This window comes from Ruegeria sp. AA6 (assembly GCF_056542865.1).
The window spans coordinates 221,890-275,946 of the sequence record NZ_JBQGAN010000003.1 but is presented as its reverse complement, the minus strand read 5'-3'; the positions used below and the strand labels follow the sequence as shown (position 1 = coordinate 275,946).

At 59.0% G+C, this 54,057-nt stretch carries 54 protein-coding genes (1 of these 54 only partly in view); 25 read left to right on the top strand and 29 right to left on the bottom strand.

The features are described from left to right. On the top strand, positions 1 to 113 hold a 113-nt coding region (locus ACR0LN_RS07255), incomplete at its 5' end, for an EF-Tu C-terminal domain-related protein (RefSeq protein ID WP_480428719.1). Between the two features lie 509 nt (positions 114 to 622). After that, on the top strand, positions 623 to 1,288 hold the full coding sequence (locus ACR0LN_RS07250) for a Crp/Fnr family transcriptional regulator (protein WP_480428699.1): 666 nt from the start codon (positions 623 to 625) through the stop codon (positions 1,286 to 1,288). On the opposite strand, the gene rpe is transcribed toward ACR0LN_RS07250, so the two are convergent. After that, on the bottom strand, positions 1,285 to 1,971 hold the full coding sequence (rpe, locus tag ACR0LN_RS07245; RefSeq protein ID WP_480428698.1) for a ribulose-phosphate 3-epimerase: 687 nt from the start codon (positions 1,969 to 1,971) through the stop codon (positions 1,285 to 1,287). The two genes, ACR0LN_RS07250 and rpe, sit on opposite strands and share 4 nt — an antisense overlap. A gap of 163 nt (positions 1,972 to 2,134) precedes the next feature. On the opposite strand from rpe, the gene phnC reads away from it, so the two are divergent. The 5 genes from phnC (at position 2,135) to ACR0LN_RS07220 (ending at position 6,897) form a co-directional block, all read left to right on the top strand. Next, positions 2,135 to 2,956 carry a phosphonate ABC transporter ATP-binding protein gene (gene phnC, locus ACR0LN_RS07240; RefSeq protein ID WP_480428696.1) on the top strand — a complete coding sequence of 274 codons (822 nt, stop codon included), beginning with the start codon at positions 2,135 to 2,137 and terminating at the stop codon, positions 2,954 to 2,956. 66 nt (positions 2,957 to 3,022) lie between these two features. After that, complete coding sequence (phnD, locus tag ACR0LN_RS07235; RefSeq protein WP_480428695.1) at positions 3,023 to 3,925, top strand: phosphonate ABC transporter substrate-binding protein; 903 nt, start codon at positions 3,023 to 3,025, stop codon at positions 3,923 to 3,925. 67 nt (positions 3,926 to 3,992) lie between these two features. Further along, positions 3,993 to 4,874, top strand: a complete 882-nt coding sequence (gene phnE / locus ACR0LN_RS07230; RefSeq protein WP_480428693.1) for a phosphonate ABC transporter, permease protein PhnE — start codon at positions 3,993 to 3,995, stop codon at positions 4,872 to 4,874. Beyond that, positions 4,871 to 6,238: a phosphonate ABC transporter, permease protein PhnE gene (gene phnE / locus ACR0LN_RS07225; RefSeq protein ID WP_480428691.1), complete on the top strand. Its 1,368-nt coding sequence runs from the start codon at positions 4,871 to 4,873 to the stop codon at positions 6,236 to 6,238. The genes phnE (ACR0LN_RS07230) and phnE (ACR0LN_RS07225) overlap by 4 nt, the downstream gene beginning before the upstream one ends. 23 nt (positions 6,239 to 6,261) lie before the next feature. After that, a complete protein-coding gene (locus tag ACR0LN_RS07220) occupies positions 6,262 to 6,897 on the top strand; it encodes an LbetaH domain-containing protein (protein WP_480428689.1) in 636 nt (211 codons plus the stop codon). 142 nt (positions 6,898 to 7,039) lie between these two features. Here the strand turns inward: ACR0LN_RS07220 and phnF are convergent, their stop codons facing one another. Then, on the bottom strand, positions 7,040 to 7,750 hold the full coding sequence (gene phnF / locus ACR0LN_RS07215) for a phosphonate metabolism transcriptional regulator PhnF (RefSeq protein WP_480428687.1): 711 nt from the start codon (positions 7,748 to 7,750) through the stop codon (positions 7,040 to 7,042). 102 nt (positions 7,751 to 7,852) lie between these two features. Here phnF and phnG point away from each other — a divergent pair, with 102 nt between their 5' ends. Genes phnG through ACR0LN_RS07200 form a run of 3 tightly spaced genes read left to right on the top strand, consistent with a single transcriptional unit; the run spans position 7,853 to position 9,981 of the window. Continuing rightward, positions 7,853 to 8,311 (top strand): phosphonate C-P lyase system protein PhnG, encoded by a 459-nt coding sequence (phnG, locus tag ACR0LN_RS07210; protein ID WP_480428685.1) that lies wholly within the window; start codon positions 7,853 to 7,855, stop codon positions 8,309 to 8,311. Beyond that, positions 8,311 to 8,886, top strand: a complete 576-nt coding sequence (phnH, locus tag ACR0LN_RS07205; protein ID WP_480428683.1) for a phosphonate C-P lyase system protein PhnH — start codon at positions 8,311 to 8,313, stop codon at positions 8,884 to 8,886. Before phnG ends, phnH begins: the two co-directional genes overlap by 1 nt. A gap of 3 nt (positions 8,887 to 8,889) precedes the next feature. Further along, the gene (locus ACR0LN_RS07200) at positions 8,890 to 9,981 is read left to right on the top strand and encodes a carbon-phosphorus lyase complex subunit (protein ID WP_480428681.1); all 1,092 of its coding nucleotides are present in this window, start codon (positions 8,890 to 8,892) and stop codon (positions 9,979 to 9,981) included. A gap of 2 nt (positions 9,982 to 9,983) precedes the next feature. Here the strand turns inward: ACR0LN_RS07200 and ACR0LN_RS07195 are convergent, their stop codons facing one another. Further along, entirely contained in the window at positions 9,984 to 10,223 is a 240-nt protein-coding gene (locus ACR0LN_RS07195; protein ID WP_480428679.1) for a hypothetical protein, read from the bottom strand. 28 nt (positions 10,224 to 10,251) lie between these two features. Between ACR0LN_RS07195 and ACR0LN_RS07190 the strand changes: the two genes are divergently transcribed. Genes ACR0LN_RS07190 through phnN form a run of 4 tightly spaced genes read left to right on the top strand, consistent with a single transcriptional unit; the run spans position 10,252 to position 13,130 of the window. Continuing rightward, positions 10,252 to 11,112 carry an alpha-D-ribose 1-methylphosphonate 5-phosphate C-P-lyase PhnJ gene (locus tag ACR0LN_RS07190; RefSeq protein WP_480428677.1) on the top strand — a complete coding sequence of 287 codons (861 nt, stop codon included), beginning with the start codon at positions 10,252 to 10,254 and terminating at the stop codon, positions 11,110 to 11,112. Further along, positions 11,109 to 11,879 (top strand): phosphonate C-P lyase system protein PhnK, encoded by a 771-nt coding sequence (gene phnK / locus ACR0LN_RS07185; RefSeq protein WP_480428675.1) that lies wholly within the window; start codon positions 11,109 to 11,111, stop codon positions 11,877 to 11,879. Before ACR0LN_RS07190 ends, phnK begins: the two co-directional genes overlap by 4 nt. A gap of 22 nt (positions 11,880 to 11,901) precedes the next feature. Further along, positions 11,902 to 12,585: a phosphonate C-P lyase system protein PhnL gene (phnL, locus tag ACR0LN_RS07180; protein ID WP_480428673.1), complete on the top strand. Its 684-nt coding sequence runs from the start codon at positions 11,902 to 11,904 to the stop codon at positions 12,583 to 12,585. Further along, entirely contained in the window at positions 12,582 to 13,130 is a 549-nt protein-coding gene (gene phnN / locus ACR0LN_RS07175; protein ID WP_480428671.1) for a phosphonate metabolism protein/1,5-bisphosphokinase (PRPP-forming) PhnN, read from the top strand. The genes phnL and phnN overlap by 4 nt, the downstream gene beginning before the upstream one ends. Here the strand turns inward: phnN and ACR0LN_RS07170 are convergent. After that, on the bottom strand, positions 13,112 to 13,795 hold the full coding sequence (locus tag ACR0LN_RS07170; protein WP_480428670.1) for a DUF1045 domain-containing protein: 684 nt from the start codon (positions 13,793 to 13,795) through the stop codon (positions 13,112 to 13,114). The genes phnN and ACR0LN_RS07170 overlap by 19 nt on opposite strands. Before the next feature lie 52 nt (positions 13,796 to 13,847). On the opposite strand from ACR0LN_RS07170, the gene ACR0LN_RS07165 reads away from it, so the two are divergent. Next, positions 13,848 to 14,987: an alpha-D-ribose 1-methylphosphonate 5-triphosphate diphosphatase gene (locus tag ACR0LN_RS07165; protein WP_480428668.1), complete on the top strand. Its 1,140-nt coding sequence runs from the start codon at positions 13,848 to 13,850 to the stop codon at positions 14,985 to 14,987. Here the strand turns inward: ACR0LN_RS07165 and ACR0LN_RS07160 are convergent, their stop codons facing one another. Genes ACR0LN_RS07160 through ACR0LN_RS07130 form a run of 7 tightly spaced genes read right to left on the bottom strand, consistent with a single transcriptional unit; the run spans position 14,988 to position 21,470 of the window. Beyond that, positions 14,988 to 15,464, bottom strand: coding sequence for a class I SAM-dependent methyltransferase (locus ACR0LN_RS07160; protein ID WP_480428667.1), 477 nt, complete (start codon positions 15,462 to 15,464; stop codon positions 14,988 to 14,990). It lies immediately after the preceding gene. After that, positions 15,461 to 16,222 carry a polysaccharide deacetylase family protein gene (locus ACR0LN_RS07155; RefSeq protein WP_480428666.1) on the bottom strand — a complete coding sequence of 254 codons (762 nt, stop codon included), beginning with the start codon at positions 16,220 to 16,222 and terminating at the stop codon, positions 15,461 to 15,463. Before ACR0LN_RS07155 ends, ACR0LN_RS07160 begins: the two co-directional genes overlap by 4 nt. Next, positions 16,219 to 17,358 carry a glycosyltransferase family protein gene (locus ACR0LN_RS07150; RefSeq protein ID WP_480428665.1) on the bottom strand — a complete coding sequence of 380 codons (1,140 nt, stop codon included), beginning with the start codon at positions 17,356 to 17,358 and terminating at the stop codon, positions 16,219 to 16,221. The genes ACR0LN_RS07155 and ACR0LN_RS07150 overlap by 4 nt, the downstream gene beginning before the upstream one ends. Continuing rightward, positions 17,358 to 17,939, bottom strand: a complete 582-nt coding sequence (locus ACR0LN_RS07145) for a histidine phosphatase family protein (protein ID WP_480428664.1) — start codon at positions 17,937 to 17,939, stop codon at positions 17,358 to 17,360. The genes ACR0LN_RS07150 and ACR0LN_RS07145 overlap by 1 nt, the downstream gene beginning before the upstream one ends. Then, a complete protein-coding gene (locus tag ACR0LN_RS07140) occupies positions 17,936 to 19,012 on the bottom strand; it encodes a glycosyltransferase family 4 protein (RefSeq protein ID WP_480428663.1) in 1,077 nt (358 codons plus the stop codon). Before ACR0LN_RS07140 ends, ACR0LN_RS07145 begins: the two co-directional genes overlap by 4 nt. Beyond that, positions 19,012 to 20,259: a glycosyltransferase gene (locus tag ACR0LN_RS07135; protein WP_480428662.1), complete on the bottom strand. Its 1,248-nt coding sequence runs from the start codon at positions 20,257 to 20,259 to the stop codon at positions 19,012 to 19,014. The genes ACR0LN_RS07140 and ACR0LN_RS07135 overlap by 1 nt, the downstream gene beginning before the upstream one ends. Beyond that, positions 20,256 to 21,470, bottom strand: coding sequence for a glycosyltransferase family protein (locus tag ACR0LN_RS07130; protein WP_480428661.1), 1,215 nt, complete (start codon positions 21,468 to 21,470; stop codon positions 20,256 to 20,258). Before ACR0LN_RS07130 ends, ACR0LN_RS07135 begins: the two co-directional genes overlap by 4 nt. Positions 21,471 to 21,832: 362 nt before the next feature. Here ACR0LN_RS07130 and ACR0LN_RS07125 point away from each other — a divergent pair, with 362 nt between their 5' ends. Next, the gene (locus ACR0LN_RS07125) at positions 21,833 to 24,199 is read left to right on the top strand and encodes a mechanosensitive ion channel domain-containing protein (protein ID WP_480428660.1); all 2,367 of its coding nucleotides are present in this window, start codon (positions 21,833 to 21,835) and stop codon (positions 24,197 to 24,199) included. 89 nt (positions 24,200 to 24,288) lie between these two features. Here the strand turns inward: ACR0LN_RS07125 and ACR0LN_RS07120 are convergent, their stop codons facing one another. From ACR0LN_RS07120 to ACR0LN_RS07100, 5 genes are read right to left on the bottom strand one after another with little or no spacing between them, the layout of a single operon-like run. Continuing rightward, positions 24,289 to 25,644 (bottom strand): CoA transferase, encoded by a 1,356-nt coding sequence (locus tag ACR0LN_RS07120; protein ID WP_480428658.1) that lies wholly within the window; start codon positions 25,642 to 25,644, stop codon positions 24,289 to 24,291. Continuing rightward, on the bottom strand, positions 25,641 to 26,795 hold the full coding sequence (locus ACR0LN_RS07115; protein ID WP_480428657.1) for an ABC transporter permease: 1,155 nt from the start codon (positions 26,793 to 26,795) through the stop codon (positions 25,641 to 25,643). Before ACR0LN_RS07115 ends, ACR0LN_RS07120 begins: the two co-directional genes overlap by 4 nt. Continuing rightward, entirely contained in the window at positions 26,792 to 27,820 is a 1,029-nt protein-coding gene (locus ACR0LN_RS07110) for an ABC transporter permease (RefSeq protein ID WP_480428656.1), read from the bottom strand. Before ACR0LN_RS07110 ends, ACR0LN_RS07115 begins: the two co-directional genes overlap by 4 nt. A 14-nt stretch (positions 27,821 to 27,834) precedes the next feature. Then, on the bottom strand, positions 27,835 to 29,745 hold the full coding sequence (locus tag ACR0LN_RS07105; protein WP_480428655.1) for an ABC transporter substrate-binding protein: 1,911 nt from the start codon (positions 29,743 to 29,745) through the stop codon (positions 27,835 to 27,837). Then, positions 29,738 to 31,510: an ABC transporter ATP-binding protein gene (locus ACR0LN_RS07100; protein ID WP_480428654.1), complete on the bottom strand. Its 1,773-nt coding sequence runs from the start codon at positions 31,508 to 31,510 to the stop codon at positions 29,738 to 29,740. Before ACR0LN_RS07100 ends, ACR0LN_RS07105 begins: the two co-directional genes overlap by 8 nt. 233 nt (positions 31,511 to 31,743) lie before the next feature. Between ACR0LN_RS07100 and ACR0LN_RS07095 the strand changes: the two genes are divergently transcribed. The 7 genes from ACR0LN_RS07095 (at position 31,744) to ACR0LN_RS07065 (ending at position 39,707) form a co-directional block, all read left to right on the top strand. Further along, a complete protein-coding gene (locus ACR0LN_RS07095; protein ID WP_480428652.1) occupies positions 31,744 to 32,241 on the top strand; it encodes a class I SAM-dependent methyltransferase in 498 nt (165 codons plus the stop codon). Positions 32,242 to 32,252: 11 nt separating this feature from the next. Then, on the top strand, positions 32,253 to 32,882 hold the full coding sequence (locus tag ACR0LN_RS07090; protein ID WP_480428651.1) for a glutathione S-transferase family protein: 630 nt from the start codon (positions 32,253 to 32,255) through the stop codon (positions 32,880 to 32,882). A gap of 110 nt (positions 32,883 to 32,992) precedes the next feature. Beyond that, complete coding sequence (locus ACR0LN_RS07085) at positions 32,993 to 35,395, top strand: GcvT family protein (RefSeq protein ID WP_480428650.1); 2,403 nt, start codon at positions 32,993 to 32,995, stop codon at positions 35,393 to 35,395. Between the two features lies 1 nt (position 35,396). After that, a complete protein-coding gene (locus ACR0LN_RS07080) occupies positions 35,397 to 36,947 on the top strand; it encodes a trimethylamine methyltransferase family protein (protein ID WP_480428649.1) in 1,551 nt (516 codons plus the stop codon). Then, a complete protein-coding gene (locus tag ACR0LN_RS07075; protein ID WP_480428648.1) occupies positions 36,948 to 37,622 on the top strand; it encodes a TetR/AcrR family transcriptional regulator in 675 nt (224 codons plus the stop codon). Further along, entirely contained in the window at positions 37,619 to 38,923 is a 1,305-nt protein-coding gene (locus ACR0LN_RS07070; RefSeq protein ID WP_480428646.1) for an NAD(P)/FAD-dependent oxidoreductase, read from the top strand. The genes ACR0LN_RS07075 and ACR0LN_RS07070 overlap by 4 nt, the downstream gene beginning before the upstream one ends. Before the next feature lie 52 nt (positions 38,924 to 38,975). Then, complete coding sequence (locus ACR0LN_RS07065; RefSeq protein ID WP_480428645.1) at positions 38,976 to 39,707, top strand: hypothetical protein; 732 nt, start codon at positions 38,976 to 38,978, stop codon at positions 39,705 to 39,707. Positions 39,708 to 39,721: 14 nt separating this feature from the next. Here the strand turns inward: ACR0LN_RS07065 and ACR0LN_RS07060 are convergent, their stop codons facing one another. Next, complete coding sequence (locus tag ACR0LN_RS07060; RefSeq protein ID WP_480428717.1) at positions 39,722 to 40,081, bottom strand: DUF3307 domain-containing protein; 360 nt, start codon at positions 40,079 to 40,081, stop codon at positions 39,722 to 39,724. Positions 40,082 to 40,324: 243 nt separating this feature from the next. Here ACR0LN_RS07060 and ACR0LN_RS07055 point away from each other — a divergent pair, with 243 nt between their 5' ends. Beyond that, positions 40,325 to 43,321, top strand: a complete 2,997-nt coding sequence (locus ACR0LN_RS07055) for an ABC transporter transmembrane domain-containing protein (RefSeq protein ID WP_480428715.1) — start codon at positions 40,325 to 40,327, stop codon at positions 43,319 to 43,321. Here ACR0LN_RS07055 and ACR0LN_RS07050 read toward each other — a convergent pair. The 9 genes from ACR0LN_RS07050 to ACR0LN_RS07010 form a co-directional block, all read right to left on the bottom strand. Then, complete coding sequence (locus ACR0LN_RS07050; RefSeq protein WP_480428713.1) at positions 43,318 to 43,605, bottom strand: ArsR/SmtB family transcription factor; 288 nt, start codon at positions 43,603 to 43,605, stop codon at positions 43,318 to 43,320. The genes ACR0LN_RS07055 and ACR0LN_RS07050 overlap by 4 nt on opposite strands. A gap of 110 nt (positions 43,606 to 43,715) precedes the next feature. Next, positions 43,716 to 44,948: a mandelate racemase/muconate lactonizing enzyme family protein gene (locus ACR0LN_RS07045; RefSeq protein ID WP_480428644.1), complete on the bottom strand. Its 1,233-nt coding sequence runs from the start codon at positions 44,946 to 44,948 to the stop codon at positions 43,716 to 43,718. A gap of 1 nt (position 44,949) precedes the next feature. Then, positions 44,950 to 46,059, bottom strand: coding sequence for a Zn-dependent alcohol dehydrogenase (locus tag ACR0LN_RS07040; protein ID WP_480428642.1), 1,110 nt, complete (start codon positions 46,057 to 46,059; stop codon positions 44,950 to 44,952). 81 nt (positions 46,060 to 46,140) lie between these two features. Next, positions 46,141 to 47,340, bottom strand: coding sequence for a TCR/Tet family MFS transporter (locus ACR0LN_RS07035; protein ID WP_480428641.1), 1,200 nt, complete (start codon positions 47,338 to 47,340; stop codon positions 46,141 to 46,143). Positions 47,341 to 47,411: 71 nt separating this feature from the next. Then, a complete protein-coding gene (locus tag ACR0LN_RS07030; RefSeq protein ID WP_480428640.1) occupies positions 47,412 to 48,134 on the bottom strand; it encodes an alpha/beta fold hydrolase in 723 nt (240 codons plus the stop codon). Between the two features lie 12 nt (positions 48,135 to 48,146). Continuing rightward, positions 48,147 to 48,935: a 3-oxoadipate enol-lactonase gene (gene pcaD, locus ACR0LN_RS07025; protein ID WP_480428639.1), complete on the bottom strand. Its 789-nt coding sequence runs from the start codon at positions 48,933 to 48,935 to the stop codon at positions 48,147 to 48,149. 59 nt (positions 48,936 to 48,994) lie between these two features. Further along, positions 48,995 to 49,969 carry a threonine ammonia-lyase gene (locus ACR0LN_RS07020; protein ID WP_480428637.1) on the bottom strand — a complete coding sequence of 325 codons (975 nt, stop codon included), beginning with the start codon at positions 49,967 to 49,969 and terminating at the stop codon, positions 48,995 to 48,997. After that, positions 49,969 to 50,793 (bottom strand): alpha/beta fold hydrolase, encoded by an 825-nt coding sequence (locus tag ACR0LN_RS07015; RefSeq protein ID WP_480428636.1) that lies wholly within the window; start codon positions 50,791 to 50,793, stop codon positions 49,969 to 49,971. Before ACR0LN_RS07015 ends, ACR0LN_RS07020 begins: the two co-directional genes overlap by 1 nt. After that, on the bottom strand, positions 50,793 to 51,479 hold the full coding sequence (locus ACR0LN_RS07010) for a haloacid dehalogenase type II (RefSeq protein WP_480428634.1): 687 nt from the start codon (positions 51,477 to 51,479) through the stop codon (positions 50,793 to 50,795). The genes ACR0LN_RS07015 and ACR0LN_RS07010 overlap by 1 nt, the downstream gene beginning before the upstream one ends. A gap of 128 nt (positions 51,480 to 51,607) precedes the next feature. On the opposite strand from ACR0LN_RS07010, the gene ACR0LN_RS07005 reads away from it, so the two are divergent. After that, positions 51,608 to 52,036, top strand: coding sequence for an FKBP-type peptidyl-prolyl cis-trans isomerase (locus tag ACR0LN_RS07005; protein ID WP_480428633.1), 429 nt, complete (start codon positions 51,608 to 51,610; stop codon positions 52,034 to 52,036). 22 nt (positions 52,037 to 52,058) lie between these two features. On the opposite strand, the gene ACR0LN_RS07000 is transcribed toward ACR0LN_RS07005, so the two are convergent. The 3 genes in view from ACR0LN_RS07000 to fabB are tightly spaced (at most 59 nt apart) and all read right to left on the bottom strand, a layout consistent with a single transcriptional unit that may run on beyond the window. After that, a complete protein-coding gene (locus ACR0LN_RS07000; RefSeq protein WP_480428632.1) occupies positions 52,059 to 52,244 on the bottom strand; it encodes a hypothetical protein in 186 nt (61 codons plus the stop codon). Positions 52,245 to 52,303: 59 nt separating this feature from the next. Next, entirely contained in the window at positions 52,304 to 53,095 is a 792-nt protein-coding gene (locus ACR0LN_RS06995; protein ID WP_480428631.1) for an enoyl-ACP reductase FabI, read from the bottom strand. A 5-nt stretch (positions 53,096 to 53,100) separates the two neighbouring features. Next, a protein-coding gene (fabB, locus tag ACR0LN_RS06990) for a beta-ketoacyl-ACP synthase I (protein ID WP_480428629.1) crosses the window boundary here: on the bottom strand, positions 53,101 to 54,057 show its 3' portion. 273 nt of this gene lie beyond the right edge of the window; the window shows 957 of its 1,230 coding nt (coding positions 274-1,230); its start codon lies off the right edge, out of view — the gene reads right to left on this strand; it ends in the stop codon at positions 53,101 to 53,103.

The following is a 54,057-nucleotide window of genomic DNA, read 5'->3' as shown; positions in this document are numbered from 1 at the left end:
CGTTCGGCGTTGAGCTGATCGCGCCCATCGCGATGGAAAACGGCCTGCGCTTCGCAATCCGCGAAGGTGGCCGCACCGTCGGCGCCGGCGTCGTCTCGAAAATCATCGAGTAATTCGTACCAGCGAATATCTAAAGAAAGGGCGCCCCTTGGGGCGCCCTTTTTCTTTGTGCCGACTGCTTGGATTAATTTTACCTCCACCTCAACGCAACGGAATGCACCCACATTTCCCTCAGGACAAAGAGTGCTGACCCAGCGCAGCGCCCTTTGTTCACGTGTTGCGGCAATTTCATCTGGATTTCGTAGTGCCCCCGCTTTTCGCGCAGGCAATGTGCCAGACGATCAGAAGAGGGGTGAACCATGTTTTGGCTTCCGTTTGTACAATACAGTACGCGCATACTGCACAGCAAAGATCTGGATGATATGCAGATGGCTCTTCTCAGCGACGACGAGAAGAAAGCAAGCAATGTCTGCACAATGCGTTTAAAAACAGATCAGGGCCAAGCCGCCTTTCGATCAGACCGATCCGAGGTCTTCCACAGCGGATGATCCGGCGTCTAAACTCATCACGTACCAAAACGCGCGGGTGAAACCATTCGCGCGCGGAACTGATGAGGTTGTGCATGGTGGGTTTGGACCTGTTGGTGAATACGGCGAATATCGTCTACCTAGTGTCATATTCGGTCAGAGATATTTTTTGGCTGCGTGTTCTGTCTGTGATCGGTGCCTTTATCCTTCTACCCTATTACTATCTTCAAAGCGCTCCACTTTGGGCTCCGATCGGGTGGAACGTGTTTTTCACCGGGATCAACATCTATTGGATTTTGCGTTTGTTGCTGGAACGCCGTCCGGTACCTTTCTCAGATACCGAGCGACATTTGTACCAGATCGCACTGCGGAGCTTCTCAGAGCGTGACGCCTATAACCTGCTCAAGATGGGGGCCAGTAAAACCGTGCCGACCGGGGCGCGCCTATTAACGCAGGGCGATCATGTTCATCGACTTTCGCTTATCGTGGATGGCGAAATCGGCGTCGCGATGAACGGCGAAAGCGTGGATATACTGGGCGAAGGTCGCTTCCTCGGCGGGACAGCTATTCTGAGCAAAGATCAAGATTTCGCGGCGCCGGTGACCGTAATGGCACTGAAACCCTCACGTCTTATTGAGTGGGAGATTTCTGAACTGGCAGCGGAGCTACAAAAAAAGCCCGATCTGGCGATTGCACTAGAGGCAAGCCTCGGGCTTGAGATTTCTCGTTATCTCCAGACCGCCAGATTACAGATGGTTTAGAGTGCGGATTCGGCTGCGGCGCGCACGGCACGGATGTTTTCACCGTAAATCTGAGGTTGGGTAACAGAACCACCCTTGAACACGGCCGAGCCGGCGACCAGTACATCGGCACCAGCCGCAGCCACCAGCGGAGCGGTTTTGGGGTCAACACCACCGTCAATCTCGATATGCACCGGGCGGTCGCCGATCATGTCACGCAGCTTGCGAACCTTACTGGTCATGTCGATGAACTTTTGTCCGCCAAAGCCGGGGTTCACAGTCATGACGCAAACCAGATCGGTGAGGTCCAGCAGATGCTCGACCGCCTCAGCCGGGGTGCCGGGGTTCAGGGCGACACCCGCTTTCATCCCGGCAGCGCGAATGGCTTGCAGGGTGCGGTGGGAGTGCGGTCCGGCCTCAATATGAGCGGTCAGGATGTCGGCACCGGCGTCGGCATAAGCTTGGATGTAGGGATCGACGGGTGTGATCATCAGGTGAACGTCCATCACTGTCTTCACATGCGGACGAAAGGCTTTGACGGCGGGCGGGCCAAAGGTCAGGTTCGGGACGAAATGGCCGTCCATAACGTCGACATGAACCCAATCGGCGCCTTGGGATTCGATCGCCTGAATTTCGGCGCCGAAATTGGCGAAATCGGCGGACAGGATCGACGGGGCGATCTTGATGGTACGGTCAAAGCTCATGGCGGCCTCGTATAAGCGGAAGAGTCGCGGTCGCGTATACCTGCGCCGCGCCGCAAAGGGTAGCCCCCGCGACTTGCGCTCCGTTACAAAACTTTCACCGCCCTGACACATAACCGTTGAGCAGCATCTGTACCTGACCGCCAACATGAATTGGGGGTGGCACGTGCTGCGTATCGAGAGACTGACCAAGCGCTTCGGCGAAAACGTGGCCGTGGACGCGGCAACGCTGGATGTTGATAAACCCTGCATGATCGGGATCATCGGTCGGTCTGGTGCGGGCAAGTCGACCCTGCTGCGGATGATCAACCGCCTGACGGATTCCAGCGAGGGCCAGCTTCTGTTCGAAGGCCGTGACGTCACCCAGCTAAAAGGCCGCGACAAGCGCGCGTGGCAGGCCGACTGCGCAATGATCTTCCAGCAGTTCAATCTGGTGCCGCGTCTGGACGTGGTGTCGAACGTGCTGCATGGCACGCTGAACCGCCACTCGACGCTGGCGACCATGTTCAACCTGTTCCCGATGGATGAAATCCATCGCGCCATCGACATTCTGGATCGTCTGGGCATTGCCGAGCACGCGCCGAAACGGGCCGAGGCCCTTTCGGGCGGTCAGCAGCAGCGGGTCGCCATCGCGCGCGCCCTGATGCAGGACCCCAAGATCATTCTGGCCGACGAACCCATCGCCTCGCTGGACCCGATGAACGCGCAGGTGGTGATGCAGGCGCTGCGCCGCATCCACGAAGAAGATGGCCGCACAGTCATTGCCAACCTGCACACGCTGGACACCGCACGCCGCTATTGCGACCGCGTGGTGGGTATGCGCGACGGCCGTATCGTCTTTGACGGGCTGCCCGAGCAGCTGACCACTGGCGTTGCCCGCGAAATCTACGGCGCCGATGCCAGCTTCTCGGAAGAGGCGACATCGACCGAGATCGAAACTCTGGATGCCACCCAGAAAGCCCTAATGGAAGCGGAAGCGACCATCTGAGCCAACCACCCCCCTTCATCGCCCGGTCCGGTGAAAGGCCGGGGTAATCAAACTGGAGAGAGACAGATGAAAAAACTGATTGCTGCCCTTGCGGCCACTACAGCGCTGGCCGCGCCAGCCTTGGCCGAAGAAATCAGCGAATTCCGCATTGGTATTCTGGGCGGCGAGAACGCTCAGGACCGTCTGAACAACAACGAATGCCTGCGCGTTTACACCGAAGAGACGCTGGGCGTTCCGACCAAACTGTTCGCACCTGCCGACTATAACGGCGTGATCCAGGGCCTGCTGGGCGGCACAATCGACGTGGCCTGGTTGGGTGCGTCGGGCTATGCGAAAACCTATCTGTCCGACCCCGAAGCGGTTGAACCGGTTCTGGTCAAGGTCAACACCGATGGTGGTTACGGCTATTATTCGGTTGGTTTCGCCCGCAAAGACAGTGGCATCACCTCGCTTGACGACATGAAGGGCAAGACCTTCGGCTTCGGTGATCCGAACTCGACCTCGGGCTACCTGATCCCGTCGATCGAAATCCCAGCGGCCACCGGCGCAACCATGGACTCGGGTGATTACTTTGGTGAGGTCAAATTCACCGGTGGCCACGAGCAGACCATCGTTGCTGTCAATAACGGCGATGTAGACGCAGGCGTGACCTGGGCCGATGGTCTGGGCGAATGGGAAGACGGCTACCAGTCGGGCGCGCTGCGCCGCGCTGTGGATGCCGGTCTGGTCGACATGAACGACATGGTCGAAATCTGGAAATCCGCGCCGATCCCGGAAGGCCCGGTTGTTGTCCGTTCGGCTCTGCCTGACGACGTCAAAGCCAAAGTGACCGCGCTGTGGGACACGCTGGAACAGAAAGACCGTGATTGCTTCTACGGTGTGGCCGCAGGCGAAGCCAAAAGCTTCGACCCGATCGGACATGACGCCTACGAAGTCATCATCGAAGCACGCAAGCTGAAGTCCAACTAAGCCTGCATATCCAATGATCGGGGTCCGGTGGAAAACCGGGCCCCGTTTTTCCACTCAGGAGCATTCCATGACAGACCTGACTGCTGGGTCCACGACCGTCGATCAGATCCGCGACGACTATACCGCGATGGCGCGACGCAAGAGGGTCTATGGTGGTATCCTTCTGATCCTGTTCATCGCCATGATGGCCGCAGGGTTCCGCACAGCCGACAGCCGCAATGCGGGCAGCTTCATTGACGGCTGGCACCGGATTTTCGACTATCCGGCTGAGGTTCTGTCCGAGGCTTGGGAAAAGATCGCCGAGATGCCTGCGAACCTTGTCGAGTTCTTCCCGGCGCTGGTCGAGACACTGAACATTGCTGCGGCGGCCACGCTGGCAGGCACGATTTTCGGCACGTTCCTGGCGCTGATGTCGACACGCGGCATGGCCTATTGGCCATCGCTGATCCCGCTTTTCCGCCGTATCTCGGACGTTTTTCGGGCGGTGCCCGAGATCGTAATCGCCTTGGTCCTGATCTTCATTCTGGGCGGTGGCCCGGTGCCGGCAATGATCGCCATCGCCATTCACACAGCGGGCGCATTGGGCAAGCTGTTTTCTGAGGTGAACGAAAACGCCTCGCTGAAGCCGGTCGAGGGACTGCAGTCGGTTGGCGCAAACTGGTCGCAGCGCATGTATCTGGGCGTGATCCCACAGGTTGGGCCGAACTATGTCAGCTATGCTTTGCTGCGGTTCGAGATCAACATCCGCGCCTCGGCCATCCTCGGCTTCGTCGGCGCTGGTGGTCTGGGGTACGAGCTGCGCAACGCAATGTCCTGGGGGCAGGGGCGTTATGACGAAGCAGCTGCCATTTTCCTCCTGCTGTTTGTCACAATTGTCATCGTCGATCAGATCTCGGGCTATCTGCGCGACCGTCTGGCCCACGGGTCGGAAAAAGGAGCCTCGGCATGAGCACCTTCGCCACCAATCTGTCCACTGCCGAGCTGAAATCCGAAGCCGACCGTCTGTTCAACCGCAAGCGTTTGGTGAATTTCAGCCTGCCAGCGCTGGTGCTGGTTTACCTGATCTACGTATTCTTTGCCTTCGACGTGCCGGGGCTCGCCGCGCGGGCGAACTGGGAAAACGGCAAAACGCTGGTTTCGGACAGCTACAGCTACAAAACACATGTCGAGCGGGACAACCGCTCGGGTCAGGTGTCCGCCGCAATCGAAGGTGAGCGCAAGGGCCGCTATCCCGAAGGCGAAGCGCCAGAGTGGGTGACACTGGGCGAAACCACCGTGATTGATCTGGAAGACGGCCATGTCGTGCGTTTTGGACCACAGACGGTGGAATATGACATCCCCGGCTATGGCACAGTGCGCGCAACGCCCAGCCGTTCAGCCGGTGTGCAGGCGGAATTGCCAGCGGGCGACGTGCCCGAGTGGATCAACGTGTCTAAAAACCGCTTGGCGATCACCACGGATGCAGGGCGTCTGACGGTTACGCGCAATCGGTCCGAGGTGTTCCGCTATTTCACCGGTTGGGAGTTGTTCTGGTTCACGCTCGACAGCCCCTATTACGGCAAGTCTTTTCCCGAGCTGGCCGGTCTGGCTGCGCAGGGTGAGGCGGGTGCGATCCTGAACGATTTCTGGACCAACAAGATGTGGCGGCATCAGGATGTGGCTTGGGCCATCTTTGAGACCATTCTGATGGCGTTCCTGGGCACGCTGGGTGCGGCAATGGTCGCTCTGCCGCTGGCCTTCATGGCGACGCGCAATTTCAACCCCCTGCGTTCCATTCGCTTTGCCACGCGACGCGTATTCGACTTTGTCCGCGGTGTGGATGCACTAATCTGGACCGTGGTTCTGGCCCGCGCCTTTGGCCCCGGCCCGTTGACCGGCGCACTGGCCATCCTGGTGACGGATACCGGCACCTTCGGCAAAATCTTCTCGGAAGCGCTGGAAAATGTGGACAACAAGCAGATCGAAGGTGTTCAATCCACCGGTGCCAACGCCCCGCAGCGGTACCGCTTTGGCGTCATCCCGCAGGTAACACCGGTGCTGCTGAGCCAGTTGCTCTATTTCCTCGAATCCAACACCCGCAGCGCTACGGTGATCGGTGCGATTACTGGTGGTGGCATCGGCCTGCTGCTGACGCAGGCGATCATAACTCAGAAAGACTGGGAAGAGGTCGCCTACTACATCGTCCTGATCATCCTGATGGTGATGCTGATGGATTGGTTCTCGGGCTGGCTGCGCAAACGCCTGATTCAGGGCGAAACGGGTAAAAAACGTAAACCGCGCGATCCAAAGGCAAAGCCGTTTCCGCTGCCCTAACCAATGACCAAGGAATACTGACTATGGCACGCTTGCGCCCGGACCAGCCCTTCATCCATCCCAATTGCCAGATTACAGGCAGCCGTTTCGGAGAATATGTTGAGATCGGCGCAGGCAGCCGTGTCACCAATTCGGTCTGGGGGGATTACTCTTATTGCGATCGGACCTGCGACATTGCCAATGCCGAGATCGGCAAATTCGCCAATATCGCTAGCTTTACGCGGATTGGGGCCACGGATCATCCGATGGAAAAGGCGTCTTTGCACCATTTCCTGTACCGTTCGGCAGATTATTGGGATGACGAACGGGATGATCCTGAGTGGTTCGCACATCGCGCCAGTCGTACCGCAGTGATCGGGCACGACACTTGGATCGGCCATGCGGCAATCATCAAGCCCGAAGTGACTGTCGGACATGGAGCCATCGTAGCCTCGGGGGCGGTGGTCACCAAGGATGTTCCTCCTTACACCATAGTCGGCGGCGTAACAGCTCAGTCCATCCGTCGTCGTTTCCCCGAAGAGATTGCCGCGCGCATGTTGGCTATGGCGTGGTGGGATTGGGATAACCAGCGCCTGCGTGCAGCTTTGCCGGATTTCCGGGCATTGAGTGCTGAGGCTTTCCTCAAAAAATACGAGTTTGTCGCTGCGCCAGCGGAGTGAGGGCTCCCGCACCCGCAGGAGCATCGGCTTCGCCGATCCACCTTGGCGGGTTTGGGCCCGGCGCCGCGCAAAGCGCGGCGCTACGCCCAACGGGATGAGGCCTCCGCAAGGAGGCCGAAGACGGGCGGGAGACCCATGTCGCCTAGTCTTCGTTCACGGTTAACGTCACGCGCTCACCGGCGAAAACAGTGCGTCCGAATTCTATTGGTGTCCCTTCCAAGTCGGCATTGATGCCGGCTGAGAACAGTACGGGGGCACCTTGAGGTAGTCGTAAGTGCAGAGCCTGTGTTGCTGTCGCGGCCCGGGCGGTCAGGCGCGTGGAGACGCGTGTGTAATCCGCGATGCCACAATGTTGCAGTGCTTTGGTGACGGAATTCGTGTCCTGCAGGGCTTCGAGAATATCGGGCAGCCGAACTGCTGGGAAAACGCTTTGAAAGAGGGCGATGGGCTGGCCATCCGCCAGAGACAGCCCATCATAGACATGCACCGCGTCACCCGGATTAAGCTGCAGTGCATCCGCCTCTGCTTCATCTGCCGCACGGGTGGTAAGAGACAAGATCGTTTTGCCGGGTATCTTACCGCTGGCCGAGATGCTTTTGTGGTACCTGACCCGTTTACCGATTGGATAGTCGGTTGGGCGGGCGGCCACGAACACCCCGGCGCCGCGCCTTGGGTGAACCAATCCTTGTTCCGCCATCTCAGACAAAGCGCGCCGTACCGTGTGCCGGTTGACCCCATGCTGTGCGGCCAGCTGAGCCTCGGTCGGCAATCGGTCACCGGTATCATAGCGTCCTTCGGCGATGTCCGAGGTCAGGCTCAACGCGATGCTTTTCCAGACCGGAGTTTTGCTCATGTCACTAAACTTTCACACGACTGCGATTGCGAGTCGCTTCCTTGAGGTGTAATATTTGTCTAGTTGTATAGTTCACATAGACAACCCGGCCAAGAGGTTTTGATGGCGGATCAACAAAACATTGCGCACCCCGCGCGCAAGGAATGGATGGGCCTGCTCGCCCGAGCTCCGGAAGAGGCTCTGATGGCACTCTGGGGCGAACTCAAAGCGCAACCCGGCTTTGATTGGCTCCGCAGCCCCGAGGTTGGCGGCGTCATGGTTCGGGGGCGGACCGGCGGTACTGGAGCGCCTTTCAATCTGGGTGAAATGACGGTCACGCGTTGTTCGTTGGCTCTGCGGGACGGCACGGTCGGGCACGGCTATGTGCAGGGCCGCTCCAAACGCAAGGCCGAGGTTGCGGCGTTGGTTGATGCCCTTATGCAGACTGATGCTGCCGGCGAGATCCGGGCAAAAATCATCGCTCCGCTCAGCCAGCACATGCAGGCCACCAAGGCGGCCCGCGCCGCCAAGGCCGCGGCCACCAAGGTCGAATTCTTCACAATGGTTCGGGGAGAGGATTGATGAGCGCCCAAACCCAATTCTCAGGCGGTTTCCAGAACGCACCGATTGACGCGGCGCATGCCTTTCGTGCCGCCATGACCGTAATGGCACGCCCGGGTGAGATTCGCATGCTGTCCGCCAGCGCGTCGCCAGCGCCCTTGTCGGTGGCAGCCGGGACGCTGCTGCTGACCCTTTGCGACCCGGACACAAAGGTTCACTTGGCCGGCGCGACCGATACGAATGAAGTGCGTCAGTGGCTGGCGTTTCACACCGGTGCGCCGCTGTCGGATGCGGCTGAGGCGGACTTTGCGGTCGGAACGTGGCAAGAGCTTGGACCCTTGAGCCAGTATCGTATTGGCACCGCAGAATACCCAGACCGGTCAGCGACCCTGATCGTTGAATGCACTGACTTGCAACAGGCAGGTGCTGTGCTGTCAGGGCCGGGGATAAGGAACACAGCACACCTGTCACTGCCCGATATTCCGGCGCTTCAGGCCAATTCGGCACTGTACCCGTTAGGCTGTGATTTCTTCTTTACCTGCGGTGACAAAATCGCGGCCCTGCCGCGCAGCACGCAGATCAAGGCAGAGGGCTAGACCATGTATGTAGCTGTCAAAGGCGGCGAAAAGGCCATTGAAAACGCCCACGCCTGGCTGGCGGAAGAACGGCGTGGCTCGACCGATATTGCCGAACTGAGCATCGCTCAAATCCGCGAACAACTAAGCCTTGCAGTGAACCGGGTGATGGCCGAGGGGTCTTTGTTCGATCCCGATTTGGCGGCATTGGCGATCAAACAGGCGCGTGGGGATCTGATTGAAGCGATCTTTCTGATCCGCGCCTACAGAACGACCTTGCCCCGGTTTGGCTATTCGAACCCGGTCGAAACGGGGCAGATGACCTGTGATCGCCGCATCTCGGCCACTTTCAAGGATGCGCCGGGCGGGCAGGTTCTGGGTCCGACCTTCGACTACACGCATCGCTTGCTGGATTTCAAACTGGCCGCCGAGGGAGAGGTTCCCCCGGCACCCGAAAGCGCGCCGCGCACCGAGCCGACGCCACACATTACCGAGTTCCTGAAAGGCGAAGATATCATTCAGGACGAACCCTCCAGCGACACCATCCCCGGTGACCTGACCCGCGAACCGATGGAATTTCCTGCTGGCCGCCCCTTGCGCCTGCAATCGCTGACGCGTGGGGATGAAGGGTTCGTGCTGGGCATGGCCTACTCGACCCAGCGCGGTTACGCCCGCAACCACGCCTTTGTAGGCGAGTTGCGGATCGGCAAAGTTGCGGTTGAGATGGACATCCCCGAACTCGGTTTTGCAATCGACATCGGCGAGGTCGAACTGACCGAATGCGAAACGGTAAACCAGTTTACGGGTTCCAAAACCGAACCGCCGCAGTTCACGCGGGGCTATGGTTTGGTCTTTGGGCAATCAGAGCGCAAGTCCATTGCCATGGCGCTGGTCGACCGGGCACTGCGCTGGGAAGAACTGGGTGAGGATAATCTGGGCGCACCTGCGCAGGACGAAGAGTTTGTCCTGAGCCACGCTGACAACATTCAGGCCACCGGTTTCCTCGAACATATCAAGCTGCCGCATTACGTGGATTTCCAATCCGAACTGGAACTGGTCCGCAAATTGCGCCGCGAGGCCGAGGAGCGGATTACGCCGAAGGAGGCCGCGGAATGAGATCAATCACCGCCGTCCCCGCCGCTGTCGCCATCTCCACCGCCGTCAGAGTACCATTCTCCTCCGGGTCTGTCGGGATGAAGGGCAGACCTGCGTTCGGTACCGTCAAATTCGATCCAGACCCAAACTCCGCTGTCATCTTGTCGCAGCGTGTTACGGCGCTTTTTCCTTCTGAACATATCGCGTGCGATCAGTCCCGCAATGACGGCAAAAAACGCCCAGAAAATTACTTCTACCACCATGAATCCCTTCGAAATCTCGGAGAATCAAATGTCTGAGTACAACTTCGCTTATCTCGACGAACAGACCAAGCGAATGATCCGTCGGGCCATCCTCAAAGGTCTTGCCGTACCCGGCTATCAAGTGCCTTTCGCCAGCCGGGAAATGCCGATGCCTTACGGCTGGGGAACCGGCGGGGTGCAGGTCTCGGCCGCGACGCTGACGCCGGATGATACCTTCAAAGTGATCGACCAAGGGGCCGATGACACCACGAATGCCGTTTCGATCCGCAAGTTCTTTGAGAACACGGCTGGCGTGGAAACGACCGAGGAAACCGAAAAGGCCACAGTCATCCAGACCCGCCACCGCATCCCCGAGGCGAAGCTGACCGAGGATCAGATCCTTGTGTATCAGGTGCCGATCCCGGAACCGCTGCGTTTTCTGGAACCGCGTGAGACCGAAACGCGCAAGATGCACAGTCTTGAGGAATATGGGTTGATGCATGTGAAGCTGTACGAAGACATCAGCCAACACGGAGCGATTTCGACCTCATATGCCTATCCGGTGAGAGTGTCGGATCGCTATGTGATGGACCCGTCGCCGATCCCGAAATTTGACAATCCAAAGTTGGAAATGGACGCGATCCAACTGTTTGGGGCGGGCCGGGAGCAGCGGATATACGCAGTGCCGCCTCATACCAAGGTCGTCAGCCTCGATTTCGAGGACTACCCGTTCGAGGCGACCAAGGCCGACCATCCCTGTGATCTGTGCGGGGCCGAAGACAGCTATCTGGACGAGGTGATCATGGATGACGCGGGCAACCGGATGTTTGTCTGCTCAGACACCGATTATTGCCGATCCCGCCGCGCGGCGGGCCATGTGGGCCGATTGGCCGAGGAGGATGCGGCATGACACCGTTGTTGCAAGTCAAACATATCGAAAAGCGCTATGGCGCGCGGATCGGTTGTGCAGATGTAAACTTCGATCTGTATCCCGGTGAGGTGATGGGGATCGTGGGTGAAAGCGGATCGGGCAAGTCGACCCTGTTGAACTGTCTGGCCGGGCATCTGGAGCCCGACGCGGGACAGGTCATCTTTGACACCCGCGCCGAAGGGCCGGTGGACACCGTGACAATGTCCGAGCCGGAACGTCGGATGTTGGGGCGCACCGATTGGGCGTTTGTCCATCAGCACGCCCGCGATGGGCTGCGCATGTCGGTCAGCGCCGGGGGGAACATCGGCGAACGTCTGATGGCCGTTGGTGATCGGCACTATGGTGACATTCGGGATAAGGCAATCGACTGGCTGGACCGGGTCGAGATTGACGAAGGCCGGGTCGATGATCGCCCCACGGCTTTCTCTGGCGGGATGCAGCAGCGCCTGCAGATCGCGCGCAATCTGGTGACGGGGCCTCGGTTGGTGTTCATGGACGAACCGACCGGAGGGCTGGACGTTTCGGTTCAGGCGCGGCTGTTGGACTTGCTGCGCGGGCTAGTGCGCGAAATGGGGCTGAGCGCCATCATTGTCACCCATGATCTGGCCGTGGTGCGCCTTTTGGCGGATCGGTTGATGGTGATGAAGGATGGTCACGTGGTCGAGGCCGGTCTTACTGATCAGGTGCTGGACGATCCGCAGCACGCCTATACGCAACTGCTGGTCTCCAGCGTTTTGCAGGTTTGAGTATTTGAGAAAAGATGAAGCGATGATTGAGCTGATCGACGTGAGCAAGAGCTTTACCCTGCACAATCAGGGCAGTGCGGTGATCCCGGTGATGGCGGGGGCTTCGCTAAATGTTGCGCCTGGTGAATGCGTGGCCCTGACCGGCGCTTCGGGGGCGGGTAAATCCACCCTGATGCGCGTGATCTATGGCAACTACCTTGCCGCCTCCGGGCGGGTGCTAGTTGGTGGTCTGGATGTAGCCCAGGCAGAGCCGCGTGAAATCCTTGCCCTGCGGCGCGAGACGCTGGGTTATGTCAGCCAGTTCCTGCGCGTGGTACCGCGCGTTCCGACGCTGGAAGTGGTGGCAGAACCCTTACTGTCCATTGGATGCGACAAGCAGGCGGCGCTGGACAAGGCGGCGACCCTGCTGGCGCGGCTCAATATTCCGCAACGTCTGTGGACGCTTAGCCCAACGACCTTTTCTGGCGGTGAACAGCAACGGGTGAACATCGCGCGGGGTTTTGCGCATGACTATCCCGCGATGTTGTTGGATGAACCTACGGCTTCGTTGGATGTGCAGAACCGCGAGACGGTTTTGTCACTGATCGAAGAGGCCAAGGCGCGGGGAGCGGCTATTGTAGGTATCTTCCACGATGTCGGCGCGCGTGAACGGGTGTGCGATCGTGAGATCAACGTGTCGGATTTCACGCCCGGAGTCGCGGCATGACCCTTGCCCCGGTCATAGCGGTCGTTGGCCCTTCGGGCGTTGGCAAGGACAGTGTGATGGAGGCGCTTGAGGCCCGAGCGCCCGGAATTCATCGGGCACGTCGGGTGATCACCCGACCCGAGGGAGAAGAGGGCGAAGACTTTGATCGGGTATCTGTTGAGCAGTTTCAGCAGTTGGTCGCGCAAGGCGCTTTCGCGCTGCACTGGCCCGCGCACGGGCTGTTCTATGGGGTGCCAAAGGGTATCGGCGACCTCAGGCGTCAGGCGGACGCGGTGCTGGTGAATCTGTCACGCTCGGTCCTGCTGCGGGCGCAGGAAGTGTTTGGTGATCTGGTTGTGATCTCGCTAACCGCTGATCCGCAGGTTCTGGCGCAGCGCTTGTCAGCCCGTGGGCGCGAAAGCTCGACCGAACAGGTGCGACGTCTAGCCCGCGCCAAGACGCCTTTGCCAGAGGGTTTGGGCAAGGTGATCGAGATCGACAACTCGGGGCCCTTGGACGCGACGATCGACGCTATACTCGCGCAACTTCAGTCAGAGAGGGCGTAGCGATGGATCAGGTGAAACCGCCCATCATCGGCTTCTCCCATCAGGGCCAGATCACTGATCAGGAATGGGGTCGGCAGCAAGGGCTCAAGCTGCGTTTGCAGCGCCTCCTGAACGGTCGCGAGCACGGGTTTGTCCAACTTGCCGCTGAGGGTGATGTGAAACCGGAAGGAGTCCATTACGTACGGATAGCCCCACTGAACGAGGTTGGCGTCCTGCTCGGCCGACAGGCTGTTGGCGCGTCGACGGTCCAGCTCAGCCTGCGATGCAGGGGCGCGAAAGCTGTCCAGATCGCGCACGCAGGCTGCGGCCAAGGCATTCAAAGCGGCCTCGTCACCAAGCGGGCGCAAGGCAAGGAAACGACCCAGCCGCGCGATCTCCAACCCGTCCAAACTGACGGCGGGCTGCGAGGCCGCAAGCTGCGCGCAGGCTTCAGAAAGCGCTGCAACCGTTTGCCCGCCGCGCAGGCGAAAGGGCGGCTTCATCGTCGCGTGCAATCCGTATTTGCGCGGCACGTCGGTCACGGTGGCAACGTCCACTCCGTTCACCAAGGGATGCGCGCAGGTCTCGCCGGTCTCCATGTCCCAGCCCAGCCAACTGGTGGCGAATTTCGTCCACTCGGCATTTGCCGGTGGCGCAAAATAGATCGCGTATCGCGTGAATGTCACATTGGCCTCCTATGCGTGGCCTTTCCAATAGCTCAAACTGTGTGAAGTTCAGATGACAGAAGAAACGATCCTTGCCAATGCCACGCTTGTTCTTCCGAATGAGACAGTGACTGGCAGCATACGCATTGTCGGTGAAACCATTGCCGAGGTCGATACTGGTACGACGGTTCCGGCAGGTGCGGTCGATTGCGAGGGCGATTATGTCAGCCCCGGACTGGTCGAATTGCATACCGACAACCTAGAGCGCCACATCCAGCCACGTCCCAAGGTCGATTGGCCACATGCGGCGGCGATTCTGGCTCATGATGCAGAATTGGCCAGCACCGGGATCACTACTGTGTTCGATGCGATGCGGATTGGTTCGATCCCCAGCGGTCAGCGCTATAAACGATACGCCCGTGACCTGTCGCGTGAGTTGTGGCAATTGCGCGAACAGGATGCCCTGAAGATCAGTCATTTCCTGCACCTTCGGGCCGAGGTGTGTTCCGAAACGCTGGTGGATGAGCTGGACGAATTCGGCCCCGAGGATCGTGTTGGTCTGGTCTCGCTCATGGATCACACGCCGGGGCAGCGTCAGTTCCGGGACATGTCGCAGCTCGAAGCTTATATGAAGGGCAAGCACAGCATGAACGATGACGAGTTCCTGCAGCACGTTGCCCAGCTCAAAACGCTGCGCGCGCGCAATGGTGACCGGCATGAAGTGGAAACGGTCAAAGCCGCGCGTCGCTTTGGCGCAATGCTGGCCAGCCATGACGATACCACGCAAGAACAGGTGGCGGTGTCGGCGGGTCATGGTATCAAACTGGCCGAGTTTCCCACCACCGTTGAGGCTGCTCGGGCCTGCCATCATCACGGTATCAAGGTGATGATGGGGGCGCCCAACGTGATCCGGGGCGGGTCGCATTCCGGCAACGTCGCCGCGCAAGAATTGGCAGATCTGGGCCATCTCGACATTCTGTCGTCGGACTACGTTCCCGCCGCGTTGCTGTTGTCGGCCACGCGGTTGGGCGAAACCTGGGGCGACATGCCTCGTGGTCTGCGGACCGTAACGCAAACCCCGGCGCAAGTTGCCGGTCTGGATGATCGCGGTGAGTTGCGTGCCGGGGCCCGCGCGGATGTGATCCGGTTCCGTATGCGCGAAGGTGCCCCTGCACTGAACGGAGTGTGGTCGCGCGGGCGGCGCGTGGCCTGATCAGGCGCGATAGAACAAATACCGGTCCGGCGCGATGGTGTCCGGGCCGCAGATCTGCCTAAACCCGACCAGAGGCTGACCCGAGATCAGCAATCCGCCGGGCTGCATTACCTGCGCGATCAACGGGCTGAGCCGGGCGGCTTCGGCGACGTCCTCTACCTTGATACCTCGCCCGAAATCATAATGCGCCAGAGCGATGGTGGAGCCACCAGAAGCCAGTTTCTCAAGCATCGGTTCGGCTTCGCCTTGCAGAAAATCCTCTGCCGGAGGAGTGCTGGACGGATGACATTGCAGTACCCTGTCCATCACCCAGATCCGCCGGTCGGGCAGGATTTCCCGCAAGTGATCATAGGTGCGGCCATTGCCCAAGCCCATGTCCAGAACGTCGCCCTCGGTTTCACTGATCTGCGCCACAGCCCAATTCAAACCGTCGCGTTGCGCCGTAAGGCGGCGTAGCATGGAATCCAGTCGGCTCATTCAATTCCCTCGATTGGTGATGCCCAGGCAACGCCGGGGCCGTCCAGAAGTCTGCGCAGCAGCGCTTCGGTGAAAGTCCAGATGTCCTGATCATGGACAAGATGGTGGGTTAAAATGCCAAACGGTTCGGCATTGTCGGCGCGGCCCTCGCGACGGTCTCGTAGCAGGATCGTCGTTTGGTTTACCAGTTGATCCGATGAAACCAGCCCGCGTGTACCACGCCAGTCAATTGGGTCCAGGTGGGTGTTGATCTGCTCTAATCCGGGAGCAGGTGTTTGCTGCTGACGCGGTGTCGCGGTTGAGATGATGCGATAGCCCACGCTGGGTAATTCCCGAACCACCTCGGGTGCGATACGGTTCCACGGGGGGACGAACATTGGGCAGAGCCGATCCCCGAACTGAGATTTTAGCCGGTTCAATCCGGACCGGGCGTCGCTCAGAATATCTTCCAGTGGGCGGTGCAGTCGGAATTCAGATTTTTTCTCTTCAACGGGCGCGTGGTTTTGATGCGCCCAGCCATGAACCACTGGGATCAACGTCTTATGGGTCGCAACATATTCCACCAGTGTTGCATCGGCGTTGCGGGGAATGACTGCAAGATACACGGGTATGCCCAGCGTTTCCGAAAGTATTGACAGCTTTTTAAGCTGTGGGGTCGCAGAAACGGCATCATCGTCGCGCCACCACACAGGCAGGTTCAGCCCCTCGACAAGCCATGCGTTCAATTCGGTGTCCAAGGGGTGCCAGTCCACGGTCATGACTGCTCCCTTAGGTTCACTGCGATCTCGACAGTTCGGGCGGCCCCGTCGAAGCCCTGCGACGCGACGGTGCGCGGACCGGCGTCGATGACCGCCGCGACGGCCCGGGCCAGTGCGTCACCGGTAAGCTCCTTGCTGGGTAGTACGTTGATCGCTGGTAGGTCAGAAAGGCTTTGCCCGCGCAAGCTTTGTTCAATTTCTTTGCCGTCGTCAAACGGGATGAACACAGCCGGTGTGCCAGACTGTAATAGGTCGAGCGCTGTGTTGTAGCCGCACATGCTGACCGACGCCGCGGCATGAGGCAGCATCTGGCGGAAATCGGGGCGTACGGTTTCCAATGTCACCGGGGCGTCGCCGACAAGCTTCTGCAGTTGGGCAATGCGCTCTGGTGCGTCCTGCCCGCCAACCAACAGGCGCCAGCGCCTGTTGGGCATCTTTCGGGCGGCCTCGATGGCCGCGTGAAAGATCGGCTGGCCCACTGATCCGCCGCCTGCGCTGACCAGAATTTCGTCTTTGCCCACCAAATCAGCGTGCGGCACCGGGGCGTCAGGCGCAACAAACCCCGTATAGAATAACCGCTGACGCAACTGTTCGGTAACAGGCCAACTGATGTTCAGCGGAATGACGCTTTGATCCGAATGAACAAGGATGCCGTCATAGTACCGCTCAACAATCTCTGCCGTGCGTTCGGCTTTCGACGGTTTGGAAGGCGGTGCCAGAATATCCCGGATAGAGCCCAGAATAATCGGGCGACGCGGCAGGGCGTTCGCCGTCTCTAAACCAGCGTTGAATTCAGCCGACAGCGACCGGCGACCAAAGGGAAACAACTCGGTGATCAGGACGTCCGGCGCAAAGCTTTGAATGGCTTCAACCAACGCCGTTTCGCGTGCTTTAAGATATGCCGCGTCGGCGACCTCTCCGCTCTGGGTCAAAAGCCGGGTGAAATCGGTTCCGTCCGAACGCAGAGGCGGCAAGCCCAGCAGCGTCATGCCCGAACTGTCTAGCTGAGGTGCCGGCATCCCGCCTGAGACGACAAACGTCTCATGGTTTTCGCCCGCAAAGGCGCGGCCCAGTGTCAACGCCCGGCTCAGATGACCTGTACCCAGCAAATGGGTGACAACGATCATCACCTTCATCAGGATGCCTCGGGTTTGATCAGGCGGATCGGATCCGGTAGAGGGGTAAACGTTTGCATATCCACGACATACAGACGATTGCGCTTGATCTTAAAGGGGGCAGGGCCATCGAACTCCCAACCCCAGGCACGTGCGAGAATGACCCGCATGATGCCGATATGGCAAACAGCAATCGTGTCACCCCTCAGCCCGTCCAGCCAAGGTTTCAATCGTGCCCAAACCTCGATCGGACTTTCGCCGTTCGGCGGGCGGAAGTCCCAACTCCAGTCCTCGATATGGCGATAGCCGCTGTCCGGGTCGGCGATCAGGTCCACCCCCCGCTGGCCTTCCCAGTCGCCCCAGTTCATCTCGGTCAGCGCATCCATTGTCTGCGGTTCACGCCCGGCAACCAATCTGGCCGTTTCACTGGCGCGCATCAGGGGGCTGGACCAAAGGTCAGCGCCATCCCACGGTTCCGGCAGGCGTGTAGTTGAAAGTTCCGCGCGGGCCTCATCGTCAAGGGGTATGTCGCTGCGCCCCTGAATGCGCCCCGCGCGGTTCCAGTGGGTATGCCCATGTCTCAGCAGTGCCAGTTGGGTCATCGAGTTACCTCCACCAATGGTCGCACGGCTTGCCAGAACCTGTCGGTTGCTGCAGGCATCAGGTGACGTCTGGTCATTTGGACACGAGCCATGGCGCCGATGGACAATCGCAGGGCTGGGTCATTCAGCAGGGTACGTATTCTGTCAGCCAAACCCTCGGGACCGGCATCTATTGAAGGATACTCGGACGGGGTCAAAACGTCTCTCACTCCGGGTCGATCTTGCGCGACAACCGGCAGGCCGCTGGCCTGCGCTTCCAGATAGATCATCCCATAGGCTTCGTTCACACCGGGCCAAACCAGAAGCGACGCCGCACCGTACATGGCCCGCAATGTCGTTTGATCGCACTGGCCCTGAAAGCGGACTTTGGACCCGAAAGGAGCCATCAGGGCTTCGACCTCGGCGCGGGCAGGGCCATCGCCGACGATATCCAACATCCAATCGCCGTCCAGAAGGGCCAAGGCGTCCGCAAGCAGGGTGTAAGAGGCCAGCTTATCACCATGTCGCATCATCCCGACCGCCAGCATCGGGCCATCGCATGTGGACGCAGGCGGCAACTCAGACAGCGGCAAAAACGGGGGCAGTTCAACAAGACGTTGGTTGCCATACCGTTCTCGTTCCAGAGTGATCAAGTCATTAGCGGTGTGGTAAAAAATCACCTGAGCCGCATCGCAGGCGTCATGCGCCGCCTGCGCGAACCCGGCCCATGCTCCGTTCAGACGGCTGGTCGCCCGTGTGCTTTCAAGCTGAACATAAGGTATGTTCCGCGCCTTGCTGACACTGGGTCCCAGCAGATCAGGCGCTTTGTAGTAGTTGTGATAGGTCACCCATAGGGCGGTGTCCGATGGCAGTTCTTGGATCAGACGCTGAACCTCTGTTTCGGCCTCGGCGCGCAATGCGGCCTGTACCTGAATGTCCCCTGATTTGTCGTAGACGCGCAGCCGCGACGCCAGATCGACCGAGTCGCCTTGCGCCGAGATCGCCTGCATCAGATTGCGGGCCATTTCGCGGTCCCCCGATGGCACCGGGCTGTCCGGGGCTTTCATCGGAGCGTAAAATGCTACCCTTGCCATCACGCTATGTCCGAACCCAACGCGCGCAGCCGTTCGGACAAGCGCGCAATGCCGGGGTCCATGCGAAACTCGGTAATCAACCGGTCGAAGGCGGCCGAGGCCATCGACGCAGTCTGATCCGGCGCGGCAGCCAGCTGGTTAACGGCAGCAGCCAACGCATCAGGTGCGTCGTCGGACAAGACCCCGTGCGTGCCGGTTTTAATGAATTCAGGGATGGCAGAGACCGGTGTCGACAGGATCGGCAACATCTGCGATGCGGCCTCCATCAGAACATTGGGCAGCCCGTCACGGTCTCCGTCCGCGGCTATTCGGCTGGGCAGTACGAACAGGTCGGCGGCGCGCATGGCCGCAATAACCTCGGGCTGATCGCACGCGCCTTTCCATGTGATCCTATGCGAAACACCTGCCGCCTCGGCGCGGGCTTGCAGGGCGTCACCCAGAGTTCCGCCTCCGATATGCGTCCAATGCCAATCGAGCGTCTGAGGTAGTAGCGCGAAGGCGTCTATCAGGCGGTCGAATCCTTTTTTCTCGACCAGACGTCCGACCGACAGCATGTGAAATGGTCCGTCTGGCACGCGCAGGGCGCGGTTAGGCGGCGAAGGAAAGCGACAAAGGTCTAACCCGTGATAGATCAGGTCTACCCGAGAGGGGTCATCGGCCAGGCTGCGCAGATGTTCGGCACCAAAGGCGGTACAGGTCGCGCCGAACGCTGCGCCGTGTGTGCTGGCCTGCAGCTTTTCGACCTTTTCCCACTCGGGCGAAGTCCAGATGTCCTTTGCGTGGGCTGAAAAGCTCCACGGCAGGCCGCGCATGATCGCGGCATAGCGCGCGACCGAGGACGGGGTGTGCATGAAATGCGCGTACATCACCCGCGTCGCCTCGGGCAGTTCCGCAGCCAGCACGCAAGCCTGTCCAAAACGTCGAATGCGATTATGGGTTGGATCACGGCGTAGATCGGCGCGCCAGATCCGGTAGGCCTCAGCATAGCCGGGCAACGATTGCGCCGTCTGCCGCGCGGCCCAGACGCGCTGTGGTTCTTGGTACAGATATTCGGGCAGATAATGTACCTGACCCTGAAAACGATCATGCAGCGGGTGGCGTTTCACATCGGTCGGATGGCGCAGGGACCAGATGTCAAAGCTGTGCCCGGCCTCTTGCAGGGCGACGAGTTCCTGAGCAATGAACGTCTCAGACAGGCGCGGCCATCCTTTGACCAGCACCGCCAGTTTCGGCTGAGCTGTCGTCATCCGGTCGCCCGTTCCTGTTCCTGGCTCAGTAATGCGTCCACGCGGTCGGTGACGTAGTCCAGACCGTCCAGCAGCCCGTCCTGTATGGCTTGGGACGGCAGCGGCTGCTGCGGCAGGCTGCGGATGGCCTGAATCATGGACTCCGGCGTCAGTCCGTCGCGGCTTTCGTCCAACATTTGGACTAGGCCCAGCCCTTCGGCACGCGAGGCGCGGATCCATTGCTCTAACCGCGGCGTCGTGCGCGGCACTATGACGGCGCGTTTGTCGAACGAGAGCACCTCGCAGAACGTGTTATAACCGCCCATGCAGACCACCCCGGCGGCGCCGGCAAACAGCGTTTCGATCTGGGATTCAAAGCCGACAGCAGTGACCCGGCCATTCAGCGCTGCAACGCGGGCCTCGAAGTCCTCTCGTAACTCGCCGGACAGGAACGGGCCGTAGACCAGCACCGCGCGGGGTGAAAGGGTCGGATCTTTTTCATAGGCCGAGAGGACAAGATTCACCATTGCCTTGCCATCACCGCCGCCTCCGGGGGTGATCAGGATATAGGGCTGTTCGGGTGGCTCACCCACCGGTCCAAGGTCCCGACGCAGATATCCGGTCCAGTGAATGCGCGATTGCGCGGCGTGGCTGAGCGGCAAGCCTTTGGTCGGATCATAGATCGAACGCAGCCCATAGACCCAAATCTCATGATAGAAGCGCTCGGTCGCGGCGAGGGCTTCCTTGCGCTCCCACTCGGCGGCCAAAACCTCAGGCTCGTCCAATACATCTCGCAGGCCTAAGACCAGCTTGGTGCGTTGTGAATTCAACAGGTGCTCAAGCGTGGGCAGCAGTTCTCCGCGAAAGCCAGTGGGTTCCTTGTCGACGATCAGCATGTCGGGGTCGAATTGCTGGACCGCTGTTTGGATCAGGCCTGCACGCAGTTCGGTTACCTCTTCGATCCCCATGCCGATTGTGCGCGCAGCGTATGACCCATCGGCGCGCTTTGTCACGCCGGGCAGGCGCACGTGGTCGACCCGGCGTGGGAAAGTGAACCGCCCCGCAACCGGCGATCCGGTCAGGATCAGCGCCGATGCTTGTGGGTTTGCCTGAGTGATGGCCGCAGCCAAGGCACGCGACCGGCGCAAATGCCCCAGTCCGAACGTATCGTGGCTGTAGAACAGAATGCGCGGTGCTCTGCCGGTTGTGTTGTTTTGTATTCCTAGGCTCATGCCTTCGCCTGTCGTGTTTCGGTGTGCAAATCCGCGCGCGTGTCCCCGTTACCGTATATTCTTTCACGCCGCTTGCCAAAGGGGGTGACGAGATCGTGCAAATTCGTCAAACATGGCGAAATGGCAACATCTGATGCGCCGGTGGGCTTTCACCCGCAAAGCCTGACGTTGATCTTACTATTCCAGCCATATTACAGCGTCGGTCATATTCAGTTTTTTTAAGGTTGGAAACACTCTTGTCGCTGGCATTGCAGCAGGAACACGAAATGACACGATCTCGGGAAGCGCAACCCTGAATATTTGAATACGCTCAGGTGCTTCTGTAACCTGCTGTGCAAAGTGCGAATTAGATAGGCTGCTCGATGAAACTGAAACTCATTGCTGGAATGGCCCTTGCATTGTGGGCGTTCGCAGCGGCCTTCGTTACCGTAGCAGCAGCGCAGACGTCTTTGATCCCCGGATATAACGCGGGTTCCAGTACCGAGACAGATTCAGGTCAGGACGGAGATTTGGCGGCAGCAATCAAGACTGCGACCGACGCCGGTGCCAGTGTAATCGTCATCGACAGCACCGGACAGGTCGTGTCTTCGGGCAATCAGTCCAGTGCTGCGGCAGCAGAAGCGAACGGTCCAATGGGGGACGGCTCGCAACTGATGAAGGCGCAGGAGAGGTTTTCTGATTTCCGCGCATCAATGCAGTCGCGCCTGCAAGCGTTGCCATATTCGATATTCGAAGTGCAGTATATTTTGCGCCAGACCAGCCCGGATGGCCGAATCCAGACCTATGTTGAGGTGTTATTCTGGAACGTTTTGTTCCTGTTGCTGGGGCGCTGGCTGTCGACCGAGATTTACGGCAAGCGCATGGCCAAGAAGCTTGTTGTCGCACGATCCAAGGAAAACCCGCAGGGCTATCGAGAAAAGATGCCGTTTCTGGTGTTCCGTTTCTTTATGGGGGTCGGCGCCACCATCTTTGCGATGCTCATGGCCCTTATCGTCGGCTACCTGTTCTTTGGTGAGGCTGAAGATATCTCAATCCAATTCACGGTGACGGCGATATTTACGGCCTTTTTCCTGTCGCGCACGGTGTCTGACCTGTGGCGCATGGTTTTGTCGCCCTACCTTAGCCAGTATCGTTTGCCGCCCTTTTCCGACCGCGACGCTAAACGTCTGTATTTTTGGGCCTCCGCGCTTGCGACCTATGACATATCGGTTGTTTTGTTTTCGACCTGGGTTGCCGATTTCGGCTTGAACTACAACGTCTATGCGATGGTCTATGGCGGCCTGACCATGTTTGGTGCGCTGGGCAATGTACTGATGATCCTGTTCAACGCCCGCGCCATTTCCAACGCGATCCGTGGAGGGCGGGCACCGGATCAGGTCTCGTGGATTTCTCGTTTTATCTCATTCGCGTGGGCACCGGCGCTGATCGTTTATATCGTCTTTAGCTGGTTCAAGCTGGCGGTTGATCTGGTTCTGGAGAACGAAAACTCTCTGCCTATCGTGGCCAGCAGCTATGCGATCTTCATGTCCGTCGTCGTAGCCTATGGAGCGATGAACTACCTGCTCGAGCGGTATTTCAACCGTAATCGCCAGATGGAGGATTTGAGCGCCGAGGCTGCGGAGGAGGTAGAGCAACCGGCCGAGACCCCCGAAGCAGAGATGCGTCAACATTCGATCCTGACCTATGAGGATCTGGCCCGTCGCGTGTCGGGTATTCTGGCCTTTGTTGTCGGTCTGTATGCGTTGGTGGTGATCTGGAACCCGGACGCCAGCTGGAGCGAGGACCTGCCACTCGACCGGGCGCTGGATGTGATGGTTATTCTGTTCATCGGCTATATCCTGTTCCATTTCTTCCGTATCTGGATCGACAGCAAGATCGCCGAGGAAATCGACGATGGCGGCGAAGAGGCTGAATTGGGCGACGAGGGTGGCGAAGGTGGGCAGAGCCGTCTGGCAACGCTGCTACCGCTGTTCCGAGGCGCCATTCTGGCGGTTGTGGTGGTGACTATCGCTCTGATCGTTTTGATGGAGCTGGGCATTAACGTCAGCCCGCTCTTTGCGGGTGCTGGTGTCGTAGGTTTGGCCGTTGGTTTCGGCTCGCAAACATTGGTGCGCGACATCTTTTCAGGCGCGTTTTTCCTGATGGATGATGCGTTTCGCAAGGGGGAATATATCGACATCGGGGATGTGAAGGGAACGGTCGAGAAAATATCGGTCCGGTCTTTCCAGTTGCGACACCACCTGGGCGCGCTGAACACCATTCCCTTTGGTGAAATCAAGGTGCTGACCAACTATTCCCGCGATTGGGTGATCATGAAACTGCCGCTGCGTGTGACCTATGACACTGATGTTGAGAAGGTGCGCAAGCTGATCAAGAAGCTGGGTCAGCAATTGCTGAGCGATCCGGTGATCGGAGAAAACTTTATCCAGCCGCTGAAATCGCAGGGCGTGATCGAGATGCAGGATTCTGCGATGATCATTCGGGTCAAGTTCATGACCAAGCCGGGGGATCAGTGGCTGGTGCGCAAGAAGGTGTATCAGGAAATCCGTGAGTTGTTCGCCCGCGAAGGTATCAATTTTGCCCACCGAGAAGTCACCGTACGGCTGGCCGAAGGAAAAGACCCGGAGGACCTGACACCGAAGCAACGCGAGGCGGTGACCGGTGCGGTGCAGGCCGCGATAGACGAGGACTATTTGGACGACATCGGCCCCGGCGGAGACGACCGCTAGAGGAAGGCTCCCGCCCCTTTGGTTTGCGTCTCTGACGAGACGCCTCCCAAAGCGTTGGGCCGGGCCGCGCGTTCCGCGCGGCGGTTGGATCAGGTGGGTAGAGATGGCCAAACTGGTTGCGATGTGCCCAGCTTGGAGGCGGGCAGGGGCCACGACATCTTAGCGGACCCCACTGATAAGGCCGGGTTCAGGCGGTGGCCGTTGCCCCAGCCCGAAACTTCGATCTCGTCCGCATAATCGGACGGCGCAGCTGTGGTGATGTCGCCATCCTGTTCTGATTTCGCAAGTCGGGCCAGCAGTTCTGCGGTGCGTGCCAGCGACAGTTGGGCCAGCATGATCGAATTGCCTGATGCGGCCTCGGCCATGGCCGACAGTACGGCGGCGGCCATCAGGTAGCCTGTTGCGTGATCCAGCGCCTGAACCGGCAAGGGTGTCGGCTTTTCCGAATGAGCCCAGGTTCGCCCGGCATCAGCGATACCTGCACTCATCTGCACGAGGCTGTCAAAGCCGCGCCTGTTTGACCACGGACCCTGCCAGCCATAGGCGTTCAGAGTAACTTCAATTCGGTTTGGGGCCAACTCGTCCCGTTTGGCTTTGGTCAGGCCAAGGGCGTCCAATGCGCCGGGGCGGTAGCCGTGAACAAAAACATCGGCTTGAGCAAGCAAGTCCTGCAACACGCTCAACCCGGCAGGCGATTTCAGGTCCAGGTATGCGCAGTGCTTGCCCAGTGAGATATCGGGAATGACACCGGGTTCGTCCCATCCGGGGGGGTCTACGCGCAGAACCTCGGCCCCAAATCCTGCCAGCGTTCGAGTTGAAACGGGACCGGCCAGCACGCGGGTCAGGTCCAGAACACGTAAGCCCGCAAGCGGCTGGCTGGCCGCTGCTTCGGGGCGGTCGCGCAACTGGATCTGTCTGGGGCTGTGCCAGCCGATGAGGGGGTCGCGGGATACGGCCCGACCTTGCGGGTGGTCGAGCCATTCGGCGCGGCTGCGCATGGCTGCGGCGACACCTCCTTGGGCGACGATTGCGTTTTCCAAATCGCCAGCGGACCAGCCTTTTAGGGCTTGCGCCACGGCGTCACGATCAGCTTTGACGTCCAGTACCTTAAGTGCCGCCGCTCTGTGGTGTGGCAGGTTGGTATGAAGTCTGATCCAGCCGTCCGAGGCTTGATAATCCCCTGCAACCGCGTCCCAGAGGCTGGGCATCTCCCACCCGTCCGGTTTGAAGGAAAAACTGTACCAGAGCGAAGCCAGGCGATGATCGACCGAAACCTCGGGTGCTGTGGGGGCGAGGTTCAGGGCGGTTACCAAACGCGCCAGTTCCTGGCCGACCGCGCCAAAGCTTGCAGTTGCCAGTTCGGACACGGCAAAGGCGCTGGGCCGTGCGCCCTTTCCGGTCGGTTTGTAACTGTCCGAGGCGGGAAGGGCGGAAATCAGGGTCATTGCTGATACGGGTCCAGACTGTCGCGTAGGCCGTCACCCAGGAAGTTGAAGGCCAGCACCACGACGATGATCGGTAACATCGGGATCGCCGTCCACGGGTAAATCTCGATCGAGGCAAGGTTCTGCGCGTCATTCAGCATTACGCCCCAGCTGACCGCAGGTGCCCGTAGGCCGAGTCCAAGGAAGCTGAGCGCCGTTTCCCCAAGGATCATCGCCGGGATCGACAAGGTGGCCGACGCAATCAGGTGAGACATAAAGTTCGGCAGCAGGTGCTTACGGATCACCCGGCCCGAGCTTGCGCCCATCATCTCGGCGGCGCGGACATATTCCTCTTCGCGCAGCGACAGGAACTTGGCTCGGACGGATCGGGCAAGGCCGGGCCAGTCAAGAATGCCGAGGATGATCGAGATGATGAAAAACACCGCCACCGGGCTCCAGTTCGAGGGCACCGCGGCGGACAGAGCCAGCCACAGCGGCAGTTCGGGCAACGAACGCAGAATCTCGATCACGCGGTTGATGACCCAGTCAATCTTGCCGCCGAAATACCCGGCCATCGATCCGAATATGATCCCAAGGAAAAACGACACCGAAATGCCGATAAGGCCGACGGTGAGTGACAATTGAGCCCCGTAGAGAATGCGGCTGAACACGTCGCGGCCCAAACGGTCCGAGCCCCAGAGGAACAGTGTTGCCCCTTCGGGGGCGCAGAACAGGTGGGTGTCTGATTTGATCAGGCCCGCCAGCTTGTATTCGGACCCTTCGCAGAAGAATTTGATGGCGCGCGGGTCTTCGAGGTCGGGTACGAACTTCCACTGGAAGGTCTCAAGATCGGCCTCGGCCACGATGGGAAAGACGTGGGGACCGATGAATTTACCCTCATAGAACCAATTCACGCTTTGCGGAGGAGCATAGAGGTGCTCTCCGTTCCGTTCATTCGGGCCGTAGGGCGCAATGAACCCTGCAAAGGGCAGCATCAAATAGCAAAGTAGCAGGAAGATGCCCGAGATCAGGCCCAGCTTGTGGGTTCTGAACTTGCGCCAGACCAGCACCCAGTTGGGTGCGTCCAGATCGGCGCGCTCCAGCTGTTGCAGGGCGGCATCGGGATCGAAGGGGGCGTCGTCGACAAAGCGACCGTCGGGTCTATCGGTCATGCTTCACGCCCCTCGTATCGGATGCGCGGGTCCAGCATGACCAGCAGAATGTCAGAGATCATGGTGCCGATCAGGGTCAGCAGCGCTACGAACATCAGGATGAATGCGGACAGGAACTGGTCTTGCGTCTTCAGTGCCGTCAGCAGTGTCGGGCCGATGGTCTGCAGGCCCAGAACAACCGAGACCAAAACCGAGCCGGACACCATCGAAGGCAGCAGGTTGCCAATATCGGCCACAAATGGGTTGAATGCCACGCGCAAAGGGTATTTCGTCAGCATCCGCGACGGGGCCATGCCTTTGGCAATCGCGGTCTCCACGTAGGGTTTGCCAAGCTCGTCCAACATATTGGCGCGCAGGCGTTGCATCATGGCTGATGCACCCGATGTGCCAATAACAAAAGTCGGAACAATCAAATGAACAAGGATGGATTTCATCTTCTCCCAGCTCATGGGCTGGCCTTCGAATGAAGGATCCATCAGACCGCCGATGGGCAGGTTGAAATAACGATGGCCGTAATAGAACAGGATCAGCGCCAGCAGGAAGTTTGGGGTGGCCAGACCGAGATAGCCGACGAAAGCCGAAGTATAGTCGATCCACGTCCGCGACCGCGCGGCAGCGATGACGCCAAGGGGCAGGGCGACTGCGTAGACAAAAAGGATCGCAGCCAGATTGACCACGACCGTCAGCCACAGCGTGTCGCCTACGATCTCGGCCACGGGGCGGTCGAATTCGAAGGACCAGCCGTAGTTGCCTTGCAGTAAGCCCTCGAATCCGTGCGGGCCGGGCCAGAAGCCCATCCAGATCAGGTATTGTTCCCAGATGGGGCGGTCCAGCGCATATTCTGTTCGCAGGAACTCGGCTTTTGCCACACCGGCAGACTGTCCCGAAGCCTGCAACTCCGCGATCTGGTTGCTCAGGTAATCGCCCGGCGGCAGGTTGATGATCACAAAGATCAGAACCGACACCACCAGCAACGTCAGCAGCATCGTGAAAAAGCGATAGACTGCATAGCGCAGCATAACCATTTAGCTGCTCCTGATCAGTCGGCGAAGAAGAATTCGTCCGGCCGGTGTATGCCGAAATGCGCACCGGGCTCCCATGCCCACATGGCTTGCTCGGGCACGTTGCGCAGGCGGTTCGAGACCACCACAGGCTGAGGTGCGCCATTGAGGATTCCGATGGCAAAAAGCTGATCGGCGTGAATGTCGAGCATTTCGGTCCAGATTGCCTTTCGTTCATCGTCGGTGGTGGCAACTTCCCAATCGTGGGCCAGTTGCATCAGGCGTTCGGCTTCGGGCATGTCAGGTGCTTCGCCTACATCACCGCTGGTCTGATGGTATTGTCCCCATTTTGGCCAGGCTAGGAAAACCTGATCGGTCGGTGCCAGATAGGCAGGTGAGGTATGCGCCTGTGGGATGCCGTCGTCCCAGCCGAACCAGACCGAAGCCATAGTGTTCCCCGCAAATACTCGGTTGCGCAAAATATCCCGGTCCAGCGGGCGCATCACCAGATCGACGCCGATCTCGCGCCAGGTGTCGGTGACGATCTGCAGAGCATTCTCGACCTCTTGCCGTTCGCCTGCGGTTTCGATGATCAGCTCCATCGGGCGACCATCGGACAACATGCGGATACCGTTTTTGTCGCGCTCGGTCAGCCCTGCTTCGTCCAGCAGGGCATTCGCCTGTTCAATGTCGAACTGTGCCCAGGCTTGCGCATTTTCTTCGGAGTAAAACGGAGACGCTGGCAACACCGACATTGCGCCCGGTTGGGCCAGCTTGAAATAAAGCGCTTGATTGATCGTCTGGCGATCAATGGCCAAGGACAGGGCGCGGCGCACCCGCACATCGCGCAGAACTTCGCGCCAGCCATCATCAGCAAAGTTCAGGTTGGGATAAATCGCAATCTGCGAGGCCACGCCGGTTTTCCACAGCCGCGTTTTATATTTCCCAACCTCTTCGCCTTTTTTTAGGATTGAGGCATCACGGAACGCCAGGCCCCGCCCCTGAAGGTCGGTCTCGCCTGCGTTGGCCTTGGCGGCAACCAGACCGGGGGCGACGATCTCCATCTCGACCACGTCGATATATGGAAGCTGCACGCCATTGCTGTCGATGCGGTGGTAGTAGGGGTTACGCACGAAATTGTGCCGGATTTTCTTGCCGGAACTCGCGTTCAGCCAAGGCTGAAGCGTTGGTAGTTCGTGGTTGTCGTATTTGTACAGATTGTCCAGCTTGTTATGCAGTGCAGCCCAGCTTTTCACACGGGCGTCCTCTACGAGAAAGGCCAACTCTTCTGTGTCGGCATATACCTCGTGATACTGTTTCAAAAACGCGGCTGGTCGGTAGATAAACGGTGGGCGGGCTTGCGCCAACGATTGCAGGAAGTCGGGGTTTGGGTTTTCCCATTCATAGACGACGGTGGTCTCGTCAGGGAATGACACATTGGGCAGCGCGCCATCGACAATCAGAAAGTCTGGCGGCCCGGAAGGGCTAAGAAGCTCGTTATTCGCAACGTCTTCCCACCAGTAACGAAAATCTTCAGACGTGAAGGGCGAGCCGTCCGACCACTTATGGCCTTCGCGCAGGTTCAGGGTAAACTTGCGGTTGTCGTCTGTCTCGAAGGACTCCAACAGATCAGGCACCAACTCATAGTTTTCGTTGAACCCGACCAACCTGGCATAGCCGTAGACAACCATCTGGCGGATGTCCTTGGACCGCGTGACCATGGTCCGCAACGTACCGCCGGTTGTTCCGAATTCCCGGCCTTTTGCGGCCAGATCAACCACCAGAGGCTCGGCTGGAAGGCGATCCTGAACGGGTGGCAGGTTGCCGGCGTTTACCTCGGTGGCCCAGAATTCCCCTTCTTGAGGGGTGGGTGTGTTTGCCGTGGCGGGCAGCATCCATGCGGCGGCCAGCGTGGCGGCCAGAAACAGGGGGCGAGTGGTCTTAAACATGGCATCTTACCTTATGGCCGGGCTCCATCTCTACCAGTGAAGGTATCACGGAGTCGGTAAATCGGAAGGCGTCTTCCCAACTGTCTGGCGAACCCGCGCCCAAAGCAACCAATTTCAGGTCAATGGGTCGATTGATGTCGGGTTCTGGCTGAGCGGCAATCAGCGCCTTGGTGTAGGGGTGGCGGGGATTGTAAAAAAGGGTCTCGGGCGGGGCCTGTTCAACGACCAGACCGCGGCGCATCACGGCGACTTCGTCGGCAATACGGGCAACGACGGCGAGGTCGTGAGAGATAAAGAAATAGGACAGGTTCAGACTGTCCTGCAGGTTTTCCAGCAGGGTCAGGATTTGCTCTTGGACGGACACATCCAGCGCCGAGGTCGGCTCGTCACAGACGATCAGTTGCGGGTCCAGCATCATGGCTCTTGCGATTGACAGACGTTGCCGCTGACCGCCTGAAAAAGCGTGCGGGTAGCGTTTCAGCATATCTGCATTCAGACCAACCCGTTGCAGCATTTCAGCGGCTTTGGCCCGTTGTTCCGAAACCGAGCCGATGCGGTGAATCTCCAGCGGCTCGGTCATGGCATCCTGAATACGCATCCGGGGACTGAGCGAACTATAGGGGTCCTGAAACACCATCTGTGCCTTGCGCTGAAAGGCGGTGCGCTGGGCGCGCGTCATGTGATGGACGGTAATGGGATCTTCGGTCGCCGAGGTTCGGAACAGGACTTCACCACCGGGGTCGGGCGGTTCGGCCCCCAAAGCAATGCGCGCCGCCGTGGTTTTGCCCGAGCCGCTTTCGCCGACGATAGCCAACGTCTTGCCGCGGGCAAGATTCAAGTCAACGCCACGACAGGCATGAATCAGACGCTCACCTTGCCAACCTTTGTTAGAGCGCATGGTGTAAGTCTTGGAAACGCCCTTCATCTGTAGAATCAGGTCTTCGTCGGGCATGGGAATTCCAACTGCTTCCTTGTCAGGAATTTCAGGTGCGGCGTCAAAAAGCTGTTGCGTGTAAGGGTGCGCGGGGGCGGTCAGGATTGGGGCGGCAGCACCGGATTCCATCACCCGGCCTTTATGCATGACCACGACGTGCTCGGCCATATTGGCGACCACGCCTAAATCGTGCGTAACAAGGATCAGCGCCATGCCGGTCTCGCGCTGCAGCTCTTTGATAAGGCCCAGGACCTGCGCCTGCGTCGTCACGTCCAACGCGGTGGTCGGCTCATCCGCGATCAGCAGCTCGGGTTTGGCCACCATCGCCATGGCAATCATGGCGCGTTGGCGCATGCCGCCCGACAATTCAAACGGATAGGAATCATAAGCGCGCTGAGGGTCAGGAAAGCCCACGCGTTCGAACTGGGTCAGCACTTCCTTTCGGGCCTGCGCCTCGGACGCGCCCCGGTGCAGCCACAGAACTTCGCTGACCTGGTTGCCGATCTTGTGCAGGGGCGACAGCGACCGCATGGGCTCTTGAAAGATCATCGAGACACGATTGCCGCGAATGTCGCGCATCTGGCGCTCGGTGATCTTGGTCAAATCCTCGGTGCCTTTGGAATCACTCAGCGTAATCGTGCCGCTGCGAATCTGCGCCGTGCGCGGAAGAATCCGCAAAGCCGCCCGACATAAGATCGTCTTGCCCGACCCGGATTCGCCAACCAGCGCCAAAGTCTGACCTGCTGCGACATCGAAGTTGACGCCTTTGACAACGGGCTCTCCAGCACCAAAACCGATGCTGAGATCGCGGACAGACAACAGCGCTGTCATGCGGGCATTCCACCCGTTGGGCCGTAGGTCGGCATCGGCTTTATCAACTCCCCGTGTTTTTTGTCGCAGTTTCGCGCGGTTGGTGCTTGCTAGTCAAACCCGTTCTTAGGCTGAAATGTCGCGGATTTGTGAAACTTAGGCCAATTTACCTACACAAAGTCTTGAGGATTTGTCATCACAGACCCTGTCGACGCCAATATGTAGGTCGACTGATATCAAGGAGAGATTTCCCTGTGCCCGACGACCAAAGCCGCTTGGATCTGTTCATTGACCGCATGGTGTCGCAGCGCGCCTGTTTGGATTTCGCCATCGCCGAGACGCAGGGCATGCCAGGTCCTGTGTTCGAACTGGGTTTGGGCAATGGCCGTACCTATCACCACATGGTGCAGTACGTTAAGAACCGGCCCGTTTACGTGTTCGAACGGGCTGTGGCCTCGCACCCGGACTCGACGCCGCCCGAAGATCGGGTGATTCTGGGCGACGTGCGTGAAACCTTGCCCGCCGCATTAGAGCGCTTTGGGGCCACCGCCAGTTTGATTCATGCAGATTTGGGTGGGCACAACCGTGAAAAGAACGATGTGTTCGCCAGATTAGTCTCGCCTCTGATTGAGCCGTTGCTGGCCGAAGGTGGGCTGATGGTCTCTAGCGACCGGATGTATTTTGACGGGCTGACCGAATTGCCTTTGCCGACAGGTGCGGTTGAAGGGCGCTGTTTCATCTATCGCCGCTAAGGATTTTTGCGATGCTGTTCTACGATTGCTCTACCGCGCCCAACCCGCGCCGTGCCCGCATGTTTATCGCCGAAAAAGGGGTGGAAATTGAGACCCGCGAGGTCTCGATCGCCAAGGGCGAACAACTGAGCGACGCGTTCAAGGCAGTTAATCCAAATGCGACGGTTCCCGTTCTGGTCACCGACGAGGGTATGGTACTGACCGAGAATCTCGGAATAGCTGCCTATCTCGAGGCCCGCTTCCCAGAACCGCCTTTGATGGGGCGCACCGCGGATGAAAAAGGACTGGTCCTGATGTGGAACAGTATTGTCGAGCTGCAAGGTGGTCTGCCTATCGCCGAGACGCTGCGCAATTCGCATCCCGCCTTTGCAGACAGGGCAATTTCGGGTCCGGTGAACCACGCCCAAATCCCTGAACTCGCGCTGCGCGGCGCTGAACGCGTTGGACGTTTCTTCGATGTGCTTGAGGCGCGATTGGCGGAAAGCCCCTATATCGCGGGGTCAGAATTTACTCTGGCTGATATCTCGGCCTTTGTTTTTGTTGATTTCGCACGGGTGATCAAAAAGCGGATTCCGCAGGAAAATTCCGCAACGTTGGCGTGGTTTGAAAACGTCGGCGCCCGGCACAGCGCACAGCTTTAAATCGGTTGTTTACGCCTGATCGCAGAGTGCGGTCTGGACTGTACAGAAATGTCTAGACAGAAGTGAACAGTGGGTCTAGCGTCCTTCCCGAGTCGTCAGGGGAGGGCGGGATGAAAACTCAGTATCGCGTTGTGGTCATCGGGGGCGGCGTCGTGGGCGCCTCGGTTCTGTATCATCTGGCCAAGTTCGGTTGGACGGATGTTGTGATGCTGGAACGGCGGCGGCTTGCGTCTGGATCGTCGTGGCATGCAGCGGGCGGTATTCATGCGCTAAACGCTGACCCCAACATGGCGTCGTTGCAGGCCTACACGATCGATCTGTTGAGCGAGATCGAAAAGGAATCGGGTCAGAATATCGGTCTGCACATGACCGGCGGCCTGACTCTGGCCGGCACGCCCGAACGTTGGGAGTGGTTGCAGGCGAACTACCGTATCTTCCAGTCCATCGGCATCGACGACTGTGAGCTGCTGTCCCCGGAAGAGGCCCAGCGGCGTTGCCCGATCATGTCCACCGACGGTGTGCTTGGTGCGATGTGGGCGGACCGTGAAGGGTATATCGACACGACCGGGACAGTTCAGGCTTATGCGACCGCCGCCAAAAAACGCGGTGCGGAGTATTACGAAGAAACAAAGGTCGAGGAACTGATCCAGACCGCCGATGGCTGGCAAGTTGTGACGGATCGCGGCACGATCACCTGTGAACATGTGGTCAATGCCGCGGGTCTATGGGCCAAACAAGTTGGGCGCATGGCGGGCGTTGAGTTGCCGGTCTCTCCGCTGAAGCACCATTACCTGATCACGGATACCGTGCCTGAAGTGGCCGAAGCCGATTTCGAGATGCCAATGACCGTGGATCTCGAAGGCTTCACCTATATGCGGCAGGATCAGAAGGGCGTTCTGGTCGGTATCTACGAGATTGACCACGAACACTGGGCCATGGACGGCGCGCCGTGGACCTATGGTGAGGAGCTGTTTCAGGAACAGCTCGTCCGCATCGAGAACGAACTGACGCTGGGCTTTGAGCGATACCCCTCGATCCAGAATGTGGGCATCAAAACATGGGTCAACGGCGCGTTTACCTTCTCGCCCGACGGGAACCCTCTGGTTGGTCCGGTGCCGGGCAAACCCGGCTATTGGTCCGCTTGTGCGGTGATGGCTGGCTTCCTGCAAGGGGGCGGCGTTGGCAAGACGCTGGCCGAGTGGATGATCCATGGCGAGCCGGAGGCCGACGCTTGGCCGATGGACGTGGCACGCTATGGCGATTTTGCGCAGAACAAACGCTATATCCGCGAAACCACCGGACAGTTCTATTCCCGTCGCTTCGTGATGACCTATCCGAATGAGCAATTGCCTGCGGGACGTCCTTTGAAAATGGCACCCGCGCACGATGCGATGACCGAAGCCGGGTGCAAATGGGGTGTCAGCTGGGATCTGGAAGTGCCGCTTTACTTTGCGCCCAAAGGGTTTGAAGAGACACCGACCCTGAAACGTTCGAACGCGCATGACATTGTGGCCGAGGAATGCAAGGTGATCCGCGAAGGCGTGGGCTTACTGGACATCTCGGGCTTTTCGCGGTTCGAGGTCAGCGGCCCGAATGCCGAGATCTGGCTGGACAAGGTGATGGCTTCGAAACTGCCTGCACCGGGCCGGGCCAAGCTGGCCCCGATGTTGGGTGAGAATGGGCGGCTCAAAGGCGATCTGACCGTGCTCAACTGGGGCCACGGAACCTGGTGGATCATGGGCAGTTATTATCTGCGTGCCTGGCATATGCGCTGGTTCGACGATCACATGATCGACGGCGTCGATATTCGCGACTTGGGTGAAGAATATTGCGGTTTTGCTGTGGTCGGCCCGAAATCGCAGGCGGTGGTTGAGAAACTGGCAGAGCAGGATATCTCGGGCCTCAAGTTCATGGGCTGCGGGGATTTCGACATCGGTCTGGTCCGCGCCCGCGTCGCGCGGATGTCGGTGACAGGTGAAAAAGGCTATGAAATCAACTGCCGTTACGGCGATCACATCAAGCTGCGCCGCATGTTGCTTGAGGCCGGGGCGGATGAGGGAATTCGCGAATGCGGCTTCAACGCGATGCTTTCGACCCGATTGGAAAAAAGCTTTGGCATCTGGTCGGCGGAATTCACGCAGCTTTACACTCCGGGTATGACGGGGATGGACCGATGGATCGACTGGGACAAGGACTTCGTCGGTAAAGATGCGGCCGTAGCTGAACGAGACGGGAATGGCCCGGCGCAGGTTCAGGTCACGCTGGAAGTTGACGCTCTGGACGCGGATGCCAGCGGGTATGAGCCGATCTGGTCCGGCGAAGAGCGTGTGGGGTTCGTGACTTCGGGAGGCTATGGGCACTATACCGGCAAGTCGCTGGCGATGGCTCTGGTCAACCGCGACAAAGCCGAACCGGGCACCGAATTGACCGTGCATGTGGTTGGTGTCGAACGTCCCGCGCGGGTTGTCGCGCCGTCCCCCTACGATCCGCAGGGCAAGGTAATGAGGGGCTGAGATGATCTCACAAACATCCGAGCGTGGCCGGCGACGGCGTGGACGCGGGGTTGAGGCTGCGCCTCCGCCCCAACGCGACGTGAACTATCGCCAGCTCAGAAATCCGTTCCCGCAGATGGAAGTCTTCCCGGCGGATCAGATCGCAGACATGCACGACACCGCTCTGCGCACGCTTGAGGATCTGGGCGTCAAAGTCCTGCTGCCCGAAGCCCGCCGGATCTTTGCCGCAGGTGGCGCGCGCGTTGATGAAAGCACCGAGATGGTGTTCATCGGGCGCGACATGGTCGAGGCCGCAGTCACATCGGCCCCCAAGTCGATCAACTGTAGGGCAGGTGCGCGCCGTCGGGATTTTACGCTGGAGCTTGGCAGTCTCGTGTTCCAACCGGGGGCAGGGGCTCCGAATGCCACCGATCTGGAACGGGGTCGTCGGCCCGCGACCGGGCAGGACTATCTGGAGTTCCTGAAACTCACCCATCATTTCGACGTCTTCCAGATGATATCGCCGCAGGTCGAGCCGCAGGACGTGCCGACCCATCTGCGCCACTACTTCACTACGCAAGCGCAGATGGAGCTGACGGATAAGTTCCCGTTCTTCTTTTCGCGCGGGACGCCGCAGGTGATGGATTGCTTCGAGATGCTGTCCACCGCGCGGGGCCTGACGGATGACGATTTCCGCAGCAATGCGCATTGCTACACGATCATCAACACCAATAGCCCCCGCACGTTGGATATCCCAATGGCGCAGGGCCTGATCGACTTTGCGCGCCATGGCCAGATGTCGATCATTACGCCCTTTACTCTGATGGGGGCGATGGCCCCGATCACCGTGGCCGGGGCGATCACGTTGTCCCATGCCGAGGCGCTGGCCGCTTTGACCCTGACTCAGCTGACCAACCCCGGCGCGCCGGTCTGCTATGGCACCTTCACCAGCAATGTGGACATGAAGTCTGGCGCGCCTGCCTTCGGCACGCCATCCCACTTTCAGGCGTCGCTGGCGGCCGGGCAGTTGGCGCGGCATCTGGGTTTGCCGTGGCGTTCGGCGGCGGGGTCTGCTTCGAATATCAACGACGTGCAAGCGGCGAATGAGAACCAGTTCGGCTTGTGGGGTTGCCTGTTGGCAGGGGCGACGGTGATCATCCACTCGGCCGGATGGCTTGAGGGCGGGTTGACGGTATCCTTCGAAAAACTGGTCTGCGATGCCGAGGTACTGAACATGGTGGCCGAGCTTTGCGCGGGCGCACAGGCGGGAACGGCCGAGATTGGTTTTGACGCCGCCCTGCGCGAGGTCGAACCAAGCGGGCACTTCTTTGCCTCCAGCCAGACGATGGAGCGGTATAACACCGAGTTCTACCAACCGCATGTCCACGATTATGCCAATTTCGGCACTTGGACCGAACGCGGATCGGTCGATGCCAACCACCGCGCGACCGGTGTTTGGAAAAGCATTCTGCACGATTTCAAAGCGCCTGTCGTGGATACTGATCGACTGGGTGCCTTGCAGGACTTTATCGCGCGTCGTACTGCCGAAGGCGGCGCACCGCCGGAGAGTTGAATGAACACCAAACCGATCCTGCACCGGGACGACCCAAAGGCCGAACCTCTGGTGGGCAACATCAAGGTCACGCGTGACGACTGGCTGAACGTGGCGATGGATGTGCTGATCTCAGATGGGGTGGACCACATCAAAGTTCTTAATCTGGCCGAACGGATGGCCGTGTCACGGTCGTCTTTTTACTGGTACTTCAAGTCGCGGCAAGAGTTGCTGGATGCGCTTCTCGCCCGTTGGCAGGCGACCAACACGGCGGCTTTGGTCGCGCAGGCCAAGGCACCGGCTGAGACCATTACCGGGGCGGTCTGCAACGTGCATCGCTGTGTGGTGAACACCGACCTGTTCGACACGGCGCTGGACTTTGCCATACGGGACTGGGCACGCAAGTCGGGCAAGGTGCGGCGTGCGCTGGACCAATCCGACGCCCGGCGGCTTGAGGCACTGCACGCCATGTTCGCGCGGTATGGGTATTCAGACGTTGAGGCCGAGACCCGCGCCCGCGTGTTGTATTACATGCAGATCGGATACGATTTGGCGCAACTGAACGAACCAATGGAAACGCGGCTGTCGATGGCACCGCACTACCTTTATGTCTTTACCGGTGTCGAACCACGACCCGAGGAAGTCGAAGAATTCAGCGCGTATTCAAAGCGCTATTGGGAGGGAGACACAGAATGAGCCAACCAGACGCAATCATCATCGGTACTGGCGTCATCGGCGCCGCCATCGCATTCGAAATGGCCAAGTCGGGCTGGAAAACGCTGTCGTTAGACCGCAATGCGCAGGTCGGCCATGGCTCGACCGCCGGGTCCTGCGCGATCATTCGCATGCACTATTCGACATTCGATGGCACCGCCTTTGCGTGGGAAGGCTATCACTATTGGCGGGACTGGGCCGAATATCTGGGGCTGCCCGCAGATGCCAATCTGGCGCAGTTCCGTGAGACGGGGTGTCTGGTGATGAAGACGGACGCCAACGGGATGCTGGAAAAGCACATGAGCAACAGTGCCGATCTGGATTGCCCGTTCGAGGAGTGGTCGCCTGAGAAAATCACTGAACGGCTGCCGGTTTATTCGCTAGACAGCTTCACTCCGCCCAAGCGTATGGACGACCCGGAATTCGGCCAACCCAACGGTCGCAAGATGCAAGGCGGCGTATTCTGGCCGCAGGCGGGCTATGTCACCGACCCGGCCCTGTCGGCGCAGAACCTGATGGACGCCGCCAAACAGCACGGGGCCGAGGTGCGCACCGGGGCCGAGGTGGTTGAAATCCTGACCGAAGATGGTCGCGTGGCCGGAGTAAAGTTGGCTTCGGGCGAGGAGGTCCGAGCCAAGGTCGTGGTGAACGTGGCCGGGCCAGGCTCGGCCATCATCAACAAAATGGCGGGTGTGCTGGACGACATGACCATCGAAACCCGCCCCCTGCGGCAGGAGGTGGTGCATGTGCCCGCACCCGAGGGGTTCGACTTTGAAAACGATGGCACCATCGTGTCGGACAGCGATATCGCCTGTTACTGCCGCCCTGAACATGGCAACCACATCCTTGTTGGCTCGGAAGACCCGGAATGCGACCCGCATCAGTGGTGTGAGGATGACGTCCACTACAACCACGACTTCACCGATCAGTGGACCACGCAGGCGATGCGCTATGCGCAACGCGTGCCCAGCCTAGGCATTCCGTCGAAGACGCGCGGGGTAGTCGACCTGTATGATGCCTCAACCGACTGGATTCCGATTTATGACAAATCCAGCCTGCCGGGGTTCTACATGGCCTGCGGCACCAGCGGGAACCAGTACAAGAACGCTCCAATCGCGGGCAAGATGATGACGGCGCTGATCGACTATTGCGAAAACGGGGCTGATCACGACGCACAGCCGTTGCAGTTCGAACTGCCCTACATCAAGCGCTTGATCGACGTTGGCTTCTATTCCCGCAAACGCCCGATCAATGAAGAGAGCAGTTTCTCGGTTCTGGGCTAGCCAGAAGGACAAAAGGCTCTACTCTTCCTGGGAACCACGTGAAGGGCCCAGGATGACCGAGCCAACGAACCGAGTTCTGATATTAGGGAGCGCGCCAAGCGCCGTGGCTGCGCGAGCATGGCCCCGCGATGCCTTTACGCACATCGTGGTGATCAACAACGCGTGGCGCATCCGGCCAGATTGGGACGTATTGATTCACCCCGAGGATTTCCCGGTTGAAAAGCAACCGGGCAGTATCGGCCCTCATCAGCGGATCGTAACCGCGCAGGACTACGTTCCGGCCCAGAACGAATTTGGCGGGTTTGTATATGCCGGGGGCACGATGGCTTTTACCGCGGGCTATTGGGCGCTTTCCGCGTTAAAGCCCGCAGTTTTGGCGTTTTTCGGTTGTGACATGATCTATCCGGGAAACGGAAAAACTCATTTCTACGGAACCGGAGAGCCCGATCCCCTACGCGCGGATATCTCTCTGCGCTCACTTGAGGCCAAGTCCGCGCGTCTTGCAATGTTTGGTGCGTCGCAGGGCTGCCGGGTTGTCCGACTGTCGCATGGGGAAAGTCGGTTGCTGTTTCCATCCGCCACGATGGATGATGTGTCGGCGGTGAAGTTGCCGGACACTGCTGCCATGGCAACCGTACTGCAGGTGGAAAAAGATTTGGGATACGTTGTGCCTTCGGGCCGCTATTGGGAGGTCGCAGACAGATTTGATGAGGCAAAACTAGACGCAGTCGACCGACAATGGCTGGAGGCTTACCAGCCATATGTTTTTAAGCATGTTGCGTAAGGGAATTTGGTTGGTCAGACGGCGAATTTCACCCAAGCCCAGACCATCGCGATATAGGTCAGGTTGTGCATCAACTGGTCCAATCCAGCTGCGCGCCAGAAAGCGGCCTGCGTCGGCATCAGTTGCTTCTTGTCGGAATAGCTTGCTTTGGCAAAATCGATGTTGAAATGCACGATCCATTCCAGGGCGGCGATGATAAGAATGAACGACCACGGCGCTCCGAACAGAAGAAACACGACAACCGAGCCGACAACATGCACACCCGCATGTTGCGCGCGGCCCCAGTGAAAATACTCACCACGACCGGACAACATTTTGGGGGTTTGAAGGTAGAAGTCAGCAAACATATGTTTGATCTGCAATAAGCAGAGCATCAAAAACACTGCGCCTAAATTGGCAGTCAAAGTGTTCCTCCCGATATCGTCCGATATAAATTCTAGGCGCTAAACCGTTACGGCGCAAATGAACTTGTTCACACATGGCGGAATAATGTTCAAATTGGAAACCATTTGCGTCATTGGTGGCGATTGCGGTAAATTCAAAGTGTTGGATATGCGGCACTTTCGGTCAGATCGGATCGGTGATCCAAAATAGGGGCAGCTTCAATAGAACGTTCGATTTTCCGTTTCATTTGGAAATACTCAAAACGTGATCAACTGATCTTGTTGGCCGTGACGTCTACTTTGTTCCCGTTGCTGTATCTGACGCTGGAGCTGCCCAAGCGCATCATCAACGATGCGATCGGTGCAGCCAATCCTGTCGTGGACGTGCTTGGGTATCAACTGTCGCAGACAAATTTCCTGATCATTCTTTGCTGTGCATTTCTTGTGGCGGTTTTGGCGCACGGATTGATGAAGATGCGCATCAACACCATGAAAGGCGTGCTGAGCGAACGCATGCTGCGCCGGTTTCGGTATCAGCTGATCAACCGCGCCCTTCGCTTTCCCCAACCCTATTTCGAACGGGTCAGCCAGGGCGAGATGGTGTCGATGATCACCGCCGAAAGCGAGCCTATGGGCGGGTTGATGGGCGATGCGATCAGCCAGCCTGTGCTACAGGCCGGTCAGATGATTACCATCTTGTCTTTCCTGTTCCTGCAAAGCGTTTGGTTCGGTCTGGCTGCAGTTGCGTTAATACCTCTGCAGGCCTGGCTGATTCCCAAGCTGCAGCGACAGATCAACCTTCTGAACAAGAAACGCATTCAGGAAGTCCGCGTGCTGGCAGCCCAGATTGGCGAGAACGCTGCAGGCGCTTCGACGCTGCGCGGCAATGGTGGCTGGCGTTATCGCCGGGCGATGATCTCGGAACAGTTGGGGCGGCTGTTCGGCATCCGATTCGAGATCTACCAGAAGAAATTCTTCATGAAGTTCATCAACAACTTCATCTCGCAGTTGACGCCCTTCATGTTTTATTTGGTCGGCGGCCTTCTGGTGCTGCAGGGATCGGTTTCGCTTGGCGCGCTGGTTGCGGCGCTTGCGGCGTACAAGGATCTGAGTTCGCCTTGGAAAGAGCTTCTGACTTACTACAACCAGACTCAGGACATGTCGCTGCGCTGGGATGTGGTGATTGAACGTTTTGCACCGCCGGGAATGCCGGATGAAAAGCTGTTTGAAGGTGAGCCCGAGACAACACCGCGTCTGAATGGTGATATCGTTCTGGATCGGGTCTCGGTCCGGGATATGGACGGCAATCAGGTGCTGGATGATCTGAACCTCACCTTCACTGGTGGACAAACCATCGGGATTGCCGCCCCCAGCGAAGAGGACCGACGCGCGGTGGGGGAATTGCTGACACGGGAGATTCTGCCCAGTTCGGGTCGGGTCGAGGTGGGCGATGAAAACCTGTCGACCCTGCACCAAAGCGTCGTGGCCGCACGCATCGGCTATGCCTCATCGCGCCCCGTGATGTTTCAGGGCACGTTGGGCGACAACGTCATGATGCCGATGCGCCAGAGGCCGCTGACGACCCAAAGCGACGACCCCGACTTTGCCGAAACACAGCGCGCGGGCAACAGTTCCGATCCGTACAATGCAGACTGGCTGGATCCATCCTTGGCAGGATTGGACAGCCCCGAGGCGTTGCGGGATTGGTGGCTGCACCTGATCGACGGAATGGGATCGGGGGCCGCTTTGTTCCAGCGCGGATCGGATCAGGTATTCGTCGCCGCCGAACACCCGGAACTGGCACAGAAACTGGTTGAATTGCGCCCTCTGGTGCAACAGGCAGTGCAAAAGGCAGGTTTAGATCAGCAGGCGCTGGTCTTTGACTGGTGTTCATATAATTCGGCATTGCCTGTCGCCGAGAACCTGCTGTTCGCGACCCCGCGGGTTCCGGTAACGCAGGAACTGCTGGCCCGCCAGACTGTTTTCCTGGGACAGTTGCGCGAATTGGGGCTGGACAAAACGCTGGTCAGTCTGACCCGGGATGTGATTGAGATGCTGCGCCAGATCTTTGGTCTGGATGGCACTGACCATCCGCTGTTCCGTAAGCTTGGGCTTGAGGCCAAAACCTACGAGACTGCGCTTGAGCTTGTCGAGAAAACCCGCAACGAGGGCGTTTCCGGCTTGGATGACGAAAAGCTGGCGAACCTATTGGCTGTGCCGTTTGTGATTTCGGCCGAGCAGATCGGTCCGGCCTTTACCGATGAGCTTAAGAACCGCATCCTAGAACTGCGCCATAGCCATTCGGAAAAGCTTTTGGAGCGGCTGCAGGATGTCTTTTTACCCCTGCACAAAGACGCTTTCGCGCCTGGACTGACGGTGATGGAGAATGCCCTGTTCGGCAAGGTCAGCCAGATCGGCGGCGGCCGCTCGGACGAGGCGCGCAAGTTGATTGTTGATGTTCTGGACGAAAACGGCGCGCGCCCGCTTGTGGTTGAGCTGATTTATGATGTGCCTGTGGCCATTGGTGGACAAAACCTGCCTGCAGTTTTTGCCGAGCCACTGGCCTTTACCCGGGCAACGATCAAGAAGCCGGATATCCTGATTCTGGAAGATGCGCTGGCCAGTTACGACATGGCGACCAAGGTGGCCGTCTACAAAAACCTGCGGCAGTTGCTGCCGGATACGACGGTCATCTACCTGAACGACCAATTCGACAATCCGGATGTATTCGACATGTACGTCGAAATTCGGCAAGGTCGTGTGGTTTCGGACGAAGGGGATGCCAAGGTGGAAGAAGACAGCGCCGCCTCAGCCGACCTGGCGCGGAAGCTGCGCGCGTTGGAGCAGACACCGCTGTTTTCCGGTCTCGACCGTCGGCAGCTGCGCCTGCTGGCCTTTGGCGCGCGCTGGTATGATGCCAAGCCGGGTGGAGTCGTATTCCTGAAGGACGACCAGCCCACCGACGGCGCCTATGTCGTTCTTGAAGGCGAGGCTGGTTTGTACCTGCCGCAGTTGGAAGGCCCCGATCAGTTGATCGCCAAGGTTGGGCCGGGGGCGTTGGTTGGTGAACTGGGCTTGATCCGCAAAGAACCCCGTGCGTTGAGCATGATTGCCGAGACGGAACTGTCCTGCCTGCGGATCGGTGAGGAAGAATTCCTGGCCGTGGTTGAAAACGATGCCGCGACCGCGTTCAAGCTGATGCAGGTGATTGCGGGCTACGTCTCGAACTAAGTGTCAGGTTTACAGAACAGGTCATACAGCAGGCCGATGACCTGCGCTGTATTTCCATCCTGAAGCGAGTAGTAGATCGTCTTGCCGTCACGGCGAGTCGAAACCAGACGTTCCTGCCGCAACCGTGCCAGCATCTGACTTACTGCTGCCTGCCGGATTTGCAGCAAGTCCTCAAGCTGACCAACCGATTTCTCACCTTCGCCAAGATGGCAGAGGATCATCAGCCGCCCTTCATGCGCCAGCGTTTTCAAAAACGCAGCGGCCCGCGCGGCGCTTTCTTTCATGTCCGCGGGGTTCTCAGGATGGGCGTTTTTGGTCTCTTGTTCTGTGGTGCTCACACGCGGCCTGTTTCGCTATGGGGTTGGACCAATATGCCCCAATTAGTGTTACATTGTCACCCCTCGGTTGCTGGCGCGCCGCCCTGAAAGGCGTTTCCGTTGACATAATCACAGGGTTCTTCCTGCATTTGCAGGTGCAGACCGTCACCCGAGTAGGGGTGTGCGCGGGCCAGTTCTTCGTCAACCTCAATCCCCAGACCGGGTGCCGTTGGCGCGGTCACAAAGCCCTGATCCACACGCAGTGAACCCTTGATCAGTTGGTCGTGGAACGGTGTCTCGATGGTCTCTAGCAGCAGCAGGTTCGGGATCGACGCGGCCAGATGAATATTGGCCGCCCATTCGACCGGCCCAGCGTAAAGATGCGGTGCCATCTGTGCGTTGAAGACCTCGGCCATGGCGGCGACCTTTTTCATCTCCCAAATGCCACCGGCGCGGCCCAGCGCGGGTTGCAAAATCTCGGCGGCCCCTGCGCGTAAGACAGCACCGAATTCGGCCTTGGTGGTCATGCGTTCCCCTGTCGCCACAGGGATACGGACATTTTGGGCGACGCGGGCCATGTCTTCGATCATGTCTGGCGGCGTTGGTTCTTCGAACCAAAGCGGGGAATAAGGTTCCAGCGCCTGACCCAACCTGATCGCCCCTGCAGTATTGAACTGGCCATGCGTGCCGAACAGCAGATCAGCCTTGTCGCCTACAGCCTCGCGAATGGCTTTGCAGAAGGCCACGGACATTGAGATATCGGACATCGCGGGCATATGCCCGCCACGGATGGTGTATGGTCCAGCCGGATCAAATTTGACCGCTGTAAACCCGCGCCGGACCATCTCGGCCGCGCATTCACCGGCCTGTTCGGGTGAGGTCCAGAAATCGGTCAGATTATGCTGCGGCAGGGGGTACAGGTAGGTATAGGCGCGAATCCGCTCGTTCATCAGCCCGCCCAGCAGCGCATAGACGGGGCGGTCGCGGTCTTTGCCCAGAATGTCCCAGCACGCGATCTCGAGCCCCGAGAACGCACCCATCACTGTCAGGTCCGGGCGTTGGGTAAAACCGCTGGAATAGGCGCGGCGGAACATCAACTCGATATTCTCGGGGTTTTCGCCCAACATGTGCCGCTCGAAGACGTCACGGATCACGTGCTGCATGGCCTCGGGGCCGACCGAAGAGGCATAGCATTCGCCCCAACCGGTGATCCCGGTATCGGTCGTGACTTTCACCAAGATCCAATAGCGCCCGCCCCAACCTGGTGCGGGCGGAGCGGTGACGATGATGTCGAGGTCCTGCAGTTTCATACTATGCCCTCTCTGATCCGTCTCTGTCGAACAGGATCACATTGCGTTTGGCCGATCCGGTCTTGGTGTCCTCAATGGCCTCGTTGATCTGATCCAGCGACCAGCGGCCCGAGATCAACTCGTCCAGCTTCAACCGCCCCTGTTCATACAGGTCGATCATCCATGGGATATCGCGCTGGATGACCACATCACCCATTTTCGAGCCGACCACGCCCTGACCCAACGCGGCCAAAACTACGGGTTCGTAAGTGGACATGTCACCTGAATGCGGCATCCCGATCATGATCGCTTTGCCGCCCCGGCCCAGATAGCGGGGGGCCTGATCATAGGCCGGAATCGCGCCGACAGTAATCAGAACAGCGTCTGCACCGCGTCCGCCAAGAGCTTTGAAAGCGGCTTTCCAGGGCTCTTTGAGGTTGGCCAGAACGCCGTGCGTCGCGCCGAATTCCTTGGCGATTTCCAGCTTTTCTTCGGTCATGTCGACGGCAACGATCCGACGAGCCCCTGCAAGACGAGCGCCTTGAATGGCGTTTAGCCCAACTCCACCCGCGCCGATGACAACCACGTCCTGACCAGGCCGCAGTTTTGCTGCGTTCACCGCCGCGCCAACCCCGGTGATGACACCGCAGGACAAAAGGCTGGCGACATCTTTCGGCATGGTTTCCGGGATTTTCACGATCTGCCGATGGCTGACCACGACCTTTTCGGCAAAGGCGCCGCACGCCATGGCCTGTTCCAGCGGCCCGCCGTCCGCCGTGCGCAGCGGACCGTTAACCGTGTCATAGGGCGTTTCGCATATTGTTGGTTGCCCTCCGGCACAGGATGGGCAGGACCCGCAGGCACGGATCAGAGTGACAACAACGGTATTACCAACCTCGAAGTCTCCGACTGCACCACCGGTTGCCGTGATCGCCCCGGCGGCCTCGTGCCCGTAGACGGCAGGCAAATACCCGCCCCACGCGCCGCTTGCATAGGTGATGTCCGAATGACAGATGGCCACTGCATCCAGCGTGACTTCGACTTCACCCGCGGCGGGTGGCGCAATTTGAATATCCTCGATGACCAGAGGTTCATTGAACGCCCGGCAGACGGCGGCTTTGATGGTTTGCATTTTGTCCCTCACTCCCTTTCGCTCACGGTGGCGCGGGAAAATCCATGTCGCAAGACAGAAACCGTCATTGGCGCGTCGTTGTTACGCCACGACAGGGCGAGATCGCAAAAACATGACGAACCCGACCAGCATCAAAACCAGGGCCAGCAGGAACGGAGCGCCGGGCAAGTAGAAAGCTGTGTCGGGCTTGATGAATTGCGCGAACACGCAGGTCATCACCAGCGGTGAGATCACCATCGACAAGGCATGCAGCGAGGTAAGCACACCCTGCAACTCTCCTTGCTGCGAATCCGGGGTGGCGCGCGAGGTCAGGGCCTGCAGTGCAGGCGTTACAACAGCCCCAAGTGCAGTGATCGGGATCAGCATCAGCGCGATGAACCCATTGGTCAAAAAGGCCAACAGCAGAAAGCTGACAACCTCGAACCCCATGCCGTAGATGATTGTGACCCTTTCACCCAGATAGTGGGTTGCCGGGCGGATCAACCCGCCTTGCACGGCCGCCATGCCGATGCCGTAGACACCCAGTGACAGGCCGATCATCTGTGGTGACCAGCCGAACCGCTCGGTCGTGAAATAGGCCCAGATCGCGGGGTAGACGTAGATTGACACGGAATAGAGGAAATAGACCCAAAGCATCGGGCGGATGCCGGGCAGCGCAGCGATTGCGCGCAGTGAGTTCACCGGATTTGCCCGGCGCAAGCTGAACGGGCGGCGCGTGTCCTCGGTTACGGTTTCTGGCATCACCAACACACCCGCCAGAAAGGTCAGCGCCGAAAGAGCCGCGGCCGCCCAAAACGGAGCGCGGGTGCCGTATTCGCTCAGCAGTCCTCCGATCACGGGGCCGAGCACAAATCCGACTCCGAATGCAGCGCCCAACAGGCCAAAATTCGCAGCCTTTTCATGCGGTTTGGATACATCCGCCATGAATGCCGCAGCCGTGGCATGAGTCGCGGCGGTTATGCCGCCAACAATACGCCCCGCAAGCAGCAGCCAGATGCTGCCCGCGACTGCCATCACCACATAGTCCAGCGACATGACAAACAGCGACACCAACAAAACCACGCGCCGCCCGTAAGCATCGGATAGATTGCCCAGTATCGGTCCAAATACGAACTGCATCGCGGCAAAGGCGGTGCTCAGCACGCCGCCCCAGATTGCGGCGTCAGCCAGCGAACCGCCCTGAACTTCGACGATCAGATCGGGCATGATCGGCAGCACCAGACCGATGCCCATGGCGTCGATCATGACCGTGCCGAGAACGAAGAGAAAAGGCAGACGCATGGCAACCGTTCGTGAGTTTCCCACGGACCCTATCACGCTTGGCTCACGTGTGAAGCGCCTGTTACGTTGGGTTATGCCGCTGGTAGCTTTTGCTCCAGATCGTCAAGGATTTCGGCCAAGTGACGCGGATGCGAGAAGAACGGCGAATGAGAGCTGTTGATGGTCGCCCGTAATCCCTCGGGCGCGATATGGCTCATCTGCTCTTCGTATTCGGGCGGGATCGTATGATCATCGGTGGCGCGGATATAGGCCTTTGCCACCCGCGCGAAATTTTCGGATAGGCGCAGCGGAGTTTCCTGCGGTTTGATGGCCTGTCGGCACAGGCGCGCAAAGGCGTAAGGCAGGATTTCGGCCGCGCAATCATGGTAAAACAGGTCTTGCACCATGCTGGGCTTGACTGCGTATGACAGGCCATCCGCCGATTTTTCAACGGCATCAACAATGAGCTGACGGGGCGCGCGCCTGCGCATTTCAACCAAAGACAGCCCATCCTGCGGAACGTAGGCGCATAAATAAATTATCGCGCGCATGGCTTTCGGGTCCTTTTCCGCCGCCGCACTTGCCGGATAACCGCCCCAGGAATGCCCAACGACGATAGTTTCCGATGTCGAGGCTGATAAAACCGCATCCCGGCAGCTGTCCAGCGTGACTTCGGCAATCGGAGTTGGGTCAGAGCCGTGGCTGGGCATGTCAATTGCGCGGGCGGTATGGCCCAGTGCTTCAAGGGCAGGGATGAGATCGCGCCAACACCAGGCGCCGTGACAGGACCCGTGGACCAACAGAAAATCTGCCAAAGCCGTGCTCCTTTAAATATGCCCGATATCGGACAGGAAACCGCGCAACAGGGCTGCGTATTCCGCCGGTTGTTCAACGCAGGGCAGGTGACCGGCCCGGCGCATCAGTTCAAATTTCGAACCGGGGATGAGTTCAATTGTTTCACGCACCAGATCGGGCGGGGTCGAGCCGTCCTCGCTGCCTGCAATACCCAGCGTTGGAAGACGTAGGCCGCTGGTAGGCGTGTAGAAATCCGTGCCGGAAATCGCCGCACAGCAGCCCAGATAACCATCGACCGGTTGCCGCACCATCATGTTGCGCCAAAGAAGATGATCTGGTGAGGCGCGGAAGGTTTTGGAGAACCACCGGTCCATTGTCGCATCGGCCAACGCTTCGATGCCGCCCTGACGCACCGCATCCATTCTTTCTTGCCAGATTGACGGGATGCCGATCTTGGCGGCGGTGTTTGACAGCACCAATGCCCGAACCTGATCCATGCGCTTTACGGCCAGACCCTGTGCAATCAACCCGCCGATGGACAGGCCGACAAAAACGCAATCGCGGACTTCCAAATGATCCAGCAAAGCCTCGGCATCTCGAACCAGCGCACCCATAGAGTATGGGGAAGGCGGTTGCGATGACAGGCCGTGCCCGCGCTTGTCATAGCGGATGATCCGAAGACCTGCGGGCAAGTGGGGCAGCATCGCATCCCATAGACGCAAATCAGTGCCAAGCGAGTTGGCAAAAACAATGGGCGCGCCGTTTGGGTCACCATCAATACGATAGTGTAGCTGCACCTCTCCAAAATCTGCAATTTGCATGACTCAATCCCCTGCGGTCATACGTTAAAGTATCAGAGTGACCTAACTCTTGATCCGTGTCAGGTCAGGAATTCCAGCGCTTTTCCAAACACTTCGGGGTCCGTATTGCCGCCAGATGCCACAACAATCACCGCGTCGCCTTCGATTTCCTCTTTCCGAAACAAAGCGGAAGCCAATGACACTGCTCCGCCCGGTTCCAGCACAATTTTCAGCCTTAAAAATGCCTGCGCCATGGCACGCATCGCTTCTTGTTCGGTGACCGACAGGCCGGGGCCGCACAGGCGTTTCAAGATCGGGAAAGTAATGTCTCCGGGCTGAGGCGTCAGGATTGCGTCACAGATGTTGCCTGCAGTGGCGTTGTTGTTCTGAATTTGCCCCGTGGCGAGTGATCGTTTGACGTCATCAAAACCTTCTGGTTCGCATGGACGCGCCCGAAGGCCGGGCGCGTGTGCTTCCAGCGCCAGCGCAATTCCCGAGGTCAGCCCGCCGCCGCCGCAGCAGACCAGAACATCGGCTTTGTCGATACCCATCGCGGTTGCCTGCCGGGCAATCTCCAACCCGGTTGTCCCCTGACCGGCAATCACCTGCGGCTCATCATAGGGGCGGATCAAGGTCAGGCCACGCTCTGCGGCCAGAGCCTGACCGATTTCTTCGCGGCTTTCGTTGGCGCGGTCGTACAAGACCACCTCAGCGCCCAGCGCGCGGGTGTTGTTGATCTTCAGTTGCGGCGCGTCCGATGGCATGACGATCACGGAAGAAATTCCGTGTTGGGCAGCGGCAAATGCCACGCCCTGTGCATGGTTTCCCGAGGAATAGGCGATTACACCACGCTGGCGGTCTGCTTCGCCAAGCGCTGAAATCGCAGACCACGCACCGCGAAACTTGAAGCTGCCGGTATGTTGCAGGCATTCAGGTTTCACCAGAACACGCCGCCCAGCCAGTTCATCCAGAAACGGAGAAGTCAGCAGCGGCGTTTCCCGCACGTGGCCCTTGAGCCGTTCGGCGGCGGCTTCGATCATTTCCGGTGTGCTCATTATATGTCCAATACCTTGCGGATCAGATCCAAAGACTGCGGTTCGTCCAGAAATGGCACGTGGCCGCGATCCGGCACTTCGACAGATATAAGGCGGGGGTGGCGATCGTGCATTTCGATCAGCGTGTCTTTGCCGAGCACGTCCGAATTTTCGCCACGAATTACACCGGTGGGGATGCCACGCAGAGCTTCGAAAAACATCCAAAGGTCCGGGGTGGCTCCGGCTGCTGCCTGATCCAGCAGCGCTGTTCGCAATGCCGGATCATAGCGCAGGGAAAGTCCGTGTTTGCTCAGTTCGAACTGGATTTCTGCCTGCTGTCGCCACCGCTCCAGCGATACGCCGGGGAAATGCTGGCTCATCATGTGCTGCAGGGCTTTTGCAGCCTCGTCATAGGTTTTCGAGACCGGCTGCTTGCCCACATATTCCATGATCTTGGCGATGCCCGAAGGCTCGATCACCGGACCCACGTCATTCAGTATCACGCCCGACAGTCGCTCGGGGTGGCTGGCGGCCAGGGCCATTGCGATCAGCCCACCGCGAGAAGTTCCAAGGATGGCAACGCGGTCCAGGCCCAAGTGATCCAACAACTCAACCGCGTCATGGGCCTCGCCGAAAATGTTGTAGTTCATGAAGTCCGGGTCATACTCTGATTCTCCTCGCCCCCGGTAATCCATCGTGATCAAACGCAAATCGGTGACATGCGGTGCCAGGAACGAAAAATCCCGGCTACATCTGGTTAGCCCAGCAAGGCACAGCAGGGGCGTCCCAGTACCGGTGTCGGTATAAAAAAGGCGCCTCTCATCAGAGGTAGTGAAAAAAGCCATTACAGTCCAGCCAGTTGAGGGATCGTGGTCAGGTCGGACAGTACATGCGCTGGTGTCCAAGGCAAGCGGTCCATTGGTTCATTTGCTCGATTAACCCATGCCGTCACGAAACCATAGCCGCTGGCACCGGCAGCATCCCAACCGTTCGAGCTGACAAACAGCACCTCATCCCGTTCGCCACCGAACCGTTGTTGCACCAGATCGTAGACCGCGGCGTGAGGTTTGAAGACACCGACGCTTTCGACCGACAACACATCGTCCAGCACATCGACAATGCCTGCCGATTGCACAGCGCCATTCAGCATTGGCAGCGATCCGTTGGAAAGAATCGCGGTTTGAAGCCCGCCGGCCTTTAAATCGGCCAGCATCTGGCGCACTTCGGGGTAGGCTTGCAATTCCCAATACAGGTCCAGCAGGCGCTGACGCATGGTCGGGTCGCCGTCCAGCCCGGTGGCCTCTAGCGCCCAGTCCAGCCCGTCTTGGGTGACGTCCCAGAAATCGGCATGGGCGTTGGTGATTGCGCGCAGCCAGGTGTATTGCAGCTGCTTCAGCCGCCAATGGTTGGCCAGCTCCGGCCATTTCTGCTGCAAGTTTTCAAAACCGGGCTCAGCCGCCACCTGTCTTGCGGCGGCGGCAACGTCGAACAATGTGCCGTAGGCATCGAATACGCATGTGGTGATCGGCATCAGGTCCCCTCCCTTGATCGAGCGCAGGGTGGCACAACGGCGGAAAGTGCAAAAGAGGGGAAGGGTTTACAATACCGTGTTACCCCCTAGGGTTGGCCGCTCATTTTCCTAACGGCCGGAGGCCACCCATGACCGAGATCAAGCAAGGCGACACGGTTCGCATCCATTACACGGGAACGCTGCTGGACGGCAACGTCTTTGACAGTTCCGACGGGCGCGATCCGCTGGAATTCGTGGTCGGGTCCGGTCAGATTATTCCGGGGCTGGATACCGCCATGCCCGGCCTGAGCGTGGGTGAGAAAAAGCGGGTCGAGATTGCGTGCGTGGATGCCTATGGGCCAATCAACCCCGCGATGCGACAGCAGATTCCGCGTGAAGGTATCCCGGATGACGTGCCGCTGGATCCGGGAACGCAGTTGCAGATGCAAACGCCTGACGGGCAGGCTCTGCCAGTGACAGTCGTGGACGCGGATGAGGCAACTGTCACATTGGATGCAAACCACCCCTTGGCCGGTCAGGATTTGATATTTGATATTGAGGTCGTCTCGATCAATTGACCGTTTTGGTCAGAACGCCGGATCAGCCTGAAATCAGGCTGGTCCAATTGACGAAAGTTGCCCGCACGTCTGATTGCGTGAAAAACACAAACAGCATCAGTAACGTGGTCAGTGCCAGCAGCGCGATCCGGCCGCGTTGACCCAAAAAGCCTTGTTTGCGCCGGGAAACCCGCGAGTTGTTCGCAACGATATGTTCTGCTTTGCTCATGCGGCTATCCATGCCCGCGAAAGATGGTTAAATCTTGGCGCGGACAGGGAAAGATCAGGTCACATGTGATCGGGTTGCGGCATACCCAGTACGTGGAACCCGCCATCGACACGAATGATCTCGCCCGAGGTGCAGGCCCCGGCGTCAGAAGTCAGATAAACAGCTGTTCCGCCGACCGCCTCGAGCGTTGCATTCGAGCGCATCGGCGCGTTCTGATCGCAGAACTTATAGGTCTTGCGTGCGCCGCCGATCGCCGCGCCTGCCAGCGTTTTCATCGGGCCGGGCGAGATGGCGTTCACGCGGATACCTTCAGGGCCCAGATCGTTGGCCAGATAGCGCGTCGCCGATTCCAACGCGGCCTTGGCAACACCCATCACGTTGTAGTTCGGCACCACGCGGTTCGAACCCTGATATGTCAGAGTGATCAGCGAGCCGCCATTGTCCTTCATCAGAGGATAGGCGCGGCGCGCAACCTCGATAAAAGAATAGGCCGAGACATCCATCGAGTGTTTGAAGTTTGCACGCGTGGTGTTCAGGAACCGGCCCGTCAGTTCGGACTTGTCCGAATAGGCGATAGCGTGAACGACAAAGTCAATTGTTGGCCAACGTTCGCCCAATTCACCGAACGCGCGGTCCAGCGATTCGTCGTCGGTGACATCTGCATCGACCATGAAATCGCTACCCAGACTTTGTGCCAGCGGCTCAAGCCGTTTGCCGAATGCCTCACCCTGATAGGTAAAGGCCAGTTCCGCGCCTGCCTCATGCATGGCCTTGGCAATGCCCCACGCAATCGACCTGTCATTTGCCACGCCCATGATCAGGCCGCGCTTGCCCTTGAGAAGTTCCGACATCGTATTCACCCGTTATACTTGGACAGAACCATGGAGCCGTTTGTGCCACCAAAGCCGAAGCTGTTGGTCATCACGCTGTCCAAGCCTGCGTTTTCAACTACTTGAGTAGCAATTTCACCGGGCAGGATGCCTTCGGCTAGTGTGTCGACGTTGATCGACGGAGTAATAAAGTCATTGTCCAGCATCAGCAGGCAGAAGATCGCTTCGAGCGCGCCAGCCGCGCCCTGCGCATGGCCTGTCATCGACTTGGTCGATGAGATCGGAGGAACGCTGCCTTCGCCGAAGATGCGGCGCACAGCCTCGACCTCACCCACATCACCGACCGGGGTCGAGGTGCCGTGGGCGTTGATATAGCCGACCTTGCGGCCTTCTGGCACGGTCGACAGCGCAAGACGCATGGCGCGCTCACCGCCTTCGCCCGAGGGGGCCACCATGTCATGACCGTCCGAGGTGGCGGCATATCCGGTGACCTCAGCGTAAATCTTGGCGCCGCGCGCTAGCGCGTGATCCAGATCCTCCAGTACGACGATACCGCCACCGCCCGAGATCACGAACCCGTCGCGATCCTGATCAAACGCGCGAGAGGCTTTCTCGGGCGTGTCGTTATATTTCGACGACATCGCGCCCATCGCGTCGAACAGGCAGGACAGGGTCCAGTCCAGTTCCTCGCCACCGCCAGCGAACATCACGTCCTGTTTGCCCAGCATGATCTGTTCCGCCGCGTTGCCGATGCAATGCAGCGAGGTCGAACAGGCCGAGGTGATCGAGTAGTTGATGCCCTTGATCTTGAATGCAGTCGCAAGGTTCGCGGAAATCGTCGAGCACATGCATTTTGGAACCGCAAACGGGCCAATCCGCTTGGTCGCGCCGGTTTTTAGTACGGTCTGATGCGCTGTCAGCATTGCGCTGGTCGACGGGCCACCTGACCCGGCAACCAGACCGGTGCGCGGGTTCTGAACCTG

Coding starts and splice junctions, on each gene's coding strand:
- ACR0LN_RS07250 (WP_480428699.1), top strand. CDS start 623: ATGGTGGGTTTGGACCTGTTGGTGAATACGGCGAATATCGTCTACCTA.
- rpe (WP_480428698.1), bottom strand. CDS start 1,971: ATGAGCTTTGACCGTACCATCAAGATCGCCCCGTCGATCCTGTCCGCC.
- phnD (WP_480428695.1), top strand. CDS start 3,023: ATGAAAAAACTGATTGCTGCCCTTGCGGCCACTACAGCGCTGGCCGCG.
- phnE (WP_480428693.1), top strand. CDS start 3,993: ATGACAGACCTGACTGCTGGGTCCACGACCGTCGATCAGATCCGCGAC.
- phnE (WP_480428691.1), top strand. CDS start 4,871: ATGAGCACCTTCGCCACCAATCTGTCCACTGCCGAGCTGAAATCCGAA.
- ACR0LN_RS07220 (WP_480428689.1), top strand. CDS start 6,262: ATGGCACGCTTGCGCCCGGACCAGCCCTTCATCCATCCCAATTGCCAG.
- phnF (WP_480428687.1), bottom strand. CDS start 7,750: ATGAGCAAAACTCCGGTCTGGAAAAGCATCGCGTTGAGCCTGACCTCG.
- phnG (WP_480428685.1), top strand. CDS start 7,853: ATGGCGGATCAACAAAACATTGCGCACCCCGCGCGCAAGGAATGGATG.
- phnH (WP_480428683.1), top strand. CDS start 8,311: ATGAGCGCCCAAACCCAATTCTCAGGCGGTTTCCAGAACGCACCGATT.
- ACR0LN_RS07200 (WP_480428681.1), top strand. CDS start 8,890: ATGTATGTAGCTGTCAAAGGCGGCGAAAAGGCCATTGAAAACGCCCAC.
- ACR0LN_RS07195 (WP_480428679.1), bottom strand. CDS start 10,223: ATGGTGGTAGAAGTAATTTTCTGGGCGTTTTTTGCCGTCATTGCGGGA.
- ACR0LN_RS07190 (WP_480428677.1), top strand. CDS start 10,252: ATGTCTGAGTACAACTTCGCTTATCTCGACGAACAGACCAAGCGAATG.
- phnK (WP_480428675.1), top strand. CDS start 11,109: ATGACACCGTTGTTGCAAGTCAAACATATCGAAAAGCGCTATGGCGCG.
- phnL (WP_480428673.1), top strand. CDS start 11,902: ATGATTGAGCTGATCGACGTGAGCAAGAGCTTTACCCTGCACAATCAG.
- phnN (WP_480428671.1), top strand. CDS start 12,582: ATGACCCTTGCCCCGGTCATAGCGGTCGTTGGCCCTTCGGGCGTTGGC.
- ACR0LN_RS07165 (WP_480428668.1), top strand. CDS start 13,848: ATGACAGAAGAAACGATCCTTGCCAATGCCACGCTTGTTCTTCCGAAT.
- ACR0LN_RS07160 (WP_480428667.1), bottom strand. CDS start 15,464: ATGAGCCGACTGGATTCCATGCTACGCCGCCTTACGGCGCAACGCGAC.
- ACR0LN_RS07155 (WP_480428666.1), bottom strand. CDS start 16,222: ATGACCGTGGACTGGCACCCCTTGGACACCGAATTGAACGCATGGCTT.
- ACR0LN_RS07150 (WP_480428665.1), bottom strand. CDS start 17,358: ATGAAGGTGATGATCGTTGTCACCCATTTGCTGGGTACAGGTCATCTG.
- ACR0LN_RS07145 (WP_480428664.1), bottom strand. CDS start 17,939: ATGACCCAACTGGCACTGCTGAGACATGGGCATACCCACTGGAACCGC.
- ACR0LN_RS07140 (WP_480428663.1), bottom strand. CDS start 19,012: ATGGCAAGGGTAGCATTTTACGCTCCGATGAAAGCCCCGGACAGCCCG.
- ACR0LN_RS07135 (WP_480428662.1), bottom strand. CDS start 20,259: ATGACGACAGCTCAGCCGAAACTGGCGGTGCTGGTCAAAGGATGGCCG.
- ACR0LN_RS07130 (WP_480428661.1), bottom strand. CDS start 21,470: ATGAGCCTAGGAATACAAAACAACACAACCGGCAGAGCACCGCGCATT.
- ACR0LN_RS07125 (WP_480428660.1), top strand. CDS start 21,833: ATGAAACTGAAACTCATTGCTGGAATGGCCCTTGCATTGTGGGCGTTC.
- ACR0LN_RS07120 (WP_480428658.1), bottom strand. CDS start 25,644: ATGACCCTGATTTCCGCCCTTCCCGCCTCGGACAGTTACAAACCGACC.
- ACR0LN_RS07115 (WP_480428657.1), bottom strand. CDS start 26,795: ATGACCGATAGACCCGACGGTCGCTTTGTCGACGACGCCCCCTTCGAT.
- ACR0LN_RS07110 (WP_480428656.1), bottom strand. CDS start 27,820: ATGGTTATGCTGCGCTATGCAGTCTATCGCTTTTTCACGATGCTGCTG.
- ACR0LN_RS07105 (WP_480428655.1), bottom strand. CDS start 29,745: ATGTTTAAGACCACTCGCCCCCTGTTTCTGGCCGCCACGCTGGCCGCC.
- ACR0LN_RS07100 (WP_480428654.1), bottom strand. CDS start 31,510: ATGACAGCGCTGTTGTCTGTCCGCGATCTCAGCATCGGTTTTGGTGCT.
- ACR0LN_RS07090 (WP_480428651.1), top strand. CDS start 32,253: ATGCTGTTCTACGATTGCTCTACCGCGCCCAACCCGCGCCGTGCCCGC.
- ACR0LN_RS07085 (WP_480428650.1), top strand. CDS start 32,993: ATGAAAACTCAGTATCGCGTTGTGGTCATCGGGGGCGGCGTCGTGGGC.
- ACR0LN_RS07080 (WP_480428649.1), top strand. CDS start 35,397: ATGATCTCACAAACATCCGAGCGTGGCCGGCGACGGCGTGGACGCGGG.
- ACR0LN_RS07075 (WP_480428648.1), top strand. CDS start 36,948: ATGAACACCAAACCGATCCTGCACCGGGACGACCCAAAGGCCGAACCT.
- ACR0LN_RS07070 (WP_480428646.1), top strand. CDS start 37,619: ATGAGCCAACCAGACGCAATCATCATCGGTACTGGCGTCATCGGCGCC.
- ACR0LN_RS07065 (WP_480428645.1), top strand. CDS start 38,976: ATGACCGAGCCAACGAACCGAGTTCTGATATTAGGGAGCGCGCCAAGC.
- ACR0LN_RS07060 (WP_480428717.1), bottom strand. CDS start 40,081: ATGCTCTGCTTATTGCAGATCAAACATATGTTTGCTGACTTCTACCTT.
- ACR0LN_RS07050 (WP_480428713.1), bottom strand. CDS start 43,605: ATGAAAGAAAGCGCCGCGCGGGCCGCTGCGTTTTTGAAAACGCTGGCG.
- ACR0LN_RS07045 (WP_480428644.1), bottom strand. CDS start 44,948: ATGAAACTGCAGGACCTCGACATCATCGTCACCGCTCCGCCCGCACCA.
- ACR0LN_RS07040 (WP_480428642.1), bottom strand. CDS start 46,059: ATGCAAACCATCAAAGCCGCCGTCTGCCGGGCGTTCAATGAACCTCTG.
- ACR0LN_RS07035 (WP_480428641.1), bottom strand. CDS start 47,340: ATGCGTCTGCCTTTTCTCTTCGTTCTCGGCACGGTCATGATCGACGCC.
- pcaD (WP_480428639.1), bottom strand. CDS start 48,935: ATGCAAATTGCAGATTTTGGAGAGGTGCAGCTACACTATCGTATTGAT.
- ACR0LN_RS07020 (WP_480428637.1), bottom strand. CDS start 49,969: ATGAGCACACCGGAAATGATCGAAGCCGCCGCCGAACGGCTCAAGGGC.
- ACR0LN_RS07015 (WP_480428636.1), bottom strand. CDS start 50,793: ATGGCTTTTTTCACTACCTCTGATGAGAGGCGCCTTTTTTATACCGAC.
- ACR0LN_RS07010 (WP_480428634.1), bottom strand. CDS start 51,479: ATGCCGATCACCACATGCGTATTCGATGCCTACGGCACATTGTTCGAC.
- ACR0LN_RS07005 (WP_480428633.1), top strand. CDS start 51,608: ATGACCGAGATCAAGCAAGGCGACACGGTTCGCATCCATTACACGGGA.
- ACR0LN_RS07000 (WP_480428632.1), bottom strand. CDS start 52,244: ATGAGCAAAGCAGAACATATCGTTGCGAACAACTCGCGGGTTTCCCGG.
- ACR0LN_RS06995 (WP_480428631.1), bottom strand. CDS start 53,095: ATGTCGGAACTTCTCAAGGGCAAGCGCGGCCTGATCATGGGCGTGGCA.